We start from the raw sequence: 56509 nt of genomic DNA, 5'->3' as shown, positions 1-56509 counted from the left end.
ACCCACACGCTGCCGTTCGCGCTGCTGTTCCTCGTGGTGAGAACCCTGGGCAGGGGCAGGCGCCTGGTCACCCACCCGACGCTGCCCGTGATCGGGACCGTACCGAGCACGGTCCTCTACGCCCTGTTCGGTATCTCCCTGGTGCTATGGGAGCCGCGTCTGTCGACCGTTGGCCCTGTTCGGCTTCGGAGTCCAGGCGGCACTGTGCCACCTCGTCCTCCGCCCGAAGAGAGCGCTAACGGTCGCACTGTTCACCCTCGCCCTGCCCGCCCTGGTCCGGGGCCTGGCCCTCCTGGGGCACCGGCTCGGTTAGAGCACGTTGCGGGGGTCCGGGACCGGGGCGAGACGGCCGTCGCAGTCGGCGTACTCCCAGCGCGGTCCCCTCGCGACCAGGTCGGCGACGGCGCCCACCAGACGGTCGACGTGCTCCTCGGTGGTTCCCACGCCCAGGCTCGCGCGCACCGCCTGCGTGTGCCCCTCGGGCAGCAGGTGGCCGGTGAGCGGGTGGGCGCAGAACAGACCGTCCCGGACGCCGATCCCGTACTCCGCGGAAAGCGCCGCGGCGAGCAGGTCGGCGGGCAGACCGTCGACCACGAACGAGACGATCCCGACCCGCGCGTGCTCGGCCCCCCACAGGGTCAGCTCGTGCACACCGTCGACCTCCGTCAGTCCGGCCCGCAGGCGCTCCAGCAGCGCGGCTTCGCGGATGTGCTGCAGGGACAGGGTCCGGTTGGTGAAGGTGTCGCAGGCCGCCGCCAGGGCCACGGCCCCCAGCACGTTGGGGCTCCCCGCCTCGTGTCGGGCCGGGAGGTCGTTCCAGACGACGTCGTGCTCGGTGACCTTCCGCGTCGCTCCCCCGCCGGCCAGGTACGGGGTGGCCTCGCGCAGCCAGTCGGCCCGGCCCGCGAGCACACCCGAACCGAAGGGCGCGTAGAGCTTGTGCCCGGACAGGGCCACGTAGTCCGCACCGGTCCCGGTGAGGCTGAACGGCAGGTGCGGCACGTACTGGGCGGCGTCCACCAGCACCCGGGCGCCCTCGGCGTGCGCGGCCTCGACCAGTTCCTCCACCGGCCAGATCTCACCGGTGACGTTGGAGGCCGCGGTGACGCAGAGCAACCTGGGACCCTCGGGTGCCTCCGCCAGAGCGGCACGGGCGGCCCCGACGGCGGCCTCCGGGCTCTCCGGCAGCGGCAGCCGGACCACCTTCGCGGCGCGTGAGGCCGGGTGCTCCCAGGGAAGCAGGCTCGCGTGGTGCTCGGACTCGAAGACCACCACGGTGCACCCCTCGGGCACCGTCCGGGCCAGCAGGTTGACGGCGTCGGTGGTGCCCCGGACGAACACCACGGCGTCGGCGGAACCTCCCTGGTCCGCCTGGGTGCGCACGCCGAGGAAGCGGGCGACGCTGCGGCGGGCGCGCTCGTAGGCGTCGGTGCTGACCTGCGAGTGGTGTCCGGCGCCGCGGTGGACGCTGGCGTAGAACGGCAGGGCCTCGGAGAGGGCCTCCGCCACGCTGGTCAGGCAGGGGGCGCTGGCCGCGTAGTCGAAGTTGGCGTACTCCGCGTACTCACCGGTGACCAGGGGGACCCCGCCCTCGGCGGTGACGATCGAGCACTCGCGGGCCGCGGCCCGGTCGGCGGCGTGGGCCGTGCGGGCGGCGGAGCGGGTGGAGTCGAACGGGACGACAGTGGTCATAGGGCACCTCTTCTGCGAGTCGTGGGACCCACAGGGGTACGCCGGATGACGGCTTCACCTCAGGGGTCCGCGCTTGTCTGACACGGTCGTGTCGGGACCTGGTCCTCACCCGGGGCACCCCACCGCGGAAGGAGGGTTGCCGACCAGCTAGCCGGGGCTTGTCGCTGGTACTCGTGACCTGTGCCGAAATGTAACACAGGGTCCGCCCGGGACGCATCCGCGTGTCCCTGTGTCCTGGACCACGACCCCGCTTGACACCCGCCGCCACGGCTGGGCCATACTGATCCCGAACTGCCCTCATGTCGCGGGTGTCCGGTTCCCCCGGCCGCCCTTCAGGCGCGAGACTCCAGTGCGTTGGAGTTTTCGCATGCCCGCAGACGAGAGGTGCCTTCCGTTGTACGGCGACGACCGTATTCAGCAGATCTTCCGCAACCCCAGGGTTGTCCTCATCTCCGGCTACGCCCGCCTCCCCGACTCGGTGGCGAGCCATTCCCAGTACCAGCGGCTCGGTGTCGTACTCGCGGTGGACTCCGCGGACGGCCGTATCGTCGCCGCGGACACCACACTGCTCACCGACCTGGCGAAGGACTTCTTCCGCGCCCTGGTCGAGGGCGCCTCGGTGACCGAGGACATCGCGGAGATCGTCCAGCGGGTCCAGACGCGGTACGCGGGCCACTCCGGCGCCGCCCTCACCACCGCGCTGCGCCGCTGCCTGGAGACCTACTACCAGCTGCGGGACGGCGACCAGCTGCCCGGCGGCCCCGCCAACGACCCCGACGGCAAGGAGTAACCTCCACGTGAGCGCGACAAACCCGGAAACCGGTCCCGCCCCCGAACCGGACCCGCCACTGCCCCTCGCCGGGGTACGGGTGGCCGACCTGTCCCGGGTCCTGGCGGGCCCGTACGCGACCATGCTCCTCGCCGACATGGGCGCCGAGGTGGTGAAGGTGGAGCAGCCCGGCCGGGGCGACGACACCCGGTCCTGGGGGCCGCCCTACGCCGAACCGGCCGAGGAGCACCGGGAGCACCACTCCCCCGGCGAGGCCGCCTACTTCCTGTCCGTGAACCGGAACAAGCGCAGCCTGGCAGTGGACCTCAAGGACCCCGAGGGGCTGGCCGCCGTCCAGGAGCTGTGCGCCACCTCGGACGTGGTCATCCAGAACTTCCGCCCTGGGGTGATCGACCGGCTCGGCCTGGGCTACGAGGAGATCAGCAAACGCAACGCGGCCGTGGTGTACTGCTCGGTGAGCGGCTTCGGCCCCGAACACGAGCCCGCCACCCGCCCCGGCTTCGACATCGTCGTGCAGGCGGAGAGCGGCCTGATGGCGACCACCGGCCCCGCCGACGGCCCGGCCAGCAAGGTGGGGGTGGCGCTCACCGACGTCCTCACCGGGCTGAACGCAGCCGTGGGCATCCTCGGCGCGCTCATGCGGGCCCGGGCCACGGGGCGGGGCGAGAACATCAGTGTCTCGCTGATCAACTCCACCCTGTCCAGCCTGGTCAACCTCACCCAGCAGGCGCTGGTCACCGGCACCGAACCCGCCCGTGTGGGCAACGCGCACACCACCATCGTGCCGTACCAGACGTTTCCCGCCCAGGACGCGGAGATCGTGGTCGCCGCGGGGAACGACGCCCTGTACCAGCGTCTGTGCGCCGCCATCGACCGCCCCGACCTGGCCGGGGACCCCCGTTACGCCACCAACCCGGGCCGGGTGGCGCACCGGGACGAACTGGTCGGGGAGCTCTCGGCGACACTGCGCACCCGACCCGCCGAGCACTGGATGGAGGTCCTGGTCGGCGCCGGGGTCCCGGTCGGCCGGGTGCGGGGCGTGCTGGACGCGCTGCGCACCGCCGACGCCGGCGGGGACGACGTCCTGCGCACGGTCGAGCACCCCACCGCCGGGCTCCTGGAACAGGTACGGGCGGGTTTCCGGATGGAGCACACACCCACCCCGATGACCGCTCCTCCCCTGCTGGGCCAGCACTCCGCGCAGGTGCTCGCCGAGCTGGGCCTGACCGCGGAGCGGATCGAGGGCCTGCTCAGGAGCGGGACCGTCCAGCAGACCGACGTCCGGAGCTCCGAGACCCGCTAGGTCCGGCGAACCATCACCCCACAGACCTCACACACACGTCACCGAAGCACCACGAAGGGACACCCACCATGAGCGACTCCCAGCGCAAGGCCGCCGCCCCCGACCCCCTCGACTTCCTGGCGGTGGACGCCGAACTGTCCGACACCGAACGCGACGTCCGGGACGCCGTCCGCGGCTTCTCCTCCCGTGAGCTCCTGCCGAACGTCGCCGACTGGTTCGAGGCCGGGACCATCCCCGACCCGCGCGGCCTCGCCAAGGCCTTCGGCGACCTGGGCGTTCTCGGCATGCACCTGGAGGGGTACGGCTGCGGCGGCTCCAGCGCGGTCGCCTACGGTCTGGCCTGCCGGGAGCTGGAGGCGGTGGACTCGGGGCTGCGCAGCTTCGTGTCCGTGCAGGGTTCCCTGGCGATGGCGGCGATCCACAAGTTCGGTTCCGAGGAGCACCGGAACGAGTGGCTGCCGAGGATGGCCGCGGGCGAGGCGATCGGCTGCTTCGGCCTGACCGAGCCCGACTCCGGCTCGGACCCGGGCTCGATGCGCACCAGCGCCCGCAGGGAGGGGGCGGACTGGGTCCTCAACGGCACCAAGATGTGGATCACCAACGGCTCGGTGGCCGACGTCGCCGTGGTGTGGGCCGCCACCGAGGACGGCATCCGCGGTTTCGTGGTGCCGACCGACACCCCGGGGTTCTCCGCGAACGTCATCCACAAGAAGCTGTCGCTGCGCGCCTCGATCACCTCGGAGCTGGTGCTGGAGGACGTGCGCCTGCCCGCCGACGCCGTGATGCCCGGCTCCGGGGGCCTGGGCTCCCCGCTCTCCTGCCTGAACGAGGCCCGCTACGGGATCGTGTGGGGCGCGGCGGGCGCGGCGCGCGCCTGCTACGAGGCCGCGCTGGACTACGCGCGGACCCGTGAGCAGTTCGGGCAGCCCATCGGCGGTTTCCAGCTCACCCAGCGCAAGCTCGCCGACATGGTGGTGGACGTCAACCACGCCAACATGGCGGCGCTGCGGATCGGTCGGCTGAAGGACGAGGGGAACTGCCACCACAACCACGTGAGTTTCGGCAAGTTCGCCAACGTGGCGGCGGCGCAGCGGGTGGCGCGGACGGCGCGCGGGATCCACGGCGCCAACGGGATCACGCTGGAGTACCCGGTGATGCGGCACATGGTGAACCTGGAGACGGTGGCCACCTACGAGGGCACCGAGGAGATCCACGCGCTGAGCATCGGCCAGGCGGTGACGGGTATCTCCGCGTTCCGGTAGGAGAAGGCACGCCACGGGTGCCATCGAAGGCCCACAACCATCACAATGGGAGCATCCGAGTGAGGGAGTTGCCGAAGATGGTGAACGAACCGACGAAGCGGTTCGAGATGACGAAGCTGCGGCGGACCGCCAACGCGTTCGTCAGCGGCTTCGTCAAGTACGGGGCCTGCCCGCCGGAGCTGCACCTGCTCACGACGCGTGGGCGCAAGTCCGGTTTCCTGCGCACCATCCCGCTCAGTGTCCTGGACAGTGAGAGCGGCCGGTACCTGGTCTCCCCCTACGGGGAGGCCGACTGGGTGCGCAACCTGCGCAAGGACGGTTTCGCGACCCTGCGCCAGGGCGGCTGGATCGAGCTGGTGAGCGTGCGCGAGCTGGGCTCCGCCGAGGCGGCACCGCTGCTCAGGGAGTACCTGAACCACCCCAGGGCCGCGGTGGTCGGGCCGTACTTCGACGCCCCGCCGGAGGCACCGGACGAGGCGTTCGAGGCCGAGGCCGACCGGCACCCGGTGTTCCAGATCGTGCGGTCCACGACGATCCGCCTCTGAACCGGACACACGACGGGCCCCGGCGCACCGTGGGTTCTAGCGGTGGTCGCAACACCCTGGCTCTGGGGAGGTTGCGGCCACCGTGTCGTTTTCGAAGGAAGAACGGGACCGTCAGCGGGCCGGCCGGGTGTACACGGTTCCGCGTTCGACGGTTTCGTAGCCGACCGTGGCGTAGGTCCTGGCCGGGGTCGGGTAGGCCTCGTTGGGCGAGGTGTTGATGAACACCCGGTCCCCACCGCGCCGGGCGGTCAGGGTGCAGGCCTGCAGTGCCATGGCGCCGGCCAGGCCCTTGCGCCGGTGTTCGGGGACCACACCGAGGGGTTCGATCTCGGAGCAGCGGTTCCTCGGATCCCACCACACGACGCAGCAGGCCGCCAGTGAACCGTCCGGGGCCTCGACCACGAGATCGAGTTCACGGTCGTACAGCAGACCGGCGCGGGTGCTGTCGTAGCGCTCCCGGCTGAAACGGCTGGTCAGGTCCGGGTCGACCTGGCCCACACGCTCCGGCCAGGGCAGGTCGGCGGGTTTCCAGGCCCTCCGGTGGCACTCCACCCGGGCCTCCTGCTCACCCTCACGCACCGGACGGAGCAGGTAGCCCTCCGGCAGGACGACGTCCTCCTCGGTGGCGGTCCGGCACATCCACTCACCGAAGACGTTCTCCTCCGCCACGGCGAAACCGGTCCTCTCCGCGAGCGAGCGGAGTTCGTCGTCGCCGTCGAGGACCAGCAGGTCCACGGCGGCGCCACCGACCCGGGCCATCGCCCGGTCCAGGAGCGCGGCCCCGGCCCCGGGGTCGGCGGAGGCGCCCTGGATGGTGATCTGGCTCCGGGGGAAGAGGGCGTTGGGCTCCTCGGCCGCGGCCCAGGCCACGGGTTCACCGTCGCGGCGGGCCAGGACCGTGTTGTCGGATGAGAGCTGCCCGGTGGCCAGCTGCCAGCCGAGCCCGCCGGGGTGGGGACTCAGCGGCCAGAGCCGTTGGGCGAGCAGTTCCAGGGGACGGGCGTCCTCGGCCCGGAGGGGGCGGAGTTCGAGCACGGGGCCTGCCTTCTCGTGGGGGACACGGGCGGGCTCACGCTAACCGCCGGTGTCCGGGGGCACCACTGCTTTTCCGACAGGCGGGGTCCCGACAGGACACGGTGGTAGCTTCTTTGCGCAACTCCCCCCACACGGAAAGCGTGCGCCCCCCATGACCGAGAAGAACCGCAGAGTCAACAGCTACGTGGCCGTCACCGGGGTGTTCTGTGCTCTGGTCGCGATCATTTCAGCCGTCGACCCGGTCCCGGCACTGCGGACTCCGATGCTGATCGCCTGCGTGGTCGTCTTCGCAGCCATGGCCTTCCTGCTGGGCAAGGAGGCCAAGGCGCAGAAGAACCCTGAGAAGGGGGCCGACCGACAGAGCTGAGAACCGGCCCGGGGACGGTGACCGGAGCCTCCCGGGCCAGGCCACCGCCCCCCGGGAGGCTCACCCCGCCTGGGCGGCGAGCCAGTCCTCGAACGAGGTCGGGGCCACCTCGGCGTCCGCCGCGGGCAGGAGCACGTTGCCGGCCATGGAGGCGTCGAAGATCCCGTTCTCCCAGGTCGGCACGAGCTCGACCCGGTGGCCGCGGACCGCGTGGGTACGGCGGGCCATGTCGACCAGGTCCTGGGGGCCGGGCCCGGTCACGTCCCGGTGCCGCCCCCGGGGCTCGCCGGCGGCGACGCGCACCAGGATGTCCGCGACGTCCTCGGGCGCGATGGGCCGCACCAGCAGCGGAGCGATCCTGGCGACACCGTCGGTCTCTGTCCAGGAGGCGACCATGGCCCCGAAGTCGTGGAACTGGGTGGCCGGGACGATCGTGTGGGGAACCGGTCCCGCCTCGACCGCGGCCTCCTGCGCACGCTTGCCCGCGTAGTGGGCGTTCCCCCGCACCCGGTTCACGGCGGCGATGGACAGCACGACGTGATGACCCACCCCGGCCCGCTGTTCCGCTGCCAGCAGGTGCTCGGTGGCGGCCGTGAAGAAACGGACGTTCTCGGTTTCCTCCCCCGACGTGCAGTTCAGGACGTCGATCACCGCGTCGACCCCGGTCAGGGCCTCGTCCAGCCCTTCCCCGGAGAGCACGTCCACGCCGTGGCCGCGACTGATCGCGACGGCCTCGTGGCCGCCTCCGCGCAGAGCCGCCAGTGTCAGGGCTCCGATCCGGCCCGTGGCTCCGACCACCGCAACACGCATACGTCGACCTCCCGATCAATTACGGATATCAGGGATCCACAATAGCGTTAATCAGATAGACTGGACAGGTGAAACTTCCCGAGAGCTCCGAGTGGGCGCTGCACTGCGCCGCCTCCCTGGCCCAGCTCGCCCAGGAGGACACCGTCAGTACGCGCCGCCTCGCCGAGCACTTCGGGGTCCCCGCCCCCTACCTGGCCAAGCAACTCGCACACCTGGTCCGGGGCGGCGTGTTGGCCGGGACCACGGGGCCGCGGGGCGGCTTCCGACTCGCCCGGCCGGCCTCCCGGATCACGGTGCTCGACGTCATCGAGGCGGTCGACGGCGCCGCCGACCCGTACCGGTGCCGCGAGATCCGACAGCAGGGGCGCGGGGCCCTGACCGAGGAGGACTGCCGGGAACCGTGCGTCCTGGCCGTGACGATGCGCCAGGCCCACCAGGCATGGCGGTCCAGCCTGGCCGCGGTCACCCTGGCGGACGTCGTCGGCACCCTCGCACCGGGTGTCCCCGACCGCACCCGACGGCTGCTCACCGGGACCGAGGACTGACGCCTCCGCCGTCAGCGGCCGGACACGGCTGCTGCACGAGCGCGCCAGCGGCCCGGCCGGGGCCCGGGTCCGGCCGGCCTCCTCAGTTGCGGACGCGGAACACGTCGTAGACGCCGTCCACGCCGCGGACCGACCGCAGGACGCTGCCCAGGTGGGTGGGGTCGGCCATCTCGAAGGTGAACCGGCTCTGCGCCACCCGGTCCCGGCTGGTCTGCACCGTCGCGGAGAGGATGTTGACGTGCTGGTCGGAGAGCACCCGGGTGATGTCCGAGAGCAGCCGGGAGCGGTCCAGGGCCTCCACGTGCAGGGCGACGAGGAACATCGAGTCCTCGGTGGGCCGCCATTCGACGTCGACCATGCGCTCGCGGTCCAGGCTGGCGGCGTTCACACAGTCCTGGCGGTGCACCGACACCCCGTTGCCCCGGGTCACGAAACCGACGATGTCGTCACCGGGCACGGGCGTACAGCACTTGGACAGGCGGGCCCAGACGTCGGCGTCGCCGCCGGCCACGACGACCCCCGGGTTCCCGGAGCGCTGCCTGGTGGTGGCGACCTTGGAGGGCAGCGCGGACTCGGCGATGTCCTCGGTGTGGCTCTCCAGGCCCCCCATGGAGTCCACGAGCTTGCTGACCACGCTCTGCGCGCTGACCTGGCGCTCGCCCACGGCCGCGTAGAGGGAGTCGACGTCGGGATAGCGCAGGTCCCTGGAGAGGGCGATGATGGTCTCGCCGCTGAACAGGCGCTTGACCGGCAGTTCCTGCTTGCGCATGAACTTGGCGATCTCGTCCTTGCCCCGCTCGATCGCGGCCTCGCGGCGCTCCTTGGTGAACCAGTGCCGGATCTTGTTACGGGCCCGTGCGCTCTTGACGAAGTTGAGCCAGTCGCGGCTGGGGCCGGCGTCGGGGTCCTTCGAGGTGAGGATCTCGACGGTCTCGCCGTTGTGGAGCTCGTTCTCCAACGGCACGAGGCGGCCGTTGATGCGGGCTCCGACGGTGCGGTGGCCGACCTCGGTGTGCACGGCGTAGGCGAAGTCGACGGCGGTGGCGCCCTGCGGCAGGGAGATGACGTCACCACCGGGGGTGAAGACGAACACCTCCTGCACGGACAGGTCGAAGCGCAGCGACTCCAGGAACTCGCCCGGGTCCTTGGTCTCCTGCTGCCAGTCGATGAGCTGGCGCAGCCACTGCATGTCGGCGGTGCCCTTGGACTTGGCCTCGCCGGCGGAGGTGTTGCGGTCCTCCTTGTACTTCCAGTGCGCGGCGATGCCGTACTCGGCGCGGCGGTGCATCGCACGGGTGCGGATCTGCAGCTCGACCGGGTTGCCGGAGGGGCCGATGACCGTCGTGTGCAACGACTGGTACATGTTGAACTTCGGCATCGCGATGTAGTCCTTGAACCGGCCGGGCACCGGGTTCCACCGCGCGTGGATGGTTCCCAGGGCCGCGTAGCAGTCCCGGACGCTGTCCACCAGGACCCGCACCGCGATGAGGTCGTAGATGTCGTCGAAGCCCACGTTGCGGGCGATCATCTTCTGGTAGATCGAGTAGTAGTGCTTGGGCCGCCCGCGCACGGTCGCCTTGAGCTTGGACTCGCGCAGGTCGCCGGAGACCGCCTCGATGACCTCCTGGAGGTACACGTCGCGGCGGGGGGCGCGCTCGGAGACCAGACGGGCGATCTCGTCGAAGCGCTTGGGATAGAGGGTGGCGAAGGCCAGGTCCTCGAGCTCCCACTTGATGGTGTTCATGCCCAGACGGTGGGCGAGGGGGGCGAAGATCTCCAGGGTCTCGCGGGCCTTCTTCTCCCGTTTGGCCTTGGCCGGGAGGTAGCGCAGGGTCCGCATGTTGTGCAGGCGGTCGCACAGTTTGATGACCAGGACGCGGATGTCGCGGGCCATCGCCACGACCATCTTGCGGACCGTCTCGGCCTGGGTGGCCTCGCCGTACTTGACCTTGTCCAGCTTGGTGACGCCGTCGACCAGTTCGGCGATCTCGTCGCCGAAGTCCGCGCGGAGCTCGTCGAGCGAGTACTCGGTGTCCTCGACGGTGTCGTGCAGGAGCGCGGCGGCCAGGGTGGCCTCCTGCATCCCCAGTTCGGCGAGGATGGTGGCGACGGCGAGCGGGTGGGTGATGTAGGGGTCGCCGCTCTTGCGCTTCTGGTGACGGTGGTGGTGGGCCGCGACCTCGTAGGCGCGTTCGATCAGCCGTACGTCCACCTTCGGGTGGGTGGCGCGCACGGTCTTGATCAGTGGTTCGAGCACCGGGTTCATCGTCACTCCCCGCTGGGCCCCGAGTCGGGCGAGCCTTCTGCGTACTCGCACGGTGGAGGGTGTGGTGGAGGCCGCCTGGCCTCCCGGGGCCCCCGGCCCCGAGACGTCGGAGGGCGCCGCTTCGTTCGCGGCGCCCTCCGGGCGGTCCTGCTGTGGTCTTTTTCCGGCCGGTACACCGCGGCCGTCCGCGCGCCCTCCAGGCGTGCCGGTACCCGGAACACCGGCGGCTCCCGGACCGTCGGCACGGGAGGCGGCGGCCGTCGGAACCCCGGGGGCCCCGCTGCCCGGCCCCTGCTCGGACACCGCCCCGGTCGAGACCACTTCGCTTGGCATGCCTACCTCCCGCGGATCCGCCCGGTGGAGCCGACGTGACCGTCCGGCTCGCCTCCGGTGCACGTGCGTGTCATCAGGGCCAGTCATCGACGCGGCCGCCGCGGTCACCTCTCCCACCAGTCTAGTGGGACCGCCCCCACCTGCGCGGGGAGCGATCCGGCCCCCTCGTGTCCCCTGGTACCGACTCGGAGGTACGCGCAGTGACACAGGTCACCAGGTACGTCACACCGAGTGCTGGAGTACGTCAACAAGGACGGCCTGTCGCGGTATTCCCCGCGGGGTGCGACAGGCGCGGCGAGGTCGGCCTCAGACCGAAAGGAGGGTGTGCAGCTCCACGTCGGGCATCTTCCCGCGCCCCTGAAGCGCGGAGAGCTCCATCAGGACGGAGAATCCCACGACCGTACCACCCGCCTTGCGGACCAGTTCCACCGCGGCCCTGCCGGTGCCGCCGGTCGCGAGGACGTCGTCGACGACGAGCACACGGCTGCCCGGGGTGATCGCGTCGGCGTGGATCTCGACGGTCGCGGTGCCGTACTCCAGATCATAGGCCTGGTCGATGATGTCCGAGGGCAGTTTCCCGGCTTTGCGTGCCGGGACGAAACCCGCGCCCAGCGCCATGGCGACGGGTGCGCCGAAGATGAACCCCCGCGCCTCCAGCCCGACGACGTGGTCGATCCCGGCCCCCCGGAAGGGCGCGGCGAGCCCGCGCACCGCGGCCGCGAGGGCCTTCGGCTCGTTGAGCAGGGGCGTGATGTCCTTGAACAGGATTCCCGGCTGCGGGAAGTCCGGGATGTCGCGGATGCTCGCCTCGATGAGGGCGAGCTCGGCGGTGTCCGGGGCGTCCGGGACCGCGGTGTCGTCGGGCATGGCTGGCGGGGCCTTCTTCTGGTGGGTCGATCGGCTGTGCTGTTCGGCCGTGGCCAAGAACAGCGGTACCGGCCCCGGGTGGGGGCCGGTACCGAAGTCTGTGATGCGCCGGGGGTCGGCCGCGGTCAGCCCTTGGGCTTGTCGTCGTCGCCGAAGTCGGGACGGTCCTCGACCGGGGTGTCGTCGGCGGCGGGGGTGATGACCTCCCCGACACCGGCCTTGAGCATCCGGATACGGGTGCCGGGGGAGATCTCCAGCAGTACGTCCTGCTCGTGGATCTCGACCACCGTGGCGAAGATACCCGCCTTGGTCATGACCTCGACCCCGGGCTGCAGGGAGCTCTGCATCTGCGTCTCCTGCTGGCGGCGCTTCTGGTTCGGGCGCCAGAACAGGAGCCAGAAGACCAGGAGGATCAGCACGAACGGGAGCATCATGCCGATGAGGCTGCCCTCTCCCTGGGCAGCGTCGGCGAGAATGTAAGTGCCCTGCACGGGGGCGTCCTTCCTGACGTTTCCTGTGGCCGACGTCTGTCGGCTCGGACACCGCGACGACCACCTTCTCGGGCAGCTCCGGCCACGGCGGCCGGAAGCGTACCCGGTGGGTACAACGCGCGGGGGCACGAACTCGTTCCGCCGGCGTCGGACGACACCATACGAGGCTGTTGCCCCGCTTTGGCTGCGTTCGTCACAGTTTACGTGGCGCTGATCACCAGTAACCCACCAGCAGAGATCAGGGGGCTAACGGTTCGGCCCCGGTTCACGCGCACGCGCTTCATTGTGCCCGGGTCGGAGCCCTCTGTGAAGGCTCCGCGCCCCGGTCAGGGGCTGTCCTCGCCCTGCTCCTCGCCGACCCGTCGCGCCTCGCCCCGGTCGCCACCGTTCCCGGTGGAGGTGCCCGTGTTCCCGCCGACGGCACCCATGGCGGCCCCGAAGGCGGCGTCGGGCGGCGGAGTGAGGCCCATGTGGGTCCAGGCCATCGGCGTGGCGACCCGGCCGCGCGGTGTGCGGGCGAGGAAGCCGGAGCGGACCAGGAAGGGTTCGGCGACGACCTCCACGGTCTCGGCCTCCTCCCCCACGGACACCGCCAGCGTGGACAGACCGACCGGTCCGCCGCGGAAACGGTTCAGGAGCACGTCCAGGATGGCCCGGTCCAGACGGTCCAGGCCCAGGGGGTCCACCTCGTACAGCTCCAAGGCGGCCCGGGCGTTGGCCAGCGTGAGACGACCGTCCCCGCGGACCTCGGCGTAGTCGCGCACGCGGCGCAGGAGCCGGTTCGCGATACGGGGTGTGCCCCGGGACCGGCCCGCGATCTCGCCGGCGGCCGCCGCCTCCAGCGGAGCCCCGAGGAGCCCGGCGGAACGGTGCAGGATCTGCTCCAGCTCGGCGGGCTCGTAGAAGTCCATGTGCGCGGTGAAGCCGAAGCGGTCGCGCAGCGGCGCCGGGAGCATGCCCGCCCTGGTGGTCGCGCCGACCAGGGTGAACGGGGCGATGTCGAGCGGGATCGCGGTGGCTCCGGGCCCCTTGCCGACGATGACGTCGACCCGGAAGTCCTCCATCGCGACGTAGAGCATCTCCTCGGCCGGGCGGGCCATCCGGTGGATCTCGTCGAGGAAGAGGACCTCTCCCTCCTGGAGGGTGGAGAGCACGGCGGCCAGGTCGCCGGAGCGCTCGATCGCGGGCCCGGAGGTGATCCGCAGGGGCGCGCCGAGTTCGGCGGCGATGATCATGGCCAGGGTGGTCTTGCCCAGACCGGGGCCGCCGGACATGAGGATGTGGTCCGGGGCGCGGTTGCGCCGCTGAGCGCTGTGCAGGACCAGGGAGAGCTGCTCGCGCACCCGGTGCTGACCGACGAATTCGCTCAGCGCCTTGGGGCGCAGCGCCCCCTCGATCTGGTGTTCCTCAACGTCGGCCTCGGGTGAGACGGCGTCGCGCTCGTACATGGGGGGCACCCCTTTCCGGTGTCCTGGGCGGTCTAGGCGCGGCTGAGCCTGCGCAGGGCACTGCGCAGCAGGACGGTGACGTCGCTGGTGTCCTCGGCCTCGGCTGCGACGGAGGACGCGGCGGCCTCCGCGTCCTTGGCGGACCAGCCGAGGTTGACCAGGCCGGAGACGACCTGCCCGCGCCAGGCCCCGTTGGGCTGGGCGCTGTCCGGAGCGTCGACGGGGGGCAGGTTCCCCTCGCTCAGGGCCGGGGCGTCGAGCTTGCCGCGCAGTTCCAGGACGATGCGCTGGGCGCCCTTCTTACCGATGCCGGGCACCCTGGTCAGGGCCGCGGTGTCCTCGGTGGCCACGGCCTGGCGCAGACTGTCGGGGCTGTGCACCGCGAGCATCGCCAGGGCGATGCGCGGGCCGATACCAGAGGCGGTCTGGACCTGCTCGAAGAGGTTCTTCTCGTCATCGTCGGCGAACCCGAAGAGGGTGAGGGACTCCTCGCGGACGACGAGGCTGGTGGCCACGGTGCCCTCCTCCCCCACGTGTAGGCGGGACAGGGCGGAGGGGGTGCACTGGACGGTCATGCCGACCCCGCCGACGTCGATCACGGCGCTGCCGGCGCCGCGTGCGGCCACCCGGCCGGTGAGGAACGCGATCATGTCGTGTGGGCACCGGGAGGGGTGCCCGTCTCCTTCCTGGGGGCGGTACTGCTGCCTGTTTCTTCCCGTGCCGTCCGGACCGGCGGGATCAGCGGCCGCGCGCTCGGCGGGCCAGTTCGACCTTGCGGGCGAAGTCCTGTTGGGCCTGGGCGACCCGGGCCTGGGCCCCGCCCCGCCAGATGTGACAGATGGCCAGGGCCACCGCGTCCGCGGCGTCGGCCGGTTTCGGCGGCCCGTCGAGTCCGAGGATACGCGCCACCATGCTGCCGACCTGCTTCTTGTCGGCACGGCCGTTGCCGGTGATGGCGGCCTTGGCCTCGCTGGGGGTGTGGGTGGCGACGGGCAGCCCGCGGCGGGCGGCGCACACCAGGGCGATGCCGCTGGCCTGGGCGGTGCCCATCACGGTGCTGAGGTTGTGCTGGGCGAAGACCCGCTCGACGGCGACGGCGTCGGGTTCGTACTCGTCCAGCCACTCCTCGATTCCGCGTTCGACGGCGACCAGGCGCTGCGGGAGCTCGGTGTCGGCGTTGGTGCGGATGGCGTCGGCGGCCAGGAGGCGCAGGGGACGGCCGATGGCCCCCTCGACGGCGCCGACACCGCAGCGGGTCAGCCCCGGATCGATTCCCAGCACGCGCACGTCGCCACCCGACTCTCTTCTCGAACGTTCGTTCGCACCATGCTAGCGGCGGGCGGTGACGTGATCCGCCGCCCGGCGAGGCGTGTCGGCCGGAGGGGGTGGACGGGAGGATACACCGGTGCTAAGTTCAACTCAGTACGAGAAAAACTCACTTTGAGATCAACTGGAGGGAAGCGGTGTCCGAAGGGATCGACGGGCGACGGGATGACGGCCGCCCGGACGCGGAAGGGTACGACGCGGCCGACGAACACAGGTTCCTGGCCGACTACGACCCGAACGCGTTCGCACCCGCCGCGGTCACGGTGGACGTGGTCGCACTGACCATCCGCGACGGGCTCCCCCACGTCCTGCTCGGCCGCCGCGCCCGGCACCCCCAACGCGGCCGGTGGGCCCTGCCCGGCGGGTTCGTCCGAGCCCGGGACGGCGCGGCCGGACCGGCCGACCCCGACCTTCCCGACGCCGCCCTGCGCGTACTCACGGAGAAGACCCCCCTGCCCGCCGAGATACACCTGGAGCAGCTCGGCACCTACGGCGCGATCGAGCGGGACCCCCGCATGCGGGTGATCTCGGTGGCGTACATGGTGCTGGCACCCGACCTGCCCGACCCGCGCACCGGCCGCGACACCGCGGAGGCCGCGTGGGTCCCCTGGACCGCCCTGGGTTACGGCGAGGGGGCCGACGCCGGACACGAACTCGCCTTCGACCACACACGAGTCCTCCGCGACGCCGTCGAACGCGCCCGCTCCAAGCTGGAGTACACCGCCCTGGCCACCGCCTTCCTCCCACCCGTGTTCACCATCACCGAGCTGCGCGGGGTGTACGAGGCGGTGTGGGGGCGCACCCTGCACGCCGCCAACTTCCACCGCAAGATCCTCGCCACACCGGGGTTCGTCGAGGACACCGGAGAACTGGCCGGCCGCGGAGGCTCGGGGGGAGGCCGACGCGCCCGGCTGTACCGGGCGGGCGGCGCGGCCCTGCTTCACCCGCCGCTGCTGCGCGGCACCCAGTAGCCCGCACCGGACGGCGGAACCCGATGAGCGGACACCCGGTGAACCGTGCGTGCCACCCCCGCGGAGAGCGGATGAGCAGGGAGAGCAGATGAGTACCGAGCAGCACGTCCCAGGCGGTTTCGACGCCGCCCTGCACGCCCTCGGTCTCGCCGCGGATCCGGCCGCGTTGTTCGGCCCCCTGCCCGCCGACGGCGGCACGGTACCCCCGGTCGCCACCGCCGAGTACCGACGTCTGGCCCGACTGCTCCACCCCGACACCGCGCCCGCCGGCCGCACTGCCGAGGCCGGGGCCGGGTTCGCACGACTCACCGAGGCGTGGCGGCACTACCGGCAGGCCGCCGAGGGCGGCCTGGGGCTCGACGACATCACGTTCACGACCCGGGAGCGGACCTACCACGTGAGCCGGGGCGGCGCCCTGGCCGGCGGAGACGTCGCGGACCTGCACGCGGTGCGGTGGCGGGAGGGGGCCCAGGGGCCGGGAACGGGCGGGGTCTGGCGGGACGGGGTACTCAAACTGCCCCGCGCTCCGCGCGACAACGACCTGATCCTGGCCGAGGCCACCGCACTGCGCCGTGTCCGGGAACTCGGAGCCGAACACTACCGCGCCTTCGTCCCCGAGCTGGTGGAGTCGGTCCGGCACCGCGATGCGGCCACCGGAGTGGAGCGGCGCGGCAACGTGCTGGGCCGGCTGACCGGCTTCCACAGCCTGGCCGAGGTGCGGCGGGCCCACCCGGACGGGATCGACCCCCGCGACGCCGCCTGGATGTGGCGCCGGCTGCTGGTGGCCGTGGGCAACGCGCACCGGGCCGGGGTCGTGCACGGAGCGGTCGTCCCCGAACACGTCCTGATCCATCCGCAGGCACACGGGCTCGTCCTCGTGGACTGGTGTTACTCGGTGACCTTCGCCGAGCCCCGCACCGCACCGCATGTCCCCGCGATGGTGCCGCACCGCGAGAAGGCGTACCCGCCCGAGGTCGCCGCCCGCCGCCCCGCCGTGCCCGCCACCGACGTGTACATGGCCACCGGGTGCGTGGAGTTCGTGACCGGCGGGCGGCTTCCACGACAGTTGCGGGCCTTCGCACGCGGCTGTTCGCTGCCCACGCCCGAGCGGCGGCCCGGCGACGCGTTCACACTGCTCGGCGAGCTGGACGAGGCACTGGAGCGGTGCTTCGGGCCGCGCCGCTTCCGCCCCTTCCGCCTTCCTGACCGGACCCCACCGGCCTGATGCCCGACCGTCCCCTCACGGGGCACCCGACAACTCACGGAGACACCATGGGAAGCAGCAATTGGTCCACCGACGCCTACCGCGCCCGGCAGGCCTACCGGAACTCCGCAGGGATCAGCAGTTTCGGCTACCACGACGACGTCGTCGCCAAGGCCCCGCGCGAGGAGTGGCGGGCCCACGACTCGCTCGACCCGCACGGCGTGGCCGTACGGGAGAGCCGCGACTCCGACGCGCACCCGAACTCGCTCGCGGTCTCGGTGATCTTCGACGTCACCGGCTCCATGGGGCGGGTGCCGCGCTCCCTCCAGACCAAACTCCCCGACCTGTTCGGGCTGCTCCTGCGCAAGGGGTACGTGCAGGACCCGCAGATCCTGTTCGGCGCGGTCGGCGACGCCACCTGCGACCGGGTGCCGCTCCAGGTCGGCCAGTTCGAGTCCGGCAACGAACTGGAGGACGACCTGGGCAACATCCTGCTGGAGGGCGGGGGCGGCGGTCAGATGACCGAGTCCTACGAACTGGCGATGTACTTCATGGCCCGGCACACCGCCATGGACTGCCTGGAGAAGCGGGGACGGCGGGGTTACCTGTTCGTGGTGGGCGACGAGATGGCCTACGGCGCGGTGAAGGCACGCGAGGTCCGCGACGTGATCGGCGACGACCTGACCGAGAACATCGCGTTCCCGGCGGTCCTGGAGGAACTGCGGCGCAAGTTCGAGGTGTACTTCATCATGCCGACCGGCAGCTACCACTTCCGCGACGACCGCGTCCGAAAGTTCTGGGAGCGGCACATGGGCCAGAACCTCGTCCTGCTGGACGACCTGGACGCGGTCTGCGAGACGATCGCGGTCACGGTGGGTCTGGGCGAGGAGGCCGTCGACCTGGAGGAGGGGCTGCGGGACCTGGCCGACGCCGGTTCGGACCAGGCCGACGTGGTGGGCAGGGCGCTGCGGCCGCTGGTGCGCGAGCGCGGCGCGGTCACGGTGTCCTCGGACGTGGAGGGGCTGGCCGGTGACGGCCCGGGGGTGGAACGGCTGTGAGCGGACGGACGGGTGCGCGGGTACCGGAACGTGCCGGAACCCCCGGGGCCACCGGGGCGGCTGCTACCTCTGGGGGCGCCCGGGAACACGCGATCGTGGTCGACCTGGGGTTCGGTGACGCGGGCAAGGGCGTGACCGTGGACCTGCTGTGCGCCCGGGGCGGGTTCGGCGCGGTGGTGCGGGCCAACGGCGGTGCCCAGGCAGCGCACAACGTGGTCACCCCGGACGGTCGGCACCACACGTTCGCCCAGTTCGGGTCGGGCACGCTCGCCCCGGACCGCCCGGTGCCCACCCACCTGTCCCGGTTCATGGTGGTGGACCCCCTCGCGCTGGCCGCCGAGGCCCAGCACCTGGCCGCCCTGGGGGTGGCCGACCCGTTCTCCCTGGTCACCGTGGACCGGCGGGCGCTGATCAGCACACCTTGGCACGCGGCGGCCAACCGGTCCCGGGAACGGGCCCGCGGCCGGGAGCGGCACGGTTCGTGCGGAATGGGGGTGGGCGAGACGATGGCCTACGCCCTGGAGCACCCGGAGGAGGCCCCCACCGTCGGTGACTGCGCCCGGCCGCACCTGCTCCGCCGCAAGCTGGGCCTGTTGGCCGACCGGCTGGAGTCGGTGCCGGTCGAGAAGACCCCCGGGAGAACCGAGAGGGCGGGGATCTCAGACCCGGCGGAACGTGACCCCCTCCCCGAGTTGGAGGAGTGCCTGGCCGCCTACCGGGCCTTCGCGGAGCGGGTCCGGCTGGTGGACGAGCGGTACCTGCCCCGGTTACTGGCCCGGACCCCGGTGGTGTTCGAGGGCGCCCAGGGCGTTCTGCTCGACGAGTGGCACGGTTTCCACCCGTACACCACGTGGTCCACGACGACCACCGTCAACCCGCTCGCACTGTTGGCGGAGGCCCGGCTGCCGGGCGACGCGCGCCGGATCGGGGTGATGCGTACCTTCACCACCCGGCACGGTGCCGGGCCGCTGGTCACCGAGGACCCGCTCCTCACCACGCGGCTGGCCGACCGGCACAACGGCACCCACCCCTGGCAGGGCGGGTTCCGGGTGGGCCACCTCGACCTGGTCGCGGCCAGGTACGCGCTGGAGGCCACCGCAGGAGTGGACTCGCTGGTGATCACGCACGCCGACGCTCCCGCCCGGCTCGGCCGGGGGCTTCGGTGGTGCGTGGGTTACGAACTCTCCGACGGGACCCCGCTGCGGATCGCTCCGGGGACCTCCCCCGACCTGGTCCGCCAGGCCCGGATCACCGGCCTGTTGGCTTCCGCCCGCCCGGTGCTGCGTCCGGTCCCGGGCGCGGCACCCACGGCCGTCGCCGATGCCCTGGACTTGCCTCTGGAGGCGGTCTTCACCGGCCCGACCAGGGACGACGCCCGGGTTCGGGCGCACCGTCCCTCCCGTACGGGGGGCGCGGCACCGGAGTACACCGGTCTGAGCGTGTCGGGCTCGAACAGCCGTGGAGGGCGATCTAGTTTGGGGCGATGAGCTCACTCTCCGACCCCGAGGTCCGCGACTTCCTGCTCCACGGCACACGCACGGGCAAGGTCGCCTACACCGCGGCGGACGGCCGCCCGCTGGTGGCGCCGGTCTGGTTCACCCTCGACGACGACGTGCTGGTGTTCAACACCGGCGGGGACACCGCCAAGGGCCGGGCCCTGGCCCGCGATCCCCGGCTGGCGCTGGTGGTGGACCTGGAGGAGCCGCCGTTCGGTTTCGTGCAGGTCCAGGGCGTGGCCGAGGTCTCCGAGGAGCCCGCCGAACTGCTGCGCACCGCGACCGCGATCGCCCGGCGGTACATGGGCCCGGAGCGGGCCGAGGAGTTCGGCCGCCGCAACGGCGTCCCGGGCGAACTCGTGGTGCGGCTCCACCCGACCAGGGTGGTCGCCGCCATGAACATGACCGACTGACGAACCGGCCACGCCCGGACCGGGCCCCGCCCCTGCGGGCGGGGCCGCCCGGTGGCGGGGCGGCGGTGCGGCGCCGCCCCGGAGTCCTACATGCCGCCCCGCCGGCGGATGGCGGTGAGGTCCTCACTGATGCGGAAGACCACGATGAGCAGTTCGAGGACCACCCGGCTCACCAGCACGGAGATCGCGGTGCCGACCAGGACGCCGAGCAGTGTGAGGAACCCGGCGAAGAAGGCCTCGCTCATCATCGCGATGGCGGCGACCAGCCCGCCGATGAACCAGAACCCGATCAGGACCAGCCACAGGATGAAGAGGATCTTGATGATCCGGGTGGTGACGAACTCCCGGAAGGAGAAGTCGAAGAGCGCGCCGAAGAACCCGGTGGACGCGGGCTGGGCGTAGCCGCCCTGGGGCTGCTGGGGCGAACCCCCGGGCTGCTGGTAGTACTGCCCGCCGGAGGCCGACCCAGGGTAGCCGCCGGACTGGGGCTGCTGGTAGGGCTGCTGTGGCTGCTGTCCGTAGGGCTGCTGCGAGGGATCGTGGGGGTATTCCGGGGGATTGCTCATGGCTGTACTTTCCTCATTGCCGGGTTTCGTCGGATGTGTCCGCGCCGCCGTCCGAGAACAGGCGGCAGCCACCAGGTACTGTACTCATCCAGGCACTCGCGTACCGGTTCCCGCCCCGGCCTTGCCGTGAAGAAAGGAAGAACAGGCTCGGGTACGCGTTCACATATGCCCGCCCTTTGACTGACCGGTGAGAGTAAAAGTTCGCGGTTGGCCTTCTTCGGACACATTCCCCACAAACGAGTGGCACCTCCGCCACAATGCGTGCGCCTCCCCTGCACCATTGTGAGCGATTCATATCCCCTCCCTCCCGGGGCTCTCCACCCACTGGACACCCCCGCCTCCCCGGCACGGACCAGGATGGGCCGGTCATACCCCCGAACCACCGCTGGACCCGGCTGAGCACCTGATCCTCCTCCGGGACCGGCTGGTCGGCACCTTCCCCCGCACCACCCGGACACTGCGCCGGGCGCTCAACCTCCTCACCTGGTCGGCTATCCCGCTCATCCTGCTCAACCTGCTGCTCATCCCCGAGAGCCGGACCGCTCTGCCGGTCTACCTCGGCGTCTTCACCATGGGGCTCCAGCTCGCCCTTCTACTGCGGTCCCGCGGAGTGGGCCTGAGGTCCTACTTCACCATGGTGGTCGTCGCGGCGCTGTGGGCCCCGGTCATCTACGCGGTCCAGAAGATCGTCATGGCGCCTTTCGGCTGGGTCGGCACGTCCTTCGAGGCCGGTGTCTGGGTGGCCGGACCGACCGAGGAGACACTCGAACTCGTCCCGCTGTTGGCGCTCATCCTGTTCGCCCGGAACCGGGCCCAGCGCTTCGGAGTCGCCGACCACCTCCTGCTGGGGGCCGCCTGCGGTGTCGGGTTCGGCCTGACCGAGGACGTCGCCCGCGCGGTAACCGGATCGGGCGACCGAGGCCTCCTGGAGGCCTTCAGCTTCGAGGACGCGGCCGGTCACGACTACTCGCCGTTCACCGTCTTCCCCGGCGGCTACACGACCGGGGTCCTGCCCGCCTACGTGTTCGGCGGCGGGGGGATCACCGAGATGGCAGGGCACGGTGTGTGGACGGCCCTGGTCGGGGTCGGTATCGGCTTCGCCCGCCGCTTCGGCCCCGTGCTCTGGTCCACGGGCCAGGCGCTGTCCCCAGCGACGATCCCGTATTCCTGGCCCAGCAGCTAGAGGCGCTCGGAAACTGGTGGAGCTCGCTCAACCCGGCCCAGCAGGCGCTGATCGTGGCGGGTGTGACCGCCGCGCTCATGCTCATTCCCGGGGTGGGGTTCTGGGCGGCGCTGGGCTGGGGCACCCTCGGCGCGGGCATCGCAGCCAGCGGCAGGGAGCTCGCCAATACCATCCGCTACGGCACCCCCGCCGATCTGCTCTACGCGGCGGCCGTCCTCGGGCTTGGGCGCGGCTATCTGCGCTACGGTCCACGGTCCCTTCCCCGAGGATTCCAACGCCTTCCGGGCAACCGGTACCGAAGTCCGGCGGGGCTGGTCCACCGGCCTGGGGCGGCTGAGGGGCATCGCCTCGGACACGTACTCGCACACGGGTTTCCCAGCAGGAACCCGGCCAAGCCCAACCACAGTGTCTTCCGCACCGGTGGCGACGGAAAGAGGGCCCTGGAGCTGGTGGATCCGGCTTGGCACAGACGCGGCCGACCTGTTCAGATCCAACACGTCCGTGAGGTCTACGAGATCGACATGAACAGTGTGGTCGGTACCCGGGGGGAGAACCACATCCGGATCGTCGTGGATCGGGGCACTTCAAACATCGTGACCGCTTTCCCCTTCTACAGGAGCACCTGATGAACAACCTGAACAGATATTCGTGCCGTCTCTGCTACGGAAACGGACTGATCGAGCAGTACCGCATACTCGGCACCGGGGAACTCATCTGGCTCCGTGACGAATGCGAAGCGGTCTGGCCGGCAGAAGCGTCGATCCCCACTGACGAGTACTACCAGTTCGGGCTTTTCATGCGGGAACGCGGCCTCACCGAGCTCTGGAGCGAACTGGGTCGGCCATGACCGGTGTGACACTCGAAGTGATCGACGTCTTGCAGATCACTGCCCTGCCCGGGCCGGTGCTCTTCTGTCGGCCTACGGGCGTGGTTCACGTAGGCGACGTGTCCGGGTTACGTTTTCGCACGGGAGAGGTGGTGTACGGCACCGTTCCCGAGTGCTGCGGGCAAGGGTGCGGGCCCACAAATGGCGGATGATCCGAACCGGGGAACCGGTGCGGCGGTGCGACGCGCTCCGGAGCTTTTCTGGGGACCCACGGCACGCACGCCTGTGGCCGCGCCCCCGTCGGGGTGCGGCCACAGGCGTCGACGTGTGATCCCGTTCGGGTACCGGGCCCTACAGCTCGGCCATGACCTCGTCGGGGATGTCGGCGTTGGTGTAGACGTTCTGGACGTCGTCGGAGTCCTCCAGCACGTCCACCACCCGCATGACCTTCTTGGCGGCCTCGGCGTCGACCGGGACCTCCATGGTCGGCAGGAAGCTGGAGTCCGCGGAGTCGTACTCGATCCCGGCCTCCTGGAGGGCGGTGCGGACCTCGACGAGGTCGGTGGCCTCGCAAACGATCTCGAAGACCTCGCCGAGGTCCTCGACCTCTTCGGCGCCGGCCTCCAGGACCGCGAGGGTCACCTCGTCCTCGGTGGTGCCCTCCTTGGGCACGATCACGACACCCTTACGGTTGAACAGGTACGACACCGAACCGGCGTCGGCCATGTTGCCGCCGTTGCGGGTGACCGCGACACGCACCTCGGAGGCGGCGCGGTTGCGGTTGTCGGTGAGGCACTCCACGAGCAGCGCCACACCGCCGGGGGCGTAGCCCTCGTACATGATGGTCTGCCACTCGGCTCCGCCGGCCTCCTCACCGGAGCCGCGCTTGCGGGCGCGCTCGATGTTGTCGGCGGGCACCGAGTTCTTCTTCGCCTTCTGGATGGCGTCGAAGAGCGTCGGGTTCCCTTCGGGGTCCCCACCACCGGTACGCGCGGCCACCTCGACGTTCTTGATCAGCTTGGCGAAGAGCTTGCTGCGCTTGGCATCGATGACGGCTTTCTTGTGCTTGGTGGTGGCCCACTTGGAGTGGCCGCTCATTCGAGTCCTTTCACGATGTCGACGAAGAGGCGGTGAACGCGCGCGTCGTCGGTGAGTTCGGGATGGAAGGACGTCGCCATCAGGCCGCCCTGTCGTACCGCGACGATCCTACCGGCCTCGTCAGGGCCGGGGACGCTCCCGAGGACCGTGACCCCGGGGCCGACCGACTCCACCCAGGGGGCACGGATGAACACCGCGTCGAAGGGGTCCGTACCGATACCGTCGATCCGCACTCCGGCCTCGAAGGACTCGGTCTGGCGCCCGAAGGCGTTGCGGCGCACCGTCATGTCGATGCCGCCGACGGTCTGCTGGTCGGCCGTGCCACCCAGAACGCGGTCGGCCAGCATGATCATTCCCGCGCACGTCCCGTAGACGGGCATACCTGCCGCGACGTGTTTGCGCAACGGGTCCAACAGGCCGTACCGGACGGCCAGCTTGGACATGGTGGTGGATTCCCCGCCGGGGATGACCAGGCCGTCGACGGCGTCGAGCTGGTCGACGGAGAGCACCTTCGCGGTGTGCGCGCCCAGGTCCTCCAGGACATGCATGTGTTCGGCGACGTCCCCCTGGAGGGCGAGGACACCGATGGTGGGTCTGGCGGTCAAGTACGACCTCACTCGTTGTGGGACTGGCTGCTGGGTGGGCGGGCCGGGTGGGCGGCGGGTGCCTGACCCGCCGCCCGTCGCGAACCGCCGGCTGCCTGGCTGCTACCAGCCGCGACCGGCGTAGCGCTCGGATTCGGACAGCTCGTCCAGGTTGATTCCGACCATGGCCTCGCCCAGGCCGCGCGAGACGCGGGCGATCACGGCGGGGTCCTCGTAGTGCAGGGTGGCCTGCACGATGGCGTCGGCGCGCCTGGCCGGGTCACCGGACTTGAAGATGCCCGAGCCGACGAACACGCTCTGGGCGCCCAGCTGGCGCATCAGCGCGGCGTCGGCGGGGGTGGCCACACCACCGGCGGAGAACAGCGGCACGGGCAGCTTGCCCAGGCCCGCGACCTCCTTGACGATCTCGTAGGGGGCGCGCAGCTCCTTGGCGGCGCCGAACAGCTCGGGCTCGTCCAGGGTGCCCAGGCGCTTGATCTCTCCGTTGATGGAGCGCATGTGGCGGGTGGCCTCGACGACGTTGCCGGTGCCGGCCTCGCCCTTGGAGCGGATCATCGCCGCACCCTCGGCGATCCGGCGCAGGGCCTCACCGAGGTTGGTGGCGCCGCAGACGAAGGGAACGGTGAACGCCCACTTGTCGATGTGGTAGGCCTCGTCGGCCGGGGTGAGGACCTCGGACTCGTCGATGAAGTCCACGCCGAGGGACTCCAGGACCTGGGCCTCGACGAAGTGGCCGATGCGGACCTTGGCCATGACCGGGATGGAGACGGCCTCGACGATGCCGTCGATCATGTCCGGGTCGGACATGCGGGCGACGCCGCCGTCCTTGCGGATGTCGGCGGGCACGCGCTCCAGGGCCATGACCGCGACGGCACCGGCGTCCTCGGCGATCTTGGCCTGCTCCGGCGTGACGACGTCCATGATGACGCCGTTCTTGAGCTGCTCGGCCATGCCTCGCTTGACGCGCTGGGTACCGACGGCGTTGTCGGAGGTGTTCGATGCGTTGGTGGCCACGGTGGTGGGCTCCCGTTTCTTCTGCTGGTGTGGGGCCAGGCCCCGTTCTTCGGAGAGGTACTGCCTCCCGTGTGAACACGGCCTGGTTCGTGTTCCGGGCAGCGGGCTCGGTGGCGTCGCACGTGGGTTCGCGGACACCGGCGGCGCCGCGCACCCTGGTCGACCAGCCTCCTATCCTAGTTCCACCCTTTTGGGAACGTTTGGCCAGATCGGAGTTTGGGCTGTTCGCCCTGCGCCAGGCTGGCGCCGGAGGGCCGCCGTCAGCGCCGGGGCGGCCGGTCGTCCATCTCGAAGTACTCCGGCAGGCCGGCGGTTCCGGCCAGGCGCAGAAGTCGGACCAGGCGGGAGCGGCGGGCCCGGCGGGTGTCGGCGACGGCGTCGTTGTGGAAGACGCGGGCCAGGTGTACACCGCGTGCGGCGACCGCCACCTCGTCCAGGTGCGGGGCCAGGGCGTCGGGCGGTTCCGAACCGTCCAGGGCACCGCGCAGGGTTCGGGACAGTTCGCTCTCCGCGAGCTCCCGGCCCCGTTCCCCGGCACGGCGCGCACTGTTGGCCGCGTCCGCCAGGGACCGGGCCACTGCGGGATCGAGGCCGTCGGTCGCCGCCAGGTCCAGGACGGCCGCGGCCCTGCGCAGGAGGGCCGCGTCGAGAGCGGCACGCGCGGTCTCCACCCGGTGGTGGAGCCGGTCGAGCCTGGTGGCCCGCCAGGACAGGTAGAAACCCAGCAGAACCAGTACCAGCAGGATCGCGGCGACCAGGGCCACGAAGCGGACGTCCTCGATCAGGGCCGTTCACCCCGCCGCAGCAGGGCGGCGGCCCTGCTTCCGCTGTCCACCCGCACACCGCCGGGGCGCTCCCCGTCACGGCCGTCCCCCATCAGGACGGTCTCGTAGACGTGGGCGATATCGGCGGCGACGGTCTCCCAGTCGTAGGCGCGCACCGCCTTACGGGCCGCCTCGGACAGGTCGGCTCGGCGTCCGGGGGAGTCCAGCAGGGCTCCGGCGCGCTCTGCCAGGTGGTCGGGGTCGCCCGCACGGAAGAGGTCCCCGGCCCCGCCGCCCGCGAGGACCGCGGCGAAGGCGGGGATGTCGCTGGCGACGATGGCGGCGCCCGCGGCCATCGCCTCGGTCAGGACGATACCGAAGCTCTCCCCGCCCAGGTTGGGTGCGCAGAAGACGTCCGCGGAGTGGTAGGCGCGGGCCTTGTCGGCGTCGTCGATCCGGCCGAGGAGGACCACGCGTTCGCGCAGGTTCTCGGGGACCCCGGACAGATCGGGTTCGCCCGGACCGGCGACGAGCAGGCGCAGCCCGGGCCGGTGCGGGGCCATCCGGGTGAAGGCCGCCAGCAGGGTGGCCAACCCCTTGCGGGGTTCGTCCAGACGCCCCAGGAAACCGATCGAGCCTCCCCGGCCAGGCCATCCCGGCAGCGGTTCGGCCTGCTCGAAGCGTCGGACGGACACACCGTTGGGGATGAGCACGGCGTCGCCGCCCACGTGTTCGACCAGCGTGCGCCGGGCCGCCTCGGAGACCGCCACACGCGCGTTGATCTTCTCCAGGGCCGACCGCAGGGCGGTGGAGGTCGCGGACATGGCGCGTGAGCGCGGGTTCGAGGTGTGGAAGGTCGCGACGAGGGGCCCGTCCGCCGCCCAGCACGCCAGGAGGGAGACGCTGGGCGCGGCGGGTTCGTGGATGTGCAGGACGTCGAAGTCACCCTCGGCGATCCATCTGCGGACCCGGGACGCCGTGCGTGGGCCGAAACTGAGCCTGGCCACGGAACCGTTGTAGGGCACCGGGACGGGACGGCCCGCCGGAACGAGGTAGTCGGGGAGCCTGTGTCCGGGGTCGCCGACCGGGGCCAGCACCGAGACCTCGTGCCCCATCCGGATCAGCGTCTCAGCGAGGTCTCCGACGTGCTGTTGGACCCCGCCCGGTACGTCCCAGGCGTAGGGGCACACGATGCCCACCCGTCGCCCACCGCCACCCTCAACGGACACCTCCGGCGCAGCCCTCACCTCTCGTCGCCCACCGCCACCCTCAACGGACACCTCCGGCGCAGCCCTCACCTCTCGTCGCCCACCGCCACCCTCAACGGACACCTCCGGCGCAGCCCTCACCTCTCGTCGCCCACCGCCACCCTCAACGGACACCTCCGGCGCAGCCCCTCCCGGTCTTCGTGTCGCCGTCACCGTTCCCGGACCTCCCACTCCGCGGCCTCGGCCTCGCGGTGGCGGGCCCGGTCGGCCTCGTGATCGGCGCTGAAGACCGCCTGGAGCATGTGCCAGTCCTCGGGGTGCTCGGCGATGGCGCCCTCGAACACCCGGGCGAGCTCCTGGGTGGTGTCCTGGATCCGCGCGGAGCGGCTGGCACCGGCGGCGACGGGGATCTCGTCGTGAACGCGGATGTTCCAGTGCGGGCCGTCGTACCAGAGGGAGACCGGCATCAGGGCGGCCCCGGTGTTCAGGGCCAGTGCTGCGGGGCCGGAGGGCATGCGCGCCTTCTCCCCGAAGAAGTCCACCTCGAGGCCGGTGCCGCTGATGTCGCGGTCGGCGAGCAGGCAGACCAGCCCACCCTCGCGCAGACGCCGGGCCAGCGTCCCGACGGTGTTGGCGCTACCGCCGGTCAGCGGCAGTACCTCCATGCCCAGGGACTCCCGGTAGGAGGTGAACCGTTGGAAGAGGCTTTCGGGGCTCAGGCGCTGGGCGACGGTGGTCAGCGGGGTACCGCGGGCCGCGATCCACGCCCCGGCGTGGTCCCAGTTCCCCATGTGCGGCAGGGCCGCCACGACCCCGCGCCCGGAGCGGATGTGCTCCTCCAGGACCTCGATACCGCTCTGGCGGGTGTTGGCGAGGACGTGTTCGCGGCCCATCGCGGGCAGACGGAACATCTCGTAGTAGTAACGCATGTAGGAACGCATCCCGGCCCTGGACAGGGCACGCAGCTGGGCGTCGCCCGCGTGCGGGCCGAGCAGCCTGCGCAGGTTGCGCTCCAGTCCCCGGGTGGCGCCGTCATGGGTCCGCCAGGACCGGTCCGCCAGCCGCCGGAACACCGCCCGGCCCGCCTTCTCGGGTGAGCGGCGGACCAGTGTCCACCCGGCCGAGTAGGCCAGGTCGGCCATGCGTTCGTCCACTTCGTGTCCCTGTCCTCGTACTCGGTGGTGCTGTCGTTCCGGTGCCGGCGGCGGTGGCCTCAGGCCCCGTTGCTGGTCCGCCTGTCCTCGTCCCCGGTGTGGTCGGGGCCGTTGAGGCGGGCCCGCGTCTCCACGAGGCGCTGGAGGACGGTGAGCAGGCTCATCCCCGCCAGGAGCCAGAGGCCGCCGGCGAGGATGTAGGGCACTCCGAACTCACTCAGCCCGACCGCCACCAGCACGATGATCAGGCGTTCGGTGCGTTCGGCCACGCCGACGTCGCAGTTGACGCCCAGACCCTCCGCGCGTGCCTTGATGTAGGAGACCATGAAGCCGCTGATCAGGCAGAACAGGGTGAGTCCGGCGAGCAGGGGGTCGTTGCCCCCGCCCATGAACCACCACATGAGTCCGGCGAGGATCGCGGCGTCGGCGACCCGGTCGAGGCTGGAGTCGAGGAAGGCGCCGAAGGCGCTGGCGCTGTCGTTGGCCCGGGCGACCGCACCGTCGAGCATGTCGAAGAGGGCGAAGACGGTGATGACCACCGAGCCCGCGTAGAGCTGGCCGCGCGGGTAGAAGTAGAGGGCGCTGACGACGACGCCGGCGGCACCGATGAGGGTGACGATGTTCGGTGTCAGGCCGAGGCGGGCCAGGCTCCGGCCGAGCGGAGAGGTGACCCGGGAGATCAAGGGGCGAAGGATTCTCAGCATGTCTTCTTGTGATCGTAGGGCGGAGACGGTCGTGGGGGTGGGAACCGCACCCTCTGGGGGCGGCGTTGGCCCCGGGGCGTGGGTCGGGGGCTCCGCGTCACTCCCCGGGCCAGTGTTCGGCCAGCTTGGCCCGGGTCTGTTCCAACATCTCGGGCAGGACCTTGGTCTGGCCGATCACGGGCATGAAGTTGGCGTCGCCGCCCCACCGGGGCACGACGTGCTGGTGGAGGTGGGCGGCGATCCCGGCACCGGCAACGGTACCGAGGTTCATGCCGACGTTGAAGCCCTGCGGGCGGTACGCCTCGGTGAGCGCGTGGATCCCCGCCTGGGTGAGTGCTGCGACCTCCGCGGTTTCGTCCTCGTCCAGCGAGGTGTACTCCCAGACGTGCCGGTAGGGGCACACCAGCAGGTGGCCGCTGTTGTAGGGGTAGAGGTTGAGGACCGCGTAGGCCGACTTGCCACGGGCGACCACGAGCCCTTCCTGGTCCGTCAGGCCCGGTGCCCGGCAGAAGGGACAGTCGTCCCCGGCCCCGGGACCGGTGGGCCTGCCCTCCCCCTTGATGTAGGCCATGCGGTGCGGGGTCCAGAGCCGCTCGTAACCGTCGGGTTCCCCGGTTCCCGGCCCGGGAGGGTTCGTGCCGCTCCCGGACTCGCTGTCGGCACCGCGCATGGGCTCGTCCGTTTCGTCGCATGACTGTTTCGTGCTGCGGGTCCCAGCATAGAAGCGCCGGGTGGGAAAAACACCGGAGGGCGGTCGGCCGGGGTGGCGGAGAGCACGGAGGCTCCCCGCCCACAGCCCGGGGCGGACGGGTCAGAGCCCGAGCAGGGTCCGCAGGTGGCGCGGGGAGGGGCTGCCGTGGGCGAGCACGGCGTCGTGGATCCGGCCCAGCGGCGCGCCGGGGCGTTCCCGGGCCAGGTCACGGACGATGTCGGAGACCTCGGCGTAACCGACGTAGTAGGAGGACAGCTGGGCGCTGGTGAGCAGTGCACGCCGCCACTTGCCGGCCGCCTCGCCCTCCTCCTGGTGGCCGCGTTCGGTCAGCAGGGAGATCGCCTCGGCCTCGGTGAGGTCTCCGGCGTGCACGCGCACGTCCAGGATGGCGTTGAGGATGGCGCGCAGCCGCATCTTGAGCTGGACCAGGCGCAGCGCCAGGTTGGCGCGGCGGGCCGTGGGGCCGGAGTCCCCTGTCCACCCGTGCCCGGCGAGGACCTCCTCCGCGTGGACCGCCCAGCCCTCGACGAAGGTGCCGCTGCCGAGCACCGACCGCACCCGGGTGTGGCCCCGGCGGCGGGCGGCGTGGGCGAGCTGGAGGGCGTGCCCGGGCATCGCCTCGTGGGCCATCAGGTTGCGCAGCATGCCCGCGTTGTACTCGCGCAGGAAGGAGGCCTGGCGTTCGGCGGGCCAGTCCTCGGGTGGCGGGGCCACCGCAATAAAGGTGGGCTGACGCCGGAGGCGTTCGTTCGAGGGTGGCGGCGGGAGACGGGCGGGCGTGGGCTGACGCCGGAGGCGTTCGTCCGAGGGGTCCGGTAGGGGACGGTCGGGCGCGTTCGGGTCGAGCGGTCCGGGAGGGTCGCAGTAGGCGACCGCCACGCCGCGGCGGGACTCGGGCATCGGAATGACGCGCACCGGATCGTCGTACACCGTGGCCAGGTCCAGCTCCCGGACCCGGGAGCGGAGGTGCTCCAGGGAGTCGGTACACACCGGGGCGACCCCGTCGGCGCCGAGGGCGTACTCGTCGGCCAGGCCGGACAGCACCTCGGCGACCTGTCCGGCGCGGCGGGGTTCTCCCGCGTACTCGGCGGCCGTCTCCGCGATCGCCTCCTCCGTGGCCAGCAGGTCGCTCTCGGCGCGTACCAGCAGGGCTTCCGGTGAGAGTTCGGAGTCGAGGGTGTACCAGAGCTGGGCGGCGAACCGGCGTGCGCCCAGGCGGGGGTCGGCGGTGGCGAACTCGGCCTCGATCCGCAGCCAGGAGGCGTACTCGTCCAGAGCGGCCAGGGCGGCCTCGCGTGCGGGTTCGAGCCCGGCGCTCGCCCCGGGGTGCCGGGCGGCCAGGGCGGGCAGGTCGTCGGTGAGCATCGCGCGGGCGCCCCTGAGCTGCCCCAGAGCGGTCTCCACGTGCACGCGGGGCATCCCGGGCCCCTCCGACAGGCGGGTGCGCGCCGTGTCCAGGTAGGCGGGCAGGGCCGCGCAGCGCGCGGTCAAGGCCTCCAGGCGTTCGGGGACGGGGAGGGTGTCACGCTCCAGGAGCGCGTGTACGGCCTCGCCCGGCGAGTGGTGGAGCGGGTCCCAGGTGTGCGGGCGCAGTTCGGTGGTGTGCCACAGGTCCGCGCTGACCCTGGTCCGGAGCATCTCCAGGTCCACCAGGTCGTCCGCGGGGATGAGGTCGGGGTCGATCTCGTCCAGGGAACCGAGCGCGTCGGTGAGGACCGCGACGCGGCGGGCATCGGCCTCCACCGAGTGGTCGGTCAGCCGGTGGGCGCCCCGGGGATCCCCCAGTTCCAGCGCCCGTTCCGGGGACTGGGCCAGGAGCGCGTCGAGCACCCGCTCGGCCACCTCGCGGAACCGTCGGGTCATCTCGTGGGAGGAAGAGCTCATCCCGCCATGATGCCGGCCCCCGCAGCATGACAGCACGGACGCCCGGTTCCCGCTTGGCGGGAACCGGGCCGTGCTCTGTGCGGGACCCCGGCCCGGATCAGGTCCTGGTCAGCGCCAGGAGTTCTGACCTCCGGTTGAGGTGGGCTGCTGCCCGGCCGCGCCCTCGGGGTCCCCCACCGTGATCGCGTGTTCGACGAGGGTGATGAGCGTCGACTTGGTGGAGGCCTTGTCACGGGCGTCCACCTGGACGATGGGGATCTCCGGGCTGAGCGTGAGCGCATCCCGGACCTCGTCGGCGGCGTGGGGGTAGTAGCCGTCGAACCCGTTGATCGCGACGATGAAGGGGAGACGCGCCTCCTCGAAGTAGTCGATCGCTGGGAAGCAGTCGGCCAGACGACGTGTGTCCACCAGCACGACGGCACCGATGGCACCCTTGACCAGGTCGTCCCACATGAACCAGAACCGGTGCTGTCCGGGGGTGCCGAACAGGTACAGGATCAGGTCGGAGTCGAGGGAGACACGGCCGAAGTCCATCGCGACGGTGGTGGTCTGCTTGTCCGGCGTCTTGGCGAGGTCGTCCACCCCGACGCTGGCGCTGGTCATGACCGCCTCGGTCGTCAGCGGCACGATCTCGGAGACAGAGCCAACGAATGTCGTCTTCCCGACACCGAAGCCCCCGGCGACGACGATCTTGACCGACGTCATCGCGTTCCCCCCAGCACCGCCTTCCTCGGCTGGGCTAGAGCTTGCGAAGTCCACTGAGCACCCTTTCAAGCAGGTTGGTGTTGGGGCGAGCATCGTTGTTGAGCGAAGACCTGATCTGGACCAGTCCCTGCTCGGACATGTCCGCCACAAGCACCCGCGCCACGCCGAGCGGCATCCGCAACAGCGCGGAGATCTCCGCCACGGATCGCCATTCCCGGCACAGGTCGCTGATCGCCTGCCATTCAGGTGTCAGCGTCCCTGACTCGTTCCGAGCCGCCGCCGTCGCCGAGATCAGCGCTTCCAGGGGAAGCTGGGACTTCGGCTTGGTGCGGCCCTTGGTGACCGCGTAGGGACGCACCAGCGAACTGGGTGCGCTGCCCGGCGCGGGTCGTTGGTCATACGGTTGTTGGATTGGTCGAGGAACATCTCCGCCGCCCGGCACCGCCGGCATCCCTCCCGTGGGGGGGTTGCCCGGCTGTTGACCGAACCACGAGGCGCTCCCGGCATCTCTACTGTGAGGTGCCACCACTTCCTCCTGTCGGTGGTGGATCAGTGGATTCCCGAGGTGCGCGCCGTTGGTGTCAGCGCCCGCCCCGCCCGCTCGACGAGCAGGGTCATCTCGTACGCGACCAGACCCAGGTCGCTTTCGGCCGCCGCAAGGACCGCGAGGCAGGAGCCGTCACTGATGGCCATGATGAGCATCAGCCCCCGCTCCATCTCCACGACGGTCTGGGCGACCGCTCCACCCTCGAACACCCGGGCCGCGCCCTGCGTCAGGCTGGACAGACCAGAGGCGATTGCGGCCAACTGGTCGGCCCGGTCGGCCGGGAATCCCGCGGACGAAGCCAACGGAAGGCCGTCAGAGGAGACGACGATCGCATGGGCCACGTCAGGGACCCGGTCCGCAAAGTCAGTGATCAACCAGTTGAGTTCATTCACCTGTCGACTCATCTGATCTCCTGTCCAAGTTCGCCGGTCGATCTTTTGGCACTGCTACCGCCGGCACGGCATGTGACAGCACTGCCTCTGCGAACTGCCCGGCCCCTCCCGCGGGGGTGGCCGGGAGTCTGGTGTTCCGCTCTCGTCAAGCGATGGGTGTGGTGCGTCCGAGAAGCTCGGTAGATGCTATTGCATCCAGCTTCCGCGAATAAGGGGGACCCCGTCCCACCACTGGCCACTTGGCTCACTCCTCCGTCGAACTGTCGCCAAGCCGGTTCCGACCGTCACGGACACCCTTCTGGAAGCCCGAGAAACGGTTCCGGACACGGTCCGCGCTACGGGTGGGCATCTGCTTGAAGTTCTCCGGCTTGGGTGCGGTCCCTGGGACAAGGTTTGCCTTGGGAACCCGTTTTGGCAAGCCCGAGGTCGTCAGGCCGCCCGCGAGCGGTTCGGCCGCGGTCCGCGCGGCCTGCCAGCCGCGGTCCGCCGCGGAGTCCCACTCCTGCTCCGACCTCGGGTTCGGGTCGGGCTGCTGAACGGGCTCCCTGCGGGGGCTCTGCGCCCCCTGGGAGGACACCTGCTGGATCGGACCGGTCTCGGTGGTGTCCACGGTGGGACCGCCGGAGCGGCGCTTGAACCAGTTGGACTCGATCGCGTCGAAGATCGGCAGCGAGTCGGCGCCCTCGCCCGCCGGGGTCGGCGGGACGACGGTGTTGTTCGGGCCCTGGGCTCCGCCGTAGCGGCGCGAGAGGTAGGCCGTGGAGCCGTACCCCTCCCGGGAGTCGTTGCTCCCGGACCGCCAGTTCCCCGTTTCGTTGGGGTTGGGCTGCTGGGGCTGCTGGGCTCCGGTGTCCCAGGAGACGGCCGGGAAGGTTTCGGTGCTGTCGTCTCCGCGGGCCGGGGCCGGCTGGCTCTCCCGGGCGCCGGCGGGGCCACTGTTGAAGGAGCTGTTGTCGAAGGACCCGGTCCGCGGGGCACTGGTGCCGGCACCGGAACCGAACGCGTCGTAGGAGTCCCTCTCCTGGCGTTCGGCCTCGGTGGGCCGACGGAAGGCCCCCGTGTCCGGCGCGGGTCGGCTGAACGCTCCCGTGTCGGAGGGGCGGCGGAACGCACCGGTGTCCGGGGCGTTGAACGATCCGGTGTCCGGAGCGCTGAACGAACCGGTGTCGGAGGTCTTCCGGGGCGCCGGGTCGAACAGGCTACGGCCGGTGCTCTGCTCCGGCTCGTCCTCCTCCGGCACGTCGTAGGGGTCCACGACCGGGCCGGGGCCGTTGGCGGCGGCCCCGTTGTTGGGCGAGACCCCCTCGGCCCGGTTGGGCGGGTCCCAGACCGAACCGGTGCTGGTGGTGTTCCACAGGTCCTGACCGCTGGGCGGGTGCTCCTCCGAACGACCGCCCCCCGGCCTGCGCTTGGGCAGGCCGCCCATGTCGCTGACGGCGGTGCCGCTCTCCTGGGTCTGCCAGGGGTCGTTCGGCTCGTCGGCCGCCGGGCTGGCGGCGAAGGCCGCCTCCGCCTCGGCGAAGGTGTCCGGGGCCCCGGCGGCGAGCTCGGGCCGGCTGTCCACCCCGCCCAGGGCGTGCTGGCCCTCGACCGGGGTGATGAGCAGGTCCGGCGGGAAGACGACGCTGGCGGTGGTACCGCCCCCGTGCGCCTCCTTCAGACTCATCCGGATGCCGTGGCGGTGTGCCAGGCGCGAGACCACGAACAGGCCCATGCGGCGCGAGACCGCGACGTCGATGACCGGCGGAGCGGCCAGACGGGCGTTGACCGCCGCCAGGTCCTCCGGGGCCATGCCGATGCCGCTGTCGGTCACGTCGACCTGGACGGCACCGCTGTCCAGGATCTTGGCCCCGACCTGGACCTCGGTGTCGTGCGGGGAGAACGAGGTGGCGTTCTCCACCAGCTCGGCGACGAGGTGGATGACGTCGTTGACCGGTCGTCCGAGCACCGAGATGTGGGAGGGGGCGCGCACGTTGACGCGCTCGTACTGCTCGACCTCGGAGACGGCGCCGCGGAGGACGTCGACCAGCGGGACGGGCTGGGCCCACTTGCGGGTGTTGTCCTGGCCGGACAGCACCAGCAGGTTCTCGTTGTTGCGACGCATACGCGTGGCGAGGTGGTCCAGCTGGAAGAGGTCGGAGAGGCGGTCCGCGTCCTGCTCGGACTGCTCCAGACCGTCGATCAGACGCAGCTGCCGTTCCACCAGGGTCTGGCTTCGGCGGGAGAGGTTGACGAACATCGCGTTGACGTTGCTGCGCAGCGCGGCCTCGTCGGAGGCCAGGGTCAGGGCGACCCGGTGGACGTCGTCGAAGGCTCGTGCCACCTCGCCGATCTCGTCGTGGGTGTGCACCTCGATGGGGCTGACCCGGACGGACTCGGGGACGGTTCCGGCCTCCTGCATCCGGTTGATCGCCTCGGGGAGGTCGCGTTCGGCGACGCGGCGCGCACCGTCCTCCAGGGTGCGCAGCGGGCGCACCAGGGAGCGGACCACGAGGGAGGTGAGGACGAAGACGGCCAGCAGCAGAGCCGCGACGATGACGAGGTCGATCACGGTACGGGTCAGGGACTCGGCGCGCAGCTCGTTGGCGTCGTCGGCGATGCCCTCGGCCAGGGTCGACTCGACCGTCTGGAGGCGGTCGAGGGCGACGTCGGCGATGGCCGCGTAGTCCTCGGGGCCGTCGTTGGGCGTCACGTTGGTCAGGTCGTCACCACGGTCGGCGCGGTACATGACGCGCATACGCATGGTGGAGACCTGGCTGACCTCCAGACCGGTGAAGTTCTCGTCGAAGACCGCCCGCTGCTCCGGGGAGGCCGCCTGGATGAAGTTCGAGATCTCGTTCTCGTAGCGGGCCCGGCTGGAGTCGATGGCCTCGGAGATACCGCCGGTCATCGTGTCGCGGGACAGCGAGTGCCCCATCAGCGCGGTCTCGTAGGAGAGCTGGTCACGAGCGTTCGACAGGGCGGTGAGGGCCCGGACGCCCTCCCGCAGCTGGGTGTCGTCGGTCTCGTCCGCGATCGTCTGGTTGAAGTCGGAGAGCGCTCGGGCGATCGTCCGGTACTTGGTGACCACGGGCAGGACCGTGATGCGGGTCTCGTCGACCTCGGTTCGCAGCGCCTCGAGTGTGGCGAGCTGGCTGCGCATCGCGGACAGACGGGTCTGCGCCAGGTCGCCGTCCATCTCGCCCATGTCGTCGAGACGGGCGGTCAGGGTGCTCTGCAGGTCGCGCGAGGCGTCCCGCTCGGTCTCCAGCTCCTGGCGGAGGTCGTCCGAGCGCTTGCCCGGGTCCGCGTCGTCGGAGATGTAGACCGCGCTGGCCGTGCGCTCACGGCCGAGTTGGTTGGCCAGGTCCACGATGAGGACGCCCACCTGGGCTCTGTCCTCGATATGGGCGTGGGTGACCGTGGAGACCGAAGCCTCGTAGACCCTCAGCCCGCCGAGCGCCAGCGCAACGGCGGTGGGGATGACGATGAGGGCCACCAGTCGGGAGCGCACCCGCCAGTTACGTGGCCGCCACCAATTGGCTCTGCGCCGGGGCGTGGCATCGGCGTTATCGGCCTGCGCTGCCTCGCTCTGCGCGCTGGCCCCGTTTTTCGTCGCTCGTGTCGACACGGACCCTCGCAACCTTTCGTGTCACCGCCTCGAACGGCTGTTGAACCCAGGGATCGGACCGCTCCGGACCGAAAATCGGTATAGACCACAGTGGTCCACCAGATACAGGAAGCGGTGGGAATGTGGGGAGATGTAAAGACTGTCCGCCGGACTCGCCTGGGAGGAGAGGCGCCGCGCACCGATCACTGTTGAGGTGCGCGTGCGGTGGATAGCGTACCAATGGGCGAGAAGGTCTCGCTTCGGGCGTTTGGCGTCGATCGGCAAGATCATCTTGGTTGGCCCGCGCCCATAATGCCGTCCCTGTCCGCATTATGACCAATCCCCCAGGTCAGACAGGGGGACCGAAAACCGGGCAGACATCGAGGTAACTATTTGGACACACCGCCAGCTTCTCCCTCAAGACCCACTCTCCGTGACATCGTGAAACGACGTACACGCAGGTCCTGAGGGGGAAGCGGAAATGCACACCTCGCTGCGCCCACATCTGACTACACAAAGCAACACTCATGTCACCGAAGGACTTCTGCCCAGTTCACGGAAGTCCAGCAGGGTCTCCGGCATTTCGGTCAACTCCCTGCTCCCACTGGGCGTCGCACTGCTGTTCGTACTCACCTACGCCGCGCCCGGCACCGCCCGGGTCGCCTCCGGGGGCGGCCCCGAGGACGGGGAAGGCCCCGCGGTCCTGGCCGAGCGGGGTCCGGACGAGCTGCGCGTGGAGCTGGCGTCGGCACGCGCGGAGGTGGCCTCGCTGCGGGAGCTCGCGGTGGAGCGGATCCGGGACTACGAGGAGGAGAAGGAACGCCTCGACGAGCTCACCGAGGTCCGGCAGGAGGCCGACTCGCGCGCGCGAAGCGCCGAGGAGGACCACGAGAGCAGCCGGCTGAGCGCGGCCCGCCAGGCCGCGAGCGCCTACAAGGGCGCCGACCTGGGCATGGTGCACGCCTGGACCGGCCCCGAGGGGCCCGCGGAGGTCCTGGAGCGCGGTTCCTACCTCTTCCTGCTCGGCGAGCACCGTTCGGCCGACCTCACCCGGGCGCAGGCCGCGCGGGTCGCCACGGACGCGCTCGCCGAGGCCGCCGGGACCGCGGAACAGCAACAGGCCGAGGTCGCCGAATCCGCGGAGTCCGCCCGCGAGGCGGCGCTGGAGGCCATCACCGAGCAGGAGGAGCGGGCCGAGGAGCTGCTGCGGCAGCAGACCCTGCTGGAGGAGGAACTGGCCGGCTCCCGGGACCGGGAGCTCGACGAGGAGCGCCTGGAGGAGACCCTCACCGATGCGCGCGCGGCCGCCCCGGCCGAGCAGGAACGGACTGCGGAATCGGCTCCACCGGACACGGCACGGGCAGTACCGGAAGCCGAGGGGTCCGGCGCCGGGAAGACCCCGGCCGACGTGGACGAGGCGCGCACGGACAACGGTTGCGCCCGGGGCGACCTCGGTGGCCCACCGAACGGCCGACTCCCCGAGGCGGCGCTGTGTCCCCTGCCCCAGCCGGGCGAGCGGCTGCGCGCCGACGCCGCAGCGGCCTTCATCGAACTCGACGGGGCCTTCCGGTCCGAGTTCGACCGGCCGATGTGTGTCACCGACTCCTACCGGCCCTACCACGAGCAGGTGCGGCTCTTCCAGGAGATGCTGCCCGGTATGGCGGCCCGGCCCGGGACCAGCGCGCACGGGCTCGGTGTCGCCGTGGACCTGTGCGGCGGTGTGCACGAGCTCGGCACGGCCGAGCACCGATGGATGCTCGACAACGGGCCCGCGTACGGCTGGGACAACCCCGACTGGGCCCGGGACGGCTTCGAGCCCTGGCACTGGGAGTTCACCCGCTGAACCCGGCGAACGGCCGGACGGGGGCGTCCGGAACGGCCGGTCAGACCTGGGATCCGACCCTGACCTCGAAGGTGCCCAGCTCCCCCGCGTCGACGAACAGCTCGTCACCGGGCTGCAGCACCGGGGTGGCGACCGGCAGCAGGGCCCGGACCCTTCCGGGTCCCGCGAGCAGCCAACCGTGGCCGGGGTCGGCCAGGCCGCGCCCGTTCTCCTTCCCGTCCACCGAGGTGCTCAACTCCACCGTCCGTCCGGCCACCTCGTCGGCGGTGGTCAGGACGGGGCCCAGACTCAGCTGGACGGCCAGGCCGGTCTCGTCCAGCCACAGGCAGGCCGGGGTGTAGGCGCTCGCGGGCCCCTCTCCCCCGGCCAGCGCCGCCACCCCCACGCAGGCCGTCCTCGCCTCGGGCGGTACGGGGTCGTCGACGCCCCACACCAGCTCCGGATGGACCTGGAGCTCCTGCTCCCCCATCCGCACCGGGACCGGGACCGAGGGCGTGACCGGGGCGCACGTGCGCGCCTCGGGTTCGACGATGATCTCGATCGCGCCCTCCACCGCCCGCTCGTACGCGGCGGTCAGGGCTCGGTGTCCGCCGGCCAACAGCTCGTCGAGGCTCGCCCCTTCGGGGCTGCCCATCACGTCACCGTCGTCCAGGGCGCCGGCACGCGCGCCGCCGCCGCTCGGCGACAGGTAGGTGACCCAGCGCAATGTTCCTACTCCCTCTTCACAGATGCGGGCGCAGGAGGTGGCCGGCGGCGCTCTAGGACGCGACGACGGGGCTGTGCTCCTTACCGGTCCCGGCACAGCCCCGGCAGGGCTCGTCGACCCGGAGCCAGACGATCACCCCGCTGCCGTCCCGGTGCGGCTGCTCCGGCCGCCACCACCCCGTTCCGGAACAGAACCGGCAGTCGACACCGTCCCGGTCGCACCATCCGCACGCGGAGATCGCGCACCTGGTGTGTGTCGGTTCCCGCGTCGGATCCATGCGCCCCCACCGTCTCCCGCGAAATCGCGACCAGCCTGGCACAGGCGGCACACGTGCGTCCAGAGGTAACCGTGGGGCAAACGTCCGGGTCAGTGGATGTGTCGGGTACCGGGTACCGGCCTCAGCCCGAGTCCCGCACCACCATGTGGGTCTGGAGCAGGACCATCTCGGACTCGGCCGTGCGGGGGATCGCCACGTCCACGAGCAGCCGCGCCATCTCCTGGCCCATCTGGACGGTGGGTTGGTGGACGGTGGTCAGCGGCGGGTCGGTGTGCCGTCCCATCATGGTGTCGTCGAACCCGACCAGGGCGATGTCGTCGGGCACGGCCAGACCACGCTCGCGCAGAACGCGGACCGCGCCGACGGCCATCATGTCGGAGGCGACGAAGACCGCATCGGGCTCGCCGCCCCGGTCCAGCAGGCGGGCCATGGCCCGGGCGCCTCCCTCGACGCTGAAGTCGCCCTGAACGACGAGGCGTTCGTCGATCTCCCGCCCGGCTGCGGCCATGCTTTCGCGGTAGCCGCGGAGCCGCTCGACGCCGGCGTTCATGTCCTGGGGACCGGTGATGGTGGCCACCCTGCGGTGCCCGGTCTCCAGCAGGTGCGCGGTGGCCGCGCGGGCGCCGTTGACGTTGTCGATGTCGACGCAGAAGGGCGCGGGCTGGGCCTCGGAGTAGGGGCGGCCGCCGTGCACCACCGGTACGCCGGACTCGGCCAGCCGCGCCGTCAGGGGGTCGTCCCGGTGCAGGGACACCAGGAGGGCGCCGTCGACGTGCGAGCCGCTGAGGTACTCGCCCACCCGCTTGTGCTCGGCCTCCCCCCGGGCGGTGGTCAGCATGAGTTGGAGGTCCCGCTCGTGCAGTACCGAACTGACCCCGCGGATGATGTCGGCGAAGAAGGGGTCCGCGAACAGGCGGTCCCTGGCCTCGGAGACGACCAGCGCGATGGTGTCGGTCCGTCGGGTGACCAGGGTGCGCGCCGCCTGGTTGGGGCTGTACCCCAGTTCCTCGATCGCGGTGTGCACGGCCTCTCGGGTCCGTGGACTGACCTGGGACGATCCGTTGATCACCCGGGAGACGGTACCGCGGCCGACCCCGGCCCGTTCCGCCACCATCTCCAGGGTCGGTCGCTGCCGACCGCCGCTCTTGGCCACTTCGAGGCTCCTTGGACGTTGTGCCGCCGGCTGACCGGACGGCGGATGGTTGTGCACACGGTCGCGCGGGGTTCACCACGAACGCGTGTGGGGCGCCCCCGACGGGGCGCCCCACGAGCACTCGTGGTCTACCGCACTGGGAAGCGGCTGGTCCTCGCCAGTTCCGCGTACCAGTGCCCAGTGTCCTTGACGATGCGCTCCTGCGTCTCGTAGTTCACGTGCACGATCCCGAACCGGCGGGAGTAACCCCACGCCCACTCGAAATTATCCAGAAGCGACCAGGCGAAGTAACCACGCAGGGGCACACCGGCGTGGATGGCCTCCTTGGCGGCCCTCAGATGGCCCTCGTAGTAGGAGGTGCGGTCGGGGTCGTGGACGGCCCCGTCCTCGCTGACGGTGTCCTCGAAGGCGCAGCCGTTCTCGGTCACGTACAGGTCGATGCCACCGCTCTCCCCCGCCAGTCGCTGGAGGACGTCGTACAGGCCGGTGGGGTCGATCTCCCAGCCCATGTGGGTGACGGGCAGCCCCTGGGAGACGTGCACCTCCTCGGGTCCGGCGCCCAACCAGGCCTCGCCCTCCCCGCTGACCAGGGCGGGGTCGATCCCCTTGGCGGAGCCCGCGACGAACTCGGGCGAGTAGTAGTTGACGCCCAGGAAGTCGATCGGCGCGCCGATCGTGTCCAGGTCCCCCTCCTGGACGAAGGAGAAGTCGCTGATGTCGGCGAGGTCCTCCACCACGTCGGCGGGGTAGGCGCCCTTGAACAGGGGGTCGGTGAAGATGCGGTTGCGCACGCCGTCCGCGCGGCGGGCCGCGCGGGCGTCCGCGGCGTTGGCCCCGTGCGGCCGGATGACCGCCTGGTTGTGGGCCAGACCGACCTTGGCGGTGTGCCCGGTGGAACGGATCGCCTCGGTGGCCAGGCCGTGGCCGAGCAGCAGGTGGTGGGTGGCGGCCAGGGCCGCCGCGGCGTCCCTGCGGCCGGGGGCGTGGTGGCCGTTCTCGTAGCCGAGGAAGGCCGAGCACCAGGGCTCGTTGATGGTCATCCAGTGGGCGACCCGGTCGCCGAGGGCGTCGGCGACGACCCTGGCGTACTCGGCGAAGCGGTGGGCGGTGTCCCGGGCGGGCCAGCCGCCGGCGTCCTCCAGGGGTTGGGGCAGGTCCCAGTGGTAGAGGGTCGCCCAGGGTTGGACGCCCGCCTCCAGGAGGCTGTCGACCAGGCGGTCGTAGAAGTCCAGCCCGGCCTGGTTCACCGCGCCGGTGCCCTCGGGGATGATCCGGGGCCAGGCGACGGAGAAGCGGTAGGCGCCGAGGTTGAGTCGGCGCATCAGGGCGACGTCCTCGGCGTAGCGGTGGTAGTGGTCGTCGGCGGGGTCGCCGGTGTCCCCGTTGAGGACCTTGCCGGGGGTATCGGCGAAGGTGTCCCAGATGCTGCGGCCCCGGCCGTCGGCGGTGGTGGCGCCCTCGATCTGGAAGGAGGCGGTTGCCGCCCCCCAGAGGAAGCCCTCGGGGAAATCGTTGGGGTTGCTCACTGCTTCGGTACGCACCTTCCATGACGAGCGGATATCGCTTTGGGAGCGCTCCCAGTACCGAATCAGACCCCCACCGCCAAGTCAACGGATCGAAGCCCGCCCGAAACCCAACCGTTACCGAGGGTGCCCTCTGCGCGCACGGTCCCGGGGCGCCCCGGGACCGTGCGCGGCGGCGAAACTACTCCTGCACCTCACCGACCGGGATCACGATGCCCTGCCAGCGCTCCTCCATGAAGTCGGTCACCTCGGGGCTGTGCAGCAGGTCGTTGAGCCGCACAAGGTCCTCGGACTCCACGTCCTCCGAGCGCACCACAAGGCCGTTGGCGTACGGGTTGTCCTCGGTCTCCTCCCACGCCAGCGCGTTCGCCGTCTCGGGAAGGTCGGCCTCCAGCGCGTAGTTGCCGTTCACCACCGCCGCGTCCACGTCCTGAAGGGAGCGCGGTAGCTGGGCCGCCTCCACCGGGGTGACCGTGACGCCGAGCGGGTTGTCCTCGATGTCGGCCACGGCGGCCTGTCCCTCGGTGCCCTCCGCCAGGGTGATCACGTCCTGCGCCTCCAGGAGCCGCAGGGCCCGGTCCATGTTCGAGGAGTCGTTGGGCACCGCGATGTCCGCGCCCTCGGGCAGGCCCTCCAGGTCCTGCACGCCCTCGGAGTACAGGCCGAACGCCTCCAGGTGCACGTCCGCCACGTAGGACAGGTCGGCCCCCGGGTTGCCCTCGAGGTACTCCTCCAGGAACGGGACCGTCTGGTAGTAGTTGGCGTCCAGCTCGCCCTCGGCCAGCGCCGCGTTCGGCTGGTTGTAGTCGGTGTACTCGACCACCTCGACGGCCAGACCTGCCTCGGCCGCCAGCTCGTCGTTGACGAACTCCAGAATCTCCGCGTGCGGCAGCGGGGTGGCGCCGACCCGCAACGTCACCAGGCCGTCGTCGCCTCCGCCGTTCTCGGAGGCCCGCTCGCTGGGGCTACCGCAACCCGCGAGCAGCACCGCCGCGGCACCGGCCGCCGCGACCCCCCGCAGTACGTTCGCACTCCCTGTCATCGCTGTCTCCTTGCCATTCGATCCGGACAACTCCGTGGGGGGGTGCGGGGGGTCGGGGGCGGGGCGGGCCTCAGCTCCTGGACAGCCTGCGCACCAGCAGGTCGCCCACGCTCTGCGCGACCTGCACGATGACGATCAGCAGGATCACGGTGGCCCACAGGTAATGGTCGTTGAAGCGCTGGTAACCCTCGCGGATGGCGAGGTCGCCCAGACCGCCGCCGCCGATGGCACCGGCCATCGCGGAGTACGAGATGAGGGTGACCACGGTCATCACCAGACCGGCGATCAGACCGGGCATGGCCTCGGGAAGCATCACCTTGCCCACGATCGTGAGCTTGCGGGTTCCCATGGCGTGCGCGGCCTCGACCACCCCGCGGTCGACCTCGCGCAGGGAGGTCTCCACCAGGCGCGCGAAGAACGGGATGGCCCCGATGCTCAGCGGCACGATCGCGGCCGTGGGGCCCAGCGTGGTGCCCACCAGGAAACGGGTCAGCGACAGTACCGCCACCATCAGGACGATGAAGGGCAGGGATCGGCCGATGTTGACGACCGCGCCGAGCACGGCGCGCACGGCCGGGGCCGGGATGAGGCCCCCCTTGTCGGTGGCGACCAGCAGCACGCCCAGGGGCAGGCCGAAGAGGACGCTGAAGACGGTCGCCCACAGCACCATGTAGATGGTGTCCTGGGTACCGAGCCACAGGCTGGGCCACATGTCGGGCCAGGCCGCGAGGAAGTCGGTGAGGGCGGTGAGGGCTCCACCGCCCTGGGCGAGGACGAGGACGTCGGCGGGGTTGGTGTTCACTTTCCGGCCTCCTCGACCAGCAGGCCGTGCTCGGACAGGTAGGTGAGCGCCTCACGGCGGCGGTCGCCGCGCATGTCGACGCTGAGACGGCCCACGGACTGGCCCGCGACCTGCTCCACACCGCCGCCGAGGATGTTCACGTCCACGTCGAAGCGGCGGGTGAGTTCGGACATGAAGGGCTCGTCGAAGGAGCGCGGATAGGTGATGACCACCGTTTCGGGCCCGCCGTTGTCCGGCAGCGGGAAGAGCGAGCGCGCCAGCAGTGATCCGGGCGTCCCGATGAGGTCCAGCACACGGCCGGACTCGCGGAACTCGCCGTCCTCCATGATCGCCGCGGAGTCGCAGATCCGCTTGATCACGTCCATCTCGTGGGTGATCAGCAGGATCGTCAGACCCAGTTCGTCGCGCAGGCGGCGCAGGAGCGCGAGAATCGACTCGGTGGTGGCGGGGTCCAGGGCCGAGGTCGCCTCGTCGCTGAGTAGCACCTTGGGGTCGGAGGCCAGGGCCCGGGCGATGCCGACGCGCTGCTTCTGACCTCCGGAGAGCTGGGCGGGGTAGGCACGCGCCTTGTCGGCGAGGCCCACCAGGTCGAGGAGCTCGCCCACCCGTGCGGCCCGCTTGGCGCGGGAGACCCCGGAGACCTCCAGGGGGAAACCGACGTTGCCCGCGACCGTGCGCGAGGAGAGCAGGGCGAAGTGCTGGTGCACCATGCCGATCCGCCTCCGCGCCGCACGCAGGCGGGCCCCGCGCAGGGAGGTGAGCTCCTCCCCGTCGACGTGCACGGTGCCGCCGTCCGGGCGCTCCAGAAGGTTCACCGAGCGCAGAAGGGTGCTCTTTCCCGCACCGCTCTGTCCCACGACCCCGAAGATCTCACCGGACTCGACATGCAGGTCCACCCCGTTCAGGGCGTGCACCTGGCGTTTCTTCAACCTGTAGGTCTTGTACAGACCCACTGCGTCAATCACGGTTTTCCCATCGACGTCTGGCGGTGGTGTCCCGGAAGCCGCACTCGCAGGCGGAGGGGCTCACGGTCCAGCGTGGGTTTGACGCCACACCCGAGCGTACGAAGCACTCAGCGGGCGGGCGGCGGCGACGCGCCGGTGGGACCGGCGGCCGGACGGGCTTCGCGGAGGGCGGCCCCGGGAGCGGCTCCGGCCCGGTACGCCGGACGCGGCTCCGGATCAGAGGTGGCTAGCGCGTGCGACAGCGACCGCCGGGCAGCGGAACGCACCGCCGGGTGGTGTCCGCCGGGTCGGCGGGGGTCGCTTCGCCGTGCTCAGGAGCCTTCACGGGACCAACTCAACCACGGACGAATGGCTCCGTTCAGCAAAACACTTGACCTGAATATGGTTATTTATGCCACATTGAGAGGTTTAGGGTAGCGAGGGATCACCCCAACCCTCCCGAACACCCACACGAGTGCCTACACTCATTACCGTCCCGTGACTCTCCCCGCGGTAGCGCGCCAGTGAGTATCGAGGGCCCCTGGTAGTCCGACGGCCGCCGGCCCCGCACCGGGAAAGACGAGTAGAAGCGACCGCAGCGCCCCGTGCCCGCAGGGGACGCACGCGGGCCCGAGGAGCGACCACACCGTGCAGTCCGATGACCTGAGCCGAGTGGACGACTACGCCGACTTCTGGGCGCCCGATCCCGCGACCCGCACCTGGCGGGAAGCTCTCGTGGACTGCACGGACGCCCTCCCCTCCCTCCGCACCCTCTGGCGCCCGGGCCGCAACCGGGTGGCCGTGGTCGCCCTCTCCCTGTTCACCGCGACGGCCGCGTTCCCCCTGCCCGTCTCGGCCGCCCCCGGGTTCGTACCCCGGGAGCCGGAGAGCATGAGCGAACTCCAGTCCCGCGCCGAGAGCCTGACCGAGGAGTACAACGGCGAACTGCGCGACATGGAGGCGGTCCTGGAGGAGGCCGAGCGGGCCCAGGAACGCGCCGAGGCCACCAGTGAGGACGTGCAGGAGGCCCAGGACCAGGTGAGGTCCCTGGCCGTGGCCACCTACACCAGCAGCGGAATCGCCCCCTCGATGTCCCTGTTCGTGGAGGCCGAGCCCGACGAGGTCATCGACCGCGCCATCATCATCGACTACCTCTCCAGTACCAACCAGGAGAAGATCGACCAGCTCGACCAGGCGCACTCACGCGACGAGGTCGCCCAGGAGAACGCGGAGGAGCGGCTGGCGGAGGCCCAGGAGGACCTGGACGAGCTGGAGGACCGCCGGATGGACGTGCGCCGCCTCATCGCCGACCACCCGGAACAGCCCATGCAGCCGCACAACAACCTCACCCCGCGCACGGAGCAGATGCGCGACCTGGTGGTTCAGGAGTTCGGGCCAGGAGAGGACGTGGGCGGCTACGGCTGTTACCGGGCCGTGGGCGGCTGGGTGGTCGGCGAGCACCCCAAGGGCCGGGCCTGCGACTTCATGGTGGACGCGAACGGCAGTATGCCCTCCCAGGAGCAGGTCGACCGCGGCTGGGCGATCTCCGAGTGGGCCCGGGACAACGCCGACGACCTCGGAATCATGTACGTCATCTACCGGCAGCAGATCTGGGACGTGCGCCGCGGCGACACCGACTGGCGCCCGATGGCAGACCGGGGCAGCATCACCGAGAACCACTTCGACCACGTGCACATCTCGATGTTCTGATCGGTGCCGCCGCGGCGGCGGTGCGCCCGTGGCCACATCCGGTCACGGATCCTCCCCGGCGGCGACCGGCGAACGCCCGTCGGAGTCGGTCATGTCACATCCGGAGCGCCGTGTCCACGTTTCGAGACGGGAAACCCCGGCGCGGAGGGGTGTGCATTACCTCCCCCACGGGCACCTGTCCACGGGTCGACATCACGATTGAATCACTCCCAAGGCGACCTCTTTCGCGAGAAGCACGAAACGGTGACGATTCCCCCCGTTACCCCTGGTCCGCCCTGCCCTCCGGACGCCAGTCGCGGTTAGGATGCAACACGTCCCGACCCCTGGCCTGCGGGGAACCGACCCGCCGGCTCCACCGCGGAGGTCGGCGCCCCGTTCGAACCGGGGACACCCTCACGACACGGGGAACTCCCGCCCACGCCGCCCGCTCTCGCCCGCGGAACCGGCGCCCGGAGCGGGGCCACCTCCCCCACGGTTCCCCGTGCTGTCACCCACCCGGCGATCCGCCGGTGGCCACCACGGGAACTCGTGAGAACCCAAAGGCGTGAACGCGCGCCTAAGACAACACGGTCACCACATCACCGGGCGAGGGAGCCATGAGCGAAAACGGACCTTACAACCAGCCACCGCAGAACCCTTACGGTGGCGGGGACGGCACCGGCGGCCAGCCGCCCTACGGTCAGCCGCACGGAGGCCCCTACGGCGACCCCGGCACCGGCGGTCAGCCCGGCTACGGCCAGGCCCCGTACCCGGGCGCGCCCGGGCAGGACCAGGGCATGTACGCGGGCGGCCAGCCGCCCTACGGCGCCCCCGTCGGACCCGGTGGCCCCCCTGGCCCCGGAGGGCCCATGGGCCCCGGCGGACCCGGCGGCTATCCCCCCGCCCCGCCACCCCAGGGCGGTGGCAGCAAGGCAGGCCTGTGGGTGGTCATCGGCGGCGGTGTGGTCATCGTCGTCCTGGTGATCGCCGTGGTCGCCATGCTGGTCACCAACGGCAACCGCGGCGAGGAGATCGCGACCGGATCCGGGGAGACCACGCAGGAGGAACCCGCCGAGGAGGAGCCCGCGGAAGAGGAGCCCGCCGAGGAGCCCGCGACCAACGAGGGCCCCAGCGGTGAGCCGCCCTACGCGCTGCCCGCCGAACCCTGCGACTCCTTCAGCGAGCAGGTCCAGTCCGACTTCCTGCTCCGCGACAGCGGCAGCAAGTACGTCTCCGACAACACCTCCAGCTGCTCCGAGACCGCCGAGGTGCCCGAGGGCAACCCCGACGACGCCTACGGGTACCTGGAGATCGGCTACAGCCTGCCCTACAGCGCCAGCGACTCCAACGAGGCCGCCGCCCAGGACTTCCAGGAGACGATCGACAACATCACCGGCGAGGGCTACAGCGACCGCTACTCGGCGGACGACATCGAGGAGAACAAGGCCGTCGACGGCCTGGGCGACGAGGCCCACCTCGTCGTGACCAAGTACGAGATGCTGGGCAACCTGGTCCCCGAGGCCACGCTCCTGGTCCGTGCGGACAACCTCGTCGTCGAGGTCAACTACTACCTCGACGACTTCAACGGTGACACGGAGGACCTCACCCTTCCGGACGACATCGAGGGCATCATGGTCAACGCCGCCACCGAGGCGATGAACCTGGTCGGCACCTGACCCGGGTCCGGGCCGGACTCCGGTCGGGACACCGAAGGGGGGCCGCGGCTGTCGCGGCCCCCCTTCCGCCGTTCCTCCCCCGTCAGCCCCCGCCGGGGGCCACGGGTCAGCCCCCGGTCGGCGTCCGGGCGCCGATCTCGGCGCGGACCCGGCGGGCCGCCTCCACCATGTTGCGCAGGGCCTGCTCGGCCTCGGCGTAACCGCGGGTCTTCAGACCGCAGTCCGGGTTGACCCACAGGTTCCCGGCCTCCACGTGCCGCACCGCCAGCCGCAGCGAGGCCTCGATCTCCTCCACCGAGGGCACCCGCGGCGAGTGGATGTCGTACACGCCCGGGCCGATCCCCCGCCGGTAGCCGCGCCGGCCCAGGGCCGCCACGAGTTCCATCCGCGAACGGGCCGCCTCGACGCTGGTGACGTCGGCGTCCAGCGCCTCGATGCCGCCGACGATCTGGTTGAACTCCGAGTAGCACATGTGGGTGTGGACGGTCGTGGTCGGTGCGACCCCGGAGGTGGCCAGGCGGAACGAACGCACCGCCCAGTCCAGGTACTCCTGCCGCCGTTCCTCCCGAAGCGGCAGCAGTTCCCGCAGGGCCGCCTCGTCCACCTGGATGTGGCGGATGCCCGCCCTCTCCAGATCAGCGACCTCGTCGCGCAGGGCCAGGCCGACCTGGAGGGCGGTCTCGCCCAGCGGCTGGTCGGTCCGGACGAACGACCAGGCGAGCATGGTGACCGGTCCCGTCAGCATGCCCTTGACCGGCTTGTCGGTGCGCGACTGGGCGTAGGTGATCCACTCGACCGTCATCGGCTCGGGGCGCGAGACGTCACCGAACAGGATCGGGGGACGTACGCAGCGCGAACCGTAGGACTGCACCCACCCGTTCCGGGTGGCGGCGTAGCCCTCCAACTGCTCCGCGAAGTACTGGACCATGTCGTTGCGCTCGGGCTCGCCGTGGACGAGGACGTCCAGGCCGATCTCCTCCTGAAGCGCGATGACGCGGTCGATCTCCGCGCGGAGGATCCGCTTGTACTCCTCGGTGGGCAGCTCGCCCCGACGGTGCGCGGCACGCGCGCGGCGCAGCTCGGGGGTCTGCGGGAAGGAACCGATGGTGGTCGTGGTGAGCGCGGTGTCGGTGGGGGCGCCCCGCTCCTCGGGACGCTCGTAGGCATCCGGGCCCAGAGCGTCCAGGCGGGCGCGCACCCGGGCGTCGGTGAAGGACGGGGGCCGGGTCCCGACCGCGTCGAAACCGGTGTCCGCACCCTCGGACAGGACGCGGCCGAGCAGGGCCACCTCCTCGGCCTTCTGCCTGGCGAAGGCCAGCGCACCGCGCAACTCGGGAGCGAGGGCGGTCTCGGCGTCCAGGTCGATGGGGACATGGAGCAGCGAGCAGGAGGTACTCACGGTGAGCTCGTCGGTGAGGGCGAGCAGGGTACCGAGTTCGGCCACGGCGGCGGGCAGGTCCGTGCGCCAGACGTTGCGGCCGTCCACGACGCCCGCGACCAGCCGGGTGGCACCCAGGCCGGAGACCGCGGCCAGGTCCTCGACGCCCTCCGGGTCGGTGACCAGGTCGAGGCCGACCGCCTCCACCGGGGAGTTCTTGAGCACACGCAGGGCGGCGGCGCCGATGGAGCCGAAGTAGGTGGAGACCAGGAGCGCGGGGCGCTCGGTGAGAGACCCCAACCGCTGGTAGACGCGTTCCAGGTGGCCGACGGCGGCGCGGCCCTCGTCGGTGGCCAGGATCGGCTCGTCGAGCTGGACCTCGGTGGCGCCCGCCTCCTCGAGGTCGCCCAGAAGCTTGGCATAGGCGTCCAGGAGCTGGTCGAGCAGCTCGATCGGTTCCCAGCCCTCGGGAGCGTCGTCGGCGGCCTTGGCCAGCAGGAGGAAGGTGAGCGGGCCGAGCAGCACGGGGCGGGTCCGGAAACCGGCCTCGGAGGCCTCGCGGAACTCCGCGACGGGTTTGTCACCGACCAGGCGCGGCCGGGTGCTCGGGGACAGCTCCGGAACCAGGTAGTGGTAGTTGGTGTCGAACCACTTGGTCATCTCCAGGGGCGGTGCGCCCTGCTCGCCGCGGGCGAGCGCGAAGTAGCGGCGCAACTGCTCGTCCCGGTCCCCGGCCTGGGCCGGGGAGGGGAAGCGGGAGGGGACCAGGTCGAACAGGACCGCCGTGTCCAGCACGTGGTCGTAGGGGGAGAACGTGTTGGACGGGAGGTCGTCCACGCCCGCCTCCCGCAGTTGGGCGTAGACGCCCCTGCGGAGTTCGGAGGCGACGGCGTCGAATTCCCGGGCGGTGGTGTCGCCCTTCCAATAGGACTCACTGGCGCGCTTGAGCTCACGGTCGGGGCCGATGCGCGGGTAGCCGTGCACCGTGGAACGCACGGTGGTCCTGGGAGCCCCCGGGGTCGTGGTCATGAAGCTTCTCTCCCTCGTCGAAAGCCGGGTACCGGCCGCGAGGCGAGCGAGGACGCGGACATGCCGGAGAACGCTTTCTCAGCGCACGGCCGTCTCCGCCCTCGGCCCTCCCTCGGGGCACGGGACCACCGGCGGCACGGGTGCGCCGCCGGGCGGAGGCAGGTCTTCGGACTCGTGGGCGCTTCCGGCGTGAGGGCCGGTTCTCCTAGCAGTCGCCGCTTCCCAGTTCCCGACCTTTCCGGTCGGTTCACCAGTGCTTATGGCGACGGTCGTTCCCACTCACCGCTGCGGGGCAGTCCCGGAGTCGCACCGGGTTCCCTCTTTCGACACGCACCACCCGCCCCGGAGGGCCTCCGAGGTGGAAAGGATGGAGCGTGTACCTTCCACTCCTGCAAGTATAGGAGCGCCCCTCCGCCCCTGACCCCGGCGCGGCCCTCGCCCGCACGAGACGAACCCCCGCCGTGTGCTCGGCATCACAACCGACATCAGCGTTACGTGGGAGAGCGCGCCCCCGCCTCCCCCGCGAACGTTCGTCTGACGATGAACGTGGAGAACCCCAGGTGAAGCAGCAAGACCGTCCGACCATGTCCCCCGACCGGCCCCTACTCACGGTCGCGTTCGCGATGGTCGTCCTACTGGGACTGGTGTTGTCGGCGGCCAGGCCCCCGGGCCTGATCGAGGACACCGCCGAGACCCAGAGGACGGCCGGGCAGCCCGAGGAGGACGTGCGCCTCCCCGCCACCGGCGAACCCGACGAACTGACCGTCGTGGACCCCGCCGCGCTCCCCGGACTCACCGAGACCGAGATCGCCTACGAGGGCGGGAGCGAGGTCGCAGTCAGCTACCCGGCGATCCCCAACGCCGAACCCCTGGCGGACTTCCTGGACCGCACCCTGACCGCCCAGGCGCACGCCTTCGAGGCCGCGAACCCCGGTGCGCGCTCGTTCGTCGGCGAGTGGGGGCTGACCGCGGCGGAAGGCGGGATCGTGGGGGTCCGGATGACCACCACCGAAACCGACTCCGAGGAGACCCGCGAGGGCCACAGCACCTACTGGTACGAGACCGGCAAGGGCGCGGTCCACGGCTCCAGCCGTCTGCTCGCCGGACAGCAGGAGCTGGCCGAACTCAACGACCGGGTGCGCGAGGCCGTGTCGGACACCGCCGCCGCACCCGCCGCCCTGCACCCGATCAGCTCCCTGTACGACTCCGTGGGGTTCAACCCCGACGGAGACCTGGTGGTGGAGTTCGACTCCGGACAGGTCGCCCCCGCCTCCGAGGGCCGTGTCCACGCCGTGATCGACCGGGACGAGGCCCAGGACCTGCTCTCCGACCTCGGGCTGCGCGTGCGCGAGGCCGCGACCACGGGCGTACGCGAGTTCTCGGTGGCCGAGGCCCCCGAGGCGGACAAGGACGGTTCCGAGGCAGCAGCGCCCGGCGTACTGCCCCCGCGCGAGGACTCCGTCGACTGTGCCGACCCCGACACCAGGTGCGTGGCGCTGACCTACGACGACGGCCCCGGCGGACGGACCCCCGAACTGCTGGACGCCCTGGCCGAGCACGACGCCCGGGCCACCTTCTTCGTCACCGGGCACCCGGTCATGGAGAACCCGTGGATCGTGCGGCGCACCTACGCGGAGGGCCACGAGCTGGCCAACCACACGCTGAGCCACCCGGACCTGACGACGCTCGGAACCGGTTCGGCCCGCGCGGACCTGGACACGACCCAGGCCCTGGTGTACCGGGAGACCGGTTACACGATGGACCTGATGCGGCCGCCCTACGGGGCCACGGACGACGGGGTCGCCGAGCTCACCGCGGAACTGGGGCTGGCACAGATCCTGTGGAGCGTGGACACCAACGACTGGAAGGACCGCAAGGCGCACGTGGTCCGCAAGCGCGCCGTGAACGGTGCGTCCGAGGGCGCCATCATCCTGATGCACGACATCCACGACACCACCATCGACGCCTCGGTCGACATCATCCGAGAACTGGACGAACGCGGTTACACCATGGTCACGGTGTCGCAGCTGCTGGGCACGACCGAGCCCGGCGAGGTCTACGTCGACGGCGTACCCGAACCTCCCACGGAGGAGGACGGGGCGGAGAACACCGAGGAGGAGGAAGCGGGCGAGAGGAAGTGACCTGAGGGAACACTTCCGACCCGGGGCGGTGTCCACATGTGGACACCGCCCCGGGGCAGGGTCCGCTCTCCCTTATGTTGCTCCCAGCAGCCGTGCGAGCACCTCCGGACGAGGGAGTCGGGTTTTGTCGTCGAGGAGAGTCCAACCGGACCGAACCGTCCCCCGAGCGCGCCCGGGGACCCGCCCGCTCCGGTCCGGTGCCCTGCTGGTCGTGCTGGCCCTCGCACTGGCCGCCTGCGGGAGCCGGGTCGCGGACGGGGAGGACCCCGATCGGCTCGCCGTGCTGGCGGACGGGCCCCGCGAGGGTGTCGGAGAGTGGCGCGGCGACGCCGGGGACTTCACGGAACACCCGCACCAGCCGGAGGGGGTCCGGGTCAGTGTCGCCCACCCGGAGTTCGAGGACGCCGAGGCGTTCACCGAGAGCCTGGCGGCACGTGTGGACGAGGAGGTCCAGGACTTTCGCGGGGGCACCCGCGACCCGGTGAGCCTGGACATCGGCTGGGAACTGGTGGCCGCGGGTGAGGGCGTCCTCGGGGTACGGCTGGTCCGCACCGAGGAGGACATGCACGGCCTGCGCGAGGGCTACGCGACGTACTGGTACGACGCCCGCACGGGGGGCACGGCCTACTCCACCGAACTGCTGGCCGGGCAGGAGGAGTTGGCCGAGCTCAACGCGATCGCGCGCGAGGACCTGGCCGACGACGGGGACGTGGACACCGACGGCCTGCATCCGGTGCTGCGGACCTATGACTCGATCGGCTTCAACGGCACCGGAGACCTGGTGGTGGAGTTCGACGACGGGCACCTGTCACCGGCCGTCGAGGGGCACGTGCCGGACAGCGCCCCCGGACGCAAGACCGTGGTGGTCGACCACGAGGAGACCGCGCCGCTGCTCTCGGAGCTGGGAGAGCGGGCCCGGAAGGCCGCCCTCGTGGACGGAGCCGACCTGGCCCTGCCCGAGGCGGAGGGCGTCGGGCCGGGCTCCGGCGCCGCTCCGCCCGGGACCTTCACCGCGGGCGACCCCGACGTGGACTGCTACGACGGGGAGACCAAGTGCGTGGCCCTGACCTTCGACGACGGCCCGGTCGAGGCCACGGCGCACCTGCTGGACACCCTCGCCGAGAAAGAGGTGCCGGCCTCGTTCTACCTGAACGGCGACCCGGTCCTGACCCGTCCGGGCGTGCTGCGCCGGGCCTACTCCGAGGGGCACGAGATCGCCAGCCACGGGGACCGGCACGAGCACATGAACAGGATGGCCCCCGAGGCCCTGCCCGGTCAGACGGCCGCGGTGAGCGCGATGGTCCGCAGGCAGACCGGGCACACGGTGGAACTGTTCCGGCCGCCCTTCGGCGCCACCGGCGAGGGGGTGCACGCGGAGATCGCGGGCCAGGGCATGGCCGAGGTGGCGTGGACGGTCGACAGCCAGGACTGGGAGGGGCTGGACCGCGACCAGATCGTGGCGAACGTCCTCTCCCGGGTCGAGCCGGGGGCCGTGGTGCTGATGCACGACCCCCTGGCCCCCACCCTGGCGGCCGTTCCGGAGATCGTCGAGCGGCTGCGCGAACAGGACTACGTGTTCGTGACGAGCAGCCAGGCGATCGGGGGCCCCGAACCCGGAAACGTCTACCCGCCCGACTGGGACGGCGACTGGTAGGGCCGGGGTGTCGGAAGGGCCACGGCAGAAGATCCGGTCGGCGGCCGGAAAGCGGCACGGGGGCGAAGGCGGGAGTCCCCGTCGTCGCCCCCGTGCCGTCGCAGGACATCGGATCCGGGGCGGCGGCTGAACCGTCGATCCGGTTTCGTGCGTCAGTCGGCCCCGGGGGCTTCCGGGACCACCTTCAGCGCCGGGGCCGGGGCGTCGGAGCCGACGGCCTCCTGGATGGACCGGTACCCGGCGGCGCGGACCAGCCTGACCAGGCCGCGGTGGATGCGCCGGGGCCAGAACGGACCGCCGTAGATCAGCCCGGTGTAGCCCTGGACCAGGGTCGCACCGGCACGGATGCGGGCCCAGGCGTCCTCGGGGGTCTCGATACCGCCGACCGCGACCAGGGTCACCCGGTCGCCCACCCGGGAGCGCAGACGGCGCAGGACCTGGAGCGAGCGCTCCTTGAGCGGGGCACCCGACAGTCCCCCGGCACCGGCCGCCTCGACCTCGGTGTCGGGGGTGTCCAACCCGGCACGGGAGATCGTGGTGTTGGTGGCGATGACGCCGTCCAGCCCCTCGGCCAGGGCCAGGTCGGCCACGGCGTCGATGTCCTCGTCCGCCAGGTCCGGGGCGATCTTGACCAGCAGCGGCAGTTCGGGGCGGCCCGCCTCGGCGAGGGCCTCCCGGACCGCGGCGACCAGGGGACGCAACTGTTCCACGCCCTGAAGGTTGCGCAGTCCGGGGGTGTTGGGCGAGCTGACGTTGATGACCATGTAGTCGGCGTAGGGCGCCAGCCGCAGCGCGCTCAGCGCGTAGTCGGCGGGAGCCTCGGCCTCGGGTGTCACCTTGGTCTTGCCGATGTTGACACCGACCACCGGCCCCCGTCGCTGGTGGTGCAGGCGTTCGGCGACCAGTGCCGACCCCTCGTTGTTGAAACCCATCCGGTTGACGATGGCGCGGTCGGCCACGAGCCGGAACAGACGCGGCTTGGGGTTGCCCGGCTGCGGGTGGGCGGTGACGGTGCCCACCTCGACATAGCCGAAGCCCAGGGCGGCCAGGCCGCCCGGACTCTCGGCGTTCTTGTCGAAACCGGCGGCCATACCCAGCGGCCCGGGGAACTCCCGGCCCAGGGCGTGGACGGTCAGCTCGGGTTCACGCGGCCCCAGAACCCTGCCCATGGCCTCCGCCACGCCGGGAACTGCGGTCACACCGCGCAGCGCGGCGAAGCTCAGCTTGTGGACCTTCTCCGCGTCCATGTGGCGCAGGACCGAGCTGAAGAGGATCTGGTAGAACACGGTCATCCGTTTCCGTCTCCCTCGCGTTCCGCGAGGAAGCGTTCGAGTTCCGCGCCGAGCTCCTCGGCGGTGGGCAGCCCCGACCCGTCGTCGGACAGCGGAACGGTCCCGCCGTCCTCGTCCGAGCGCGAGGACATGATGTCGTCGTACTGGCGTTCCAGGTTGGCGACCACGCGTTGGATCTCCTCGGAGG

At 71.2% G+C, this 56509-nt stretch carries 53 protein-coding genes and 2 riboswitches (1 of these 55 cut by a window edge); of the genes, 20 read left to right on the top strand and 33 right to left on the bottom strand.

Annotated features, from left to right (window positions below; translation table 11 throughout):
* The first annotated feature begins 169 nt into the window (after positions 1 to 169).
* A complete protein-coding gene (locus ACUKCB_RS02375; RefSeq protein WP_473038795.1) occupies positions 170 to 313 on the top strand; it encodes a hypothetical protein in 144 nt (47 codons plus the stop codon).
* Here ACUKCB_RS02375 and ACUKCB_RS02370 read toward each other — a convergent pair.
* Positions 310 to 1692: an aminotransferase class V-fold PLP-dependent enzyme gene (locus ACUKCB_RS02370; protein WP_473038794.1), complete on the bottom strand. Its 1383-nt coding sequence runs from the start codon at positions 1690 to 1692 to the stop codon at positions 310 to 312. The two genes, ACUKCB_RS02375 and ACUKCB_RS02370, sit on opposite strands and share 4 nt — an antisense overlap.
* 64 nt (positions 1693 to 1756) lie before the next feature.
* Positions 1757 to 1871, bottom strand: a riboswitch (SAM riboswitch).
* A 215-nt stretch (positions 1872 to 2086) separates the two neighbouring features.
* Here ACUKCB_RS02370 and ACUKCB_RS02365 point away from each other — a divergent pair.
* The 4 genes from ACUKCB_RS02365 (at position 2087) to ACUKCB_RS02350 (ending at position 5592) form a co-directional block, all read left to right on the top strand.
* A complete protein-coding gene (locus tag ACUKCB_RS02365) occupies positions 2087 to 2482 on the top strand; it encodes a DUF3870 domain-containing protein (protein ID WP_452542166.1) in 396 nt (131 codons plus the stop codon).
* A gap of 7 nt (positions 2483 to 2489) precedes the next feature.
* Complete coding sequence (locus ACUKCB_RS02360) at positions 2490 to 3785, top strand: CaiB/BaiF CoA transferase family protein (RefSeq protein ID WP_473038793.1); 1296 nt, start codon at positions 2490 to 2492, stop codon at positions 3783 to 3785.
* A gap of 68 nt (positions 3786 to 3853) precedes the next feature.
* Positions 3854 to 5047 (top strand): acyl-CoA dehydrogenase family protein, encoded by a 1194-nt coding sequence (locus ACUKCB_RS02355; RefSeq protein ID WP_473038792.1) that lies wholly within the window; start codon positions 3854 to 3856, stop codon positions 5045 to 5047.
* Positions 5048 to 5124: 77 nt separating this feature from the next.
* Positions 5125 to 5592 (top strand): nitroreductase/quinone reductase family protein, encoded by a 468-nt coding sequence (locus tag ACUKCB_RS02350; RefSeq protein WP_473038791.1) that lies wholly within the window; start codon positions 5125 to 5127, stop codon positions 5590 to 5592.
* Between the two features lie 111 nt (positions 5593 to 5703).
* Here ACUKCB_RS02350 and ACUKCB_RS02345 read toward each other — a convergent pair whose 3' ends face one another.
* Complete coding sequence (locus tag ACUKCB_RS02345) at positions 5704 to 6627, bottom strand: GNAT family N-acetyltransferase (RefSeq protein ID WP_473038790.1); 924 nt, start codon at positions 6625 to 6627, stop codon at positions 5704 to 5706.
* Positions 6628 to 6778: 151 nt separating this feature from the next.
* On the opposite strand from ACUKCB_RS02345, the gene ACUKCB_RS02340 reads away from it, so the two are divergent.
* The gene (locus tag ACUKCB_RS02340; RefSeq protein ID WP_473038789.1) at positions 6779 to 6994 is read left to right on the top strand and encodes a hypothetical protein; all 216 of its coding nucleotides are present in this window, start codon (positions 6779 to 6781) and stop codon (positions 6992 to 6994) included.
* Positions 6995 to 7054: 60 nt separating this feature from the next.
* Here the strand turns inward: ACUKCB_RS02340 and ACUKCB_RS02335 are convergent, their stop codons facing one another.
* Positions 7055 to 7804 carry an SDR family oxidoreductase gene (locus ACUKCB_RS02335; RefSeq protein WP_473038788.1) on the bottom strand — a complete coding sequence of 250 codons (750 nt, stop codon included), beginning with the start codon at positions 7802 to 7804 and terminating at the stop codon, positions 7055 to 7057.
* A gap of 68 nt (positions 7805 to 7872) precedes the next feature.
* On the opposite strand from ACUKCB_RS02335, the gene ACUKCB_RS02330 reads away from it, so the two are divergent.
* Positions 7873 to 8349 (top strand): RrF2 family transcriptional regulator, encoded by a 477-nt coding sequence (locus tag ACUKCB_RS02330; protein ID WP_473038787.1) that lies wholly within the window; start codon positions 7873 to 7875, stop codon positions 8347 to 8349.
* Between the two features lie 82 nt (positions 8350 to 8431).
* Here the strand turns inward: ACUKCB_RS02330 and ACUKCB_RS02325 are convergent, their stop codons facing one another.
* The 6 genes from ACUKCB_RS02325 to ruvC form a co-directional block, all read right to left on the bottom strand.
* On the bottom strand, positions 8432 to 10615 hold the full coding sequence (locus tag ACUKCB_RS02325) for a RelA/SpoT family protein (RefSeq protein ID WP_191272714.1): 2184 nt from the start codon (positions 10613 to 10615) through the stop codon (positions 8432 to 8434).
* 639 nt (positions 10616 to 11254) lie between these two features.
* A complete protein-coding gene (locus tag ACUKCB_RS02320) occupies positions 11255 to 11815 on the bottom strand; it encodes an adenine phosphoribosyltransferase (RefSeq protein ID WP_473038786.1) in 561 nt (186 codons plus the stop codon).
* 125 nt (positions 11816 to 11940) lie between these two features.
* Complete coding sequence (yajC, locus tag ACUKCB_RS02315) at positions 11941 to 12306, bottom strand: preprotein translocase subunit YajC (RefSeq protein ID WP_229826252.1); 366 nt, start codon at positions 12304 to 12306, stop codon at positions 11941 to 11943.
* 326 nt (positions 12307 to 12632) lie between these two features.
* Entirely contained in the window at positions 12633 to 13754 is a 1122-nt protein-coding gene (gene ruvB, locus ACUKCB_RS02310; protein ID WP_473038785.1) for a Holliday junction branch migration DNA helicase RuvB, read from the bottom strand.
* 32 nt (positions 13755 to 13786) lie between these two features.
* The gene (ruvA, locus tag ACUKCB_RS02305; RefSeq protein ID WP_473038784.1) at positions 13787 to 14404 is read right to left on the bottom strand and encodes a Holliday junction branch migration protein RuvA; all 618 of its coding nucleotides are present in this window, start codon (positions 14402 to 14404) and stop codon (positions 13787 to 13789) included.
* An 88-nt stretch (positions 14405 to 14492) separates the two neighbouring features.
* Complete coding sequence (ruvC, locus tag ACUKCB_RS02300; protein WP_473038783.1) at positions 14493 to 15041, bottom strand: crossover junction endodeoxyribonuclease RuvC; 549 nt, start codon at positions 15039 to 15041, stop codon at positions 14493 to 14495.
* A 188-nt stretch (positions 15042 to 15229) separates the two neighbouring features.
* Here ruvC and ACUKCB_RS02295 point away from each other — a divergent pair, with 188 nt between their 5' ends.
* The 5 genes from ACUKCB_RS02295 to ACUKCB_RS02275 all read left to right on the top strand — a co-directional run bounded on the left by ACUKCB_RS02295 (position 15230) and on the right by ACUKCB_RS02275 (position 20222).
* Positions 15230 to 16051: an NUDIX hydrolase gene (locus ACUKCB_RS02295; protein ID WP_473040896.1), complete on the top strand. Its 822-nt coding sequence runs from the start codon at positions 15230 to 15232 to the stop codon at positions 16049 to 16051.
* Between the two features lie 88 nt (positions 16052 to 16139).
* Positions 16140 to 17276: a molecular chaperone DnaJ gene (locus ACUKCB_RS02290; RefSeq protein WP_473038782.1), complete on the top strand. Its 1137-nt coding sequence runs from the start codon at positions 16140 to 16142 to the stop codon at positions 17274 to 17276.
* Between the two features lie 47 nt (positions 17277 to 17323).
* A complete protein-coding gene (locus ACUKCB_RS02285; RefSeq protein ID WP_473038781.1) occupies positions 17324 to 18313 on the top strand; it encodes a hypothetical protein in 990 nt (329 codons plus the stop codon).
* 92 nt (positions 18314 to 18405) lie between these two features.
* Positions 18406 to 19800 carry an adenylosuccinate synthetase gene (locus tag ACUKCB_RS02280; protein ID WP_473040895.1) on the top strand — a complete coding sequence of 465 codons (1395 nt, stop codon included), beginning with the start codon at positions 18406 to 18408 and terminating at the stop codon, positions 19798 to 19800.
* Positions 19797 to 20222, top strand: coding sequence for a PPOX class F420-dependent oxidoreductase (locus tag ACUKCB_RS02275; RefSeq protein ID WP_473038780.1), 426 nt, complete (start codon positions 19797 to 19799; stop codon positions 20220 to 20222). The genes ACUKCB_RS02280 and ACUKCB_RS02275 overlap by 4 nt, the downstream gene beginning before the upstream one ends.
* 86 nt (positions 20223 to 20308) lie before the next feature.
* On the opposite strand, the gene ACUKCB_RS02270 is transcribed toward ACUKCB_RS02275, so the two are convergent.
* Complete coding sequence (locus ACUKCB_RS02270; protein ID WP_473038779.1) at positions 20309 to 20788, bottom strand: DUF4282 domain-containing protein; 480 nt, start codon at positions 20786 to 20788, stop codon at positions 20309 to 20311.
* A gap of 571 nt (positions 20789 to 21359) precedes the next feature.
* Here ACUKCB_RS02270 and ACUKCB_RS02265 point away from each other — a divergent pair.
* The 3 genes from ACUKCB_RS02265 (at position 21360) to ACUKCB_RS02255 (ending at position 22818) form a co-directional block, all read left to right on the top strand.
* Positions 21360 to 21971, top strand: coding sequence for a PrsW family glutamic-type intramembrane protease (locus tag ACUKCB_RS02265; protein WP_473038778.1), 612 nt, complete (start codon positions 21360 to 21362; stop codon positions 21969 to 21971).
* 62 nt (positions 21972 to 22033) lie between these two features.
* Positions 22034 to 22597, top strand: coding sequence for a hypothetical protein (locus ACUKCB_RS02260; RefSeq protein ID WP_473038777.1), 564 nt, complete (start codon positions 22034 to 22036; stop codon positions 22595 to 22597).
* Positions 22597 to 22818, top strand: a complete 222-nt coding sequence (locus ACUKCB_RS02255; RefSeq protein ID WP_473038776.1) for a hypothetical protein — start codon at positions 22597 to 22599, stop codon at positions 22816 to 22818. Before ACUKCB_RS02260 ends, ACUKCB_RS02255 begins: the two co-directional genes overlap by 1 nt.
* A 330-nt stretch (positions 22819 to 23148) precedes the next feature.
* Here the strand turns inward: ACUKCB_RS02255 and ACUKCB_RS02250 are convergent, their stop codons facing one another.
* The 13 genes from ACUKCB_RS02250 to ACUKCB_RS02190 all read right to left on the bottom strand — a co-directional run bounded on the left by ACUKCB_RS02250 (position 23149) and on the right by ACUKCB_RS02190 (position 37077).
* Entirely contained in the window at positions 23149 to 23895 is a 747-nt protein-coding gene (locus ACUKCB_RS02250; protein ID WP_473038775.1) for a YebC/PmpR family DNA-binding transcriptional regulator, read from the bottom strand.
* Positions 23892 to 24500 (bottom strand): pyridoxal 5'-phosphate synthase glutaminase subunit PdxT, encoded by a 609-nt coding sequence (gene pdxT, locus ACUKCB_RS02245; RefSeq protein ID WP_473038774.1) that lies wholly within the window; start codon positions 24498 to 24500, stop codon positions 23892 to 23894. Before pdxT ends, ACUKCB_RS02250 begins: the two co-directional genes overlap by 4 nt.
* Before the next feature lie 102 nt (positions 24501 to 24602).
* A complete protein-coding gene (gene pdxS / locus ACUKCB_RS02240; protein WP_191272455.1) occupies positions 24603 to 25514 on the bottom strand; it encodes a pyridoxal 5'-phosphate synthase lyase subunit PdxS in 912 nt (303 codons plus the stop codon).
* A gap of 260 nt (positions 25515 to 25774) precedes the next feature.
* Positions 25775 to 26278, bottom strand: a complete 504-nt coding sequence (locus tag ACUKCB_RS02235) for a hypothetical protein (protein ID WP_473038773.1) — start codon at positions 26276 to 26278, stop codon at positions 25775 to 25777.
* A gap of 17 nt (positions 26279 to 26295) precedes the next feature.
* Positions 26296 to 27507, bottom strand: coding sequence for a glycosyltransferase family 4 protein (locus tag ACUKCB_RS02230; RefSeq protein WP_473038772.1), 1212 nt, complete (start codon positions 27505 to 27507; stop codon positions 26296 to 26298).
* A 188-nt stretch (positions 27508 to 27695) separates the two neighbouring features.
* Positions 27696 to 28640, bottom strand: coding sequence for a phosphatidylinositol mannoside acyltransferase (locus ACUKCB_RS02225; RefSeq protein WP_473038771.1), 945 nt, complete (start codon positions 28638 to 28640; stop codon positions 27696 to 27698).
* 59 nt (positions 28641 to 28699) lie between these two features.
* Positions 28700 to 29323 carry a phosphatidylinositol phosphate synthase gene (gene pgsA, locus ACUKCB_RS02220; RefSeq protein ID WP_473040894.1) on the bottom strand — a complete coding sequence of 208 codons (624 nt, stop codon included), beginning with the start codon at positions 29321 to 29323 and terminating at the stop codon, positions 28700 to 28702.
* Positions 29324 to 29441: 118 nt separating this feature from the next.
* Complete coding sequence (locus ACUKCB_RS02215) at positions 29442 to 30014, bottom strand: HIT family protein (RefSeq protein WP_473038770.1); 573 nt, start codon at positions 30012 to 30014, stop codon at positions 29442 to 29444.
* 141 nt (positions 30015 to 30155) lie between these two features.
* Entirely contained in the window at positions 30156 to 31940 is a 1785-nt protein-coding gene (locus ACUKCB_RS02210; RefSeq protein WP_473038769.1) for a DUF885 domain-containing protein, read from the bottom strand.
* Positions 31941 to 32048: 108 nt separating this feature from the next.
* Entirely contained in the window at positions 32049 to 32645 is a 597-nt protein-coding gene (locus ACUKCB_RS02205; RefSeq protein WP_191272466.1) for a GTP-binding protein, read from the bottom strand.
* 34 nt (positions 32646 to 32679) lie between these two features.
* On the bottom strand, positions 32680 to 33096 hold the full coding sequence (locus tag ACUKCB_RS02200; RefSeq protein ID WP_225942487.1) for a DUF742 domain-containing protein: 417 nt from the start codon (positions 33094 to 33096) through the stop codon (positions 32680 to 32682).
* A gap of 98 nt (positions 33097 to 33194) precedes the next feature.
* Entirely contained in the window at positions 33195 to 33596 is a 402-nt protein-coding gene (locus ACUKCB_RS02195; protein WP_014909276.1) for a roadblock/LC7 domain-containing protein, read from the bottom strand.
* Positions 33597 to 33828: 232 nt separating this feature from the next.
* Complete coding sequence (locus ACUKCB_RS02190) at positions 33829 to 37077, bottom strand: sensor histidine kinase (protein ID WP_473038768.1); 3249 nt, start codon at positions 37075 to 37077, stop codon at positions 33829 to 33831.
* A gap of 577 nt (positions 37078 to 37654) precedes the next feature.
* On the opposite strand from ACUKCB_RS02190, the gene ACUKCB_RS02185 reads away from it, so the two are divergent.
* On the top strand, positions 37655 to 39016 hold the full coding sequence (locus tag ACUKCB_RS02185; protein WP_473038767.1) for a D-alanyl-D-alanine carboxypeptidase family protein: 1362 nt from the start codon (positions 37655 to 37657) through the stop codon (positions 39014 to 39016).
* Between the two features lie 40 nt (positions 39017 to 39056).
* Here ACUKCB_RS02185 and ACUKCB_RS02180 read toward each other — a convergent pair whose 3' ends face one another.
* From ACUKCB_RS02180 to ACUKCB_RS02150, 7 genes are all read right to left on the bottom strand, one after another.
* The gene (locus ACUKCB_RS02180) at positions 39057 to 39722 is read right to left on the bottom strand and encodes a hypothetical protein (RefSeq protein WP_473038766.1); all 666 of its coding nucleotides are present in this window, start codon (positions 39720 to 39722) and stop codon (positions 39057 to 39059) included.
* 52 nt (positions 39723 to 39774) lie between these two features.
* The gene (locus ACUKCB_RS02175) at positions 39775 to 39999 is read right to left on the bottom strand and encodes a hypothetical protein (protein WP_192733318.1); all 225 of its coding nucleotides are present in this window, start codon (positions 39997 to 39999) and stop codon (positions 39775 to 39777) included.
* 121 nt (positions 40000 to 40120) lie between these two features.
* Positions 40121 to 41152: a LacI family DNA-binding transcriptional regulator gene (locus ACUKCB_RS02170; RefSeq protein WP_473038765.1), complete on the bottom strand. Its 1032-nt coding sequence runs from the start codon at positions 41150 to 41152 to the stop codon at positions 40121 to 40123.
* A 128-nt stretch (positions 41153 to 41280) separates the two neighbouring features.
* Positions 41281 to 42678 (bottom strand): GH1 family beta-glucosidase, encoded by a 1398-nt coding sequence (locus tag ACUKCB_RS02165; protein WP_473038764.1) that lies wholly within the window; start codon positions 42676 to 42678, stop codon positions 41281 to 41283.
* A gap of 178 nt (positions 42679 to 42856) precedes the next feature.
* Positions 42857 to 43717, bottom strand: a complete 861-nt coding sequence (locus tag ACUKCB_RS02160; RefSeq protein WP_473038763.1) for a MetQ/NlpA family ABC transporter substrate-binding protein — start codon at positions 43715 to 43717, stop codon at positions 42857 to 42859.
* Between the two features lie 70 nt (positions 43718 to 43787).
* A complete protein-coding gene (locus ACUKCB_RS02155) occupies positions 43788 to 44519 on the bottom strand; it encodes a methionine ABC transporter permease (protein WP_473038762.1) in 732 nt (243 codons plus the stop codon).
* Positions 44516 to 45472: a methionine ABC transporter ATP-binding protein gene (locus ACUKCB_RS02150; protein ID WP_473040893.1), complete on the bottom strand. Its 957-nt coding sequence runs from the start codon at positions 45470 to 45472 to the stop codon at positions 44516 to 44518. The genes ACUKCB_RS02155 and ACUKCB_RS02150 overlap by 4 nt, the downstream gene beginning before the upstream one ends.
* Before the next feature lie 639 nt (positions 45473 to 46111).
* On the opposite strand from ACUKCB_RS02150, the gene ACUKCB_RS02145 reads away from it, so the two are divergent.
* Both ACUKCB_RS02145 and ACUKCB_RS02140 read left to right on the top strand, forming a co-directional pair.
* Positions 46112 to 47173 (top strand): coiled-coil domain-containing protein, encoded by a 1062-nt coding sequence (locus ACUKCB_RS02145; protein ID WP_473038761.1) that lies wholly within the window; start codon positions 46112 to 46114, stop codon positions 47171 to 47173.
* A gap of 596 nt (positions 47174 to 47769) precedes the next feature.
* A complete protein-coding gene (locus ACUKCB_RS02140; RefSeq protein ID WP_473038760.1) occupies positions 47770 to 48828 on the top strand; it encodes a DUF3558 domain-containing protein in 1059 nt (352 codons plus the stop codon).
* Positions 48829 to 48934: 106 nt separating this feature from the next.
* Here ACUKCB_RS02140 and metE read toward each other — a convergent pair whose 3' ends face one another.
* Positions 48935 to 51235 carry a 5-methyltetrahydropteroyltriglutamate--homocysteine S-methyltransferase gene (gene metE / locus ACUKCB_RS02135; RefSeq protein WP_473038759.1) on the bottom strand — a complete coding sequence of 767 codons (2301 nt, stop codon included), beginning with the start codon at positions 51233 to 51235 and terminating at the stop codon, positions 48935 to 48937.
* 140 nt (positions 51236 to 51375) lie between these two features.
* Positions 51376 to 51605, bottom strand: a riboswitch (cobalamin riboswitch).
* 214 nt (positions 51606 to 51819) lie between these two features.
* Between metE and ACUKCB_RS02130 the strand changes: the two genes are divergently transcribed.
* Both ACUKCB_RS02130 and ACUKCB_RS02125 read left to right on the top strand, forming a co-directional pair.
* A complete protein-coding gene (locus ACUKCB_RS02130; RefSeq protein ID WP_473040892.1) occupies positions 51820 to 53376 on the top strand; it encodes a polysaccharide deacetylase family protein in 1557 nt (518 codons plus the stop codon).
* Between the two features lie 124 nt (positions 53377 to 53500).
* Positions 53501 to 55030 (top strand): polysaccharide deacetylase family protein, encoded by a 1530-nt coding sequence (locus ACUKCB_RS02125; RefSeq protein ID WP_473038758.1) that lies wholly within the window; start codon positions 53501 to 53503, stop codon positions 55028 to 55030.
* A 152-nt stretch (positions 55031 to 55182) separates the two neighbouring features.
* Here the strand turns inward: ACUKCB_RS02125 and ACUKCB_RS02120 are convergent, their stop codons facing one another.
* Complete coding sequence (locus tag ACUKCB_RS02120) at positions 55183 to 56322, bottom strand: quinone-dependent dihydroorotate dehydrogenase (protein ID WP_473038757.1); 1140 nt, start codon at positions 56320 to 56322, stop codon at positions 55183 to 55185.
* Positions 56319 to 56509 carry the end of a proteasome assembly chaperone family protein gene (locus ACUKCB_RS02115; RefSeq protein ID WP_473038756.1) on the bottom strand. It continues 733 nt past the right edge of the window, so 191 of the gene's 924 nt are visible here — the last part of the coding sequence; its start codon lies off the right edge, out of view; the stop codon is at positions 56319 to 56321. The genes ACUKCB_RS02120 and ACUKCB_RS02115 overlap by 4 nt, the downstream gene beginning before the upstream one ends.

It is taken from the genome of Nocardiopsis moroccensis, assembly GCF_055763695.1.
The sequence above is the reverse complement of the archived record's forward strand: the minus strand, read 5'-3'. Positions and strand labels throughout refer to the sequence as shown.

Coding starts and splice junctions, on each gene's coding strand:
- ACUKCB_RS02370 (WP_473038794.1), bottom strand. CDS start 1,692: ATGACCACTGTCGTCCCGTTCGACTCCACCCGCTCCGCCGCCCGCACG.
- ACUKCB_RS02355 (WP_473038792.1), top strand. CDS start 3,854: ATGAGCGACTCCCAGCGCAAGGCCGCCGCCCCCGACCCCCTCGACTTC.
- ACUKCB_RS02350 (WP_473038791.1), top strand. CDS start 5,125: ATGGTGAACGAACCGACGAAGCGGTTCGAGATGACGAAGCTGCGGCGG.
- ACUKCB_RS02340 (WP_473038789.1), top strand. CDS start 6,779: ATGACCGAGAAGAACCGCAGAGTCAACAGCTACGTGGCCGTCACCGGG.
- ACUKCB_RS02335 (WP_473038788.1), bottom strand. CDS start 7,804: ATGCGTGTTGCGGTGGTCGGAGCCACGGGCCGGATCGGAGCCCTGACA.
- ACUKCB_RS02325 (WP_191272714.1), bottom strand. CDS start 10,615: ATGAACCCGGTGCTCGAACCACTGATCAAGACCGTGCGCGCCACCCAC.
- ACUKCB_RS02320 (WP_473038786.1), bottom strand. CDS start 11,815: ATGCCCGACGACACCGCGGTCCCGGACGCCCCGGACACCGCCGAGCTC.
- ruvB (WP_473038785.1), bottom strand. CDS start 13,754: ATGTACGAGCGCGACGCCGTCTCACCCGAGGCCGACGTTGAGGAACAC.
- ruvA (WP_473038784.1), bottom strand. CDS start 14,404: ATGATCGCGTTCCTCACCGGCCGGGTGGCCGCACGCGGCGCCGGCAGC.
- ACUKCB_RS02290 (WP_473038782.1), top strand. CDS start 16,140: ATGAGTACCGAGCAGCACGTCCCAGGCGGTTTCGACGCCGCCCTGCAC.
- ACUKCB_RS02285 (WP_473038781.1), top strand. CDS start 17,324: ATGGGAAGCAGCAATTGGTCCACCGACGCCTACCGCGCCCGGCAGGCC.
- ACUKCB_RS02275 (WP_473038780.1), top strand. CDS start 19,797: ATGAGCTCACTCTCCGACCCCGAGGTCCGCGACTTCCTGCTCCACGGC.
- ACUKCB_RS02270 (WP_473038779.1), bottom strand. CDS start 20,788: ATGAGCAATCCCCCGGAATACCCCCACGATCCCTCGCAGCAGCCCTAC.
- ACUKCB_RS02265 (WP_473038778.1), top strand. CDS start 21,360: ATGGGGCTCCAGCTCGCCCTTCTACTGCGGTCCCGCGGAGTGGGCCTG.
- ACUKCB_RS02255 (WP_473038776.1), top strand. CDS start 22,597: ATGAACAACCTGAACAGATATTCGTGCCGTCTCTGCTACGGAAACGGA.
- ACUKCB_RS02250 (WP_473038775.1), bottom strand. CDS start 23,895: ATGAGCGGCCACTCCAAGTGGGCCACCACCAAGCACAAGAAAGCCGTC.
- ACUKCB_RS02215 (WP_473038770.1), bottom strand. CDS start 30,014: ATGCGCGGTGCCGACAGCGAGTCCGGGAGCGGCACGAACCCTCCCGGG.
- ACUKCB_RS02210 (WP_473038769.1), bottom strand. CDS start 31,940: ATGAGCTCTTCCTCCCACGAGATGACCCGACGGTTCCGCGAGGTGGCC.
- ACUKCB_RS02205 (WP_191272466.1), bottom strand. CDS start 32,645: ATGACGTCGGTCAAGATCGTCGTCGCCGGGGGCTTCGGTGTCGGGAAG.
- ACUKCB_RS02200 (WP_225942487.1), bottom strand. CDS start 33,096: ATGCCGGCGGTGCCGGGCGGCGGAGATGTTCCTCGACCAATCCAACAA.
- ACUKCB_RS02195 (WP_014909276.1), bottom strand. CDS start 33,596: ATGAGTCGACAGGTGAATGAACTCAACTGGTTGATCACTGACTTTGCG.
- ACUKCB_RS02185 (WP_473038767.1), top strand. CDS start 37,655: ATGCACACCTCGCTGCGCCCACATCTGACTACACAAAGCAACACTCAT.
- ACUKCB_RS02175 (WP_192733318.1), bottom strand. CDS start 39,999: ATGGATCCGACGCGGGAACCGACACACACCAGGTGCGCGATCTCCGCG.
- ACUKCB_RS02160 (WP_473038763.1), bottom strand. CDS start 43,717: ATGACAGGGAGTGCGAACGTACTGCGGGGGGTCGCGGCGGCCGGTGCC.
- ACUKCB_RS02140 (WP_473038760.1), top strand. CDS start 47,770: ATGAGCGAAAACGGACCTTACAACCAGCCACCGCAGAACCCTTACGGT.
- metE (WP_473038759.1), bottom strand. CDS start 51,235: ATGACCACGACCCCGGGGGCTCCCAGGACCACCGTGCGTTCCACGGTG.
- ACUKCB_RS02130 (WP_473040892.1), top strand. CDS start 51,820: ATGTCCCCCGACCGGCCCCTACTCACGGTCGCGTTCGCGATGGTCGTC.
- ACUKCB_RS02120 (WP_473038757.1), bottom strand. CDS start 56,322: ATGACCGTGTTCTACCAGATCCTCTTCAGCTCGGTCCTGCGCCACATG.